This window comes from Polynucleobacter sp. 78F-HAINBA, from assembly GCF_018882325.1.
GTDB lineage: Bacteria > Pseudomonadota > Gammaproteobacteria > Burkholderiales > Burkholderiaceae > Polynucleobacter.
In genome coordinates, this window is sequence record NZ_JACVOQ010000007.1 from 1 (window position 1) to 57,671 (window position 57,671).

Sequence of the window (57,671 nt, forward strand, 5' to 3'; positions counted from 1 at the left end):
AGCGCTCCCACATTAAATCCTTCTGGGTGGCTGTGTAATAGATTCGAGGTCGTTGTTTCATGAGCAACACTCCTTGCGCTTACGCAGTTAGTAGTGTGTTGCATCGACGGGTTGAAATCAAGACCCAAAGTAGACATTGGCGGAGCTAACTCATATGTGCACAGCAAATATCGAGCCAGCCATTTAATCTAGCTTTTTCGTAGGGGTAATGGAATTTTTCTTTAAATTCAGAGCGTTTATGGCATTGCTTGGCGATTTCTGCGCACCGCTCCAGCGTCCAAATTACCGGCACAGCGGGCTTTCGCTTAAACCCGACAATATGAGTTGTTCATTTAGTTAACCAGCCCCTATTAATTGCTTTTTGATAGCTAACTGGGCTCCCTCTCTCCCACTCATCTCTTGTCTGGTATTTCTCTGCTTCTTCTTTACATAGGGCTAGAGTCCAATAACTATCATCAGATAACATTTGGTTGGCACACCAGGTTCTGACTGGGAAATTACTTCTAAAGGATTTAATAAAACTGCTTTGGATATTTTCAGAACGCATGAATTTTTCCTAACAATCAAACCTTTTTAAGTAATGACGTGGGCCACCAAGTAAGCTCACGTCATTTCATGAAAGGACATTACTTAATAAAACGAATTTTCTCGTTAATCTTGCTCAGAATTGGGCCCTTCTTGGCATTGAAGACTTTCTTATTTTCTTCAATCAGGTTTTTGCCCTTAGTATCAATAGAGATAATTAGCGGTCCAAATTCTTTTACTCGGTTAACCCACAGTGTTTCTGGCATACCCAAGTCTTTCCATTGAGCATCTTCAATTTTCTCAACCTTAGTAGCCGCCAACACAGCACAGCCGCCTGGGAAAATAGCATGGACTGCCTTGTTCTCAACACAACCTTCTTGCGTTTCAATACCCATACCGCCTTTACCTACTATCAATTTCACGCCAGTCTGCTTGATAAATTCTTTTTCAAACTTTTCCATGCGCATGGATGTTGTTGGTCCAATGGAAACCATTTCATATTCGCCATCTTCTTTTTGGCGAACAATCGGGCCAGCATGAAAAATTGCTCCGCCCCTAAGGTCAACCGGCAACTCACGTCCCAACTCGATTAGACGACGGTGAGCAACGTCACGACAAGTCACCAAGGTTCCAGTGAGATAAACCACATCACCGATGTTTAATGCTTCTAAATCTTCGTCTTTGATTGGTGTTTGTAGAATTTTCTTCACAGCTTGAATCCTTCGTGGGAAATAATTTCATAAGACATATCAGCGTTGATCTTGATCTTGCCGCGGCGATGCGCCCAGCATCCAGTTGATACAGCCACACCGATTGTGGAAGGGTGACGCGCGGATGACTCAATGTTTACACCCATCACACTATTGGCACCAGTAAGTCCTTGTGGACCCAATCCCAATTCATTAAGTCCTTCAGTGAGCAACTCTTCCATCATTGCCGCATTTTCATTTGGATGACTTGAGGTCACTGGGCGCAAAATTGCCTTCTTAGATAAGCGGGCAGCAGTCTCTGCTGAAGTAGAAACACCAACGCCAACCAATAACGGTGGGCAGGCATTTACACCACGCGATGTGATGACATCAAATACAAACTCAGCAACACCTTCATAGCCTTGTCCTGGCATTAGCACCTTTGCGGCACCAGGCAATGTACAGCCACCACCAGCCATATAAACGTCGACGATACAGTGATCAGCTCCAGGGATGATTTCCCAATCAAGCCATGGAATCTTTGAACCAGTATTGGTGCCAGTATTTTTTTCTTCGAAAGTTTCAACTGCGTTATGACGTAATGGACCTTCTTTGGTAGCACCTTTAGTAGCGTTAAGCAAGATATCTTCCAACTCGCCCAATAAAGGAAAGTTTGAACCCGCTGACAAGAAGTACTGAATGACTCCGGTATCTTGGCAACTTGGACGATCTAACTTATCTGCCAACTCTTGATTCTCGCGCATTGATTCAAAAACTTCTTTTGCCAAAAAGTTCACTTCCTTGCTTCGTAACTCACCTAATTTGGTAGTTACATCTGTTGGCAAACGCTTGCCGATGTATGAAGTAAATTTAGAAAGGACATTAGTTAAGTCCGCTACCGCTACTTCTTTATCCACTACGGATGATTGCTTATCCACGAGTAATTTCCTTTTTAAGTCGTCGGGTGATTACTGAATTGAAACGTTTGCTGCCTTAGCAACCTCAGAGAACTTGGCAGTCTCATCTGCGATTTGCTTTGCCATTTGTGCCTGAGTATTACCAACAGGCTCAGCACCAATATCAAACATTTGCTTTTGAAACTCTGCTGACTTAATAATCTTTACAACCTCAGCATTTAACTTAGCTGTGATGTCCTTAGGTGTGGCTGCGGGAGCCAACAATCCAAACCAAGTGCCTATGTTTATTCCTGGAACGCCCGCCTCCGCCAATGTTGGTACGCCTGGCAAAGTTGATGAACGCTTGGCCGTTGTTACCGCCAATGGGCGAAGCTTGTTTTCGCGGATGAATGGGAGAACTGGTGTGATCGTGTCAAATGACATGGTCACTTGACCACCCAACAAGTCAGTCGTCAGAGGAGCACTACCCTTGTAGGGAACATGCAATAGCTTTGTACCGGTGATCATTTGAAACTGGGTACCAATCATGTGTTGTGCTGTACCGTTGCCATTTGAGCCATAAGAAAGTTCATCTGGTTTAGCCTTTGCCGCAGCAATAACTTCCTTAACACTCTTGTATGGAGAGCTGGCACTCACAACCATAATGTTCGGCACTAAAGCCACTGTAGTAATCGGTGCGAAGTCTTTTTCAAAGCTGTAAGGCAATGTTTTATATACGCTGGGCGCAATCGTATGGTGTACCGCACCCATAAACAAGGTGTAACCATCAGGATTGGATTTTGCTACTAGGCCAGCACCTAATGTGGCTCCAGCACCAGGCTTGTTGTCCACAATGACTGATTGACCTAATACTGGACCTAACTTTTGAGCAACTGCCCTTGCCAACACATCAGTGGTCCCGCCCGGTGGAAATGGCACAACAATGGTGATTGTTTTAGTTGGGTAACTTTGCGCGGATGCCGCGCCAACCATTCCGCACAACAAAATACTCGCCAGGCTATTTTTTGTTACTTTCTTTAACATTTTGTCCCCTCCAATAATTGACTCCATCAGCCCATTAGAGGCTTGGAATATTGGCACTATAAATTTGAAGGGTATTAAAAAATCATGTATAAAGTTAAACCATAGTTAACTTTTACTTAACAATCGAAAATGGCTAAAAGTATTAATCCCGCTGATTTAGGATTCTTTTCAACGCTCATCAGCTCTGGGAGTCTTGGGGCCGCCGCCCGTGAGCTTGGGGTGACAACTGCCGCAGTAAGTAAACATTTAGCGCAAATGGAATCTCGCCTAGGATTAGTGCTCGTAAATAGAACCACGCGAAGAATGAGCCTTACCCATGAGGGCGAAATCTATCTAGACCATGCCAGAAGAATTTTGGGTGAAATTGATGATCTTGAGCATATGCTGTGGGGCTCAACAAAAGCTCCACAAGGCTTACTTAGAGTCAATGCGACACTCGGATTTGGACGCAGTCATATCGCGCCTTTAATAGCTGAATATGTAAAACAATTTCCACAAGTAGATATTCAATTACAGCTATCCGTAAACCCTCCCCCGATTACCGATGATGCCTATGATGTTTGTTTTCGATTTGGTCATCCACCTGACTCTAGATCAATTGCTAGGCTGATAGCCCCCAACAAAAGAATACTTGTAGCCTCTCCCGCCTACATTAAGGAATATGGCGAACCAAAGTCACCCAGTGAATTAATTAAACACAACTGTATTGGCATACGCCAAGGTGATGAGGGTTATGGACTGTGGCGCTTCTCGAGCGGTAAAGGTAAGTCAAAAAATGAATTTACCGATAGCGCAAAAGTTCGCGGTAACTTAACAACAAATGATGGTGGCATTGCCGTGAACTGGGCGCTAGATGGCCGAGGCATTGTTTTGAGGGCTGAATGGGATGTCACACAACACCTTAAGTCCGGCAGATTAATACAGGTAATGAAAAACTTTGAAACACCAGATGCTGATATCTATGCTGTCTATGCTGAGCGCCATAAAACATCTGTGAGGGTGAAAACATTAATTGACTTCGCTATTGCGTCATTTGGAGCCAGGTAGCTTTTATTGATAGTCCGTTATTGGCCGAAAGCAGCCAATTAGATTGGCGGGTAATTTAGCTTAATAAGTCCAGCATTGCAGCCTCATCAATCACTGGAATGCCTAGCTCCTCAGCTTTAGTGAGCTTGCTTCCGGCATCAGTACCAGCAACTACATAGTCAGTTTTCTTGGAAACTGATCCAGCAACTTTAGCGCCTGCTTTTTCGAGCAGATCTTTTGCTTCATCTCTTGTCATGGTTGGGAATGTACCTGTGAGCACAAAGGTTTTTCCCGCCACGGCTGCGCTGATGACTTTTTCCTCAACGGATAGCTGCATTCCAGAGGCTAAGAGTTGCTCGATCACTTCGCGGTTATGAGCTTCTTCCATAAAGCTAGTGATGGAGTCGGCCACTACGGGTCCAACATCTTTAACCGTTAGTAAGTCTTCGAGGTTGGCATCCATCAGAGCATGCATGGTTTGGTAGTGATTAGCTAAATCTTTGGCAGTGGTCTCACCCACATGACGAATACCCAATGCAAATATAAATCGGGCTAAGGTGGTGTTTCTGGATTGATTGATTGCAGCGATGAGGTTATCGGCAGACTTCTCGCCCATGCGCTCCAGATTTGCGATAGCGGTAAAGCCAAGACGATAGAGATCAGCGGGTGTTCGAACTAAATTGTGATCAACCAATTGATCCACGATCTTCTCACCCAGACCCTCAATGTCTAAAGCTCTTCTATGGGCAAAATGAATTAATGCTTGCTTGCGCTGTGCGCCGCAAAATAAGCCGCCACTACAACGAGCTACAGCCTCGTCTGCCAATCGCTCAATATGTGAATTACATACAGGGCAGCTTGTTGGCATGACAAACTCTTGCGCATTATTTGGTCGACGCTCTTTGACTACCGAAACCACTTCCGGAATCACATCCCCTGCTCTTCGCACTGAAACGGTATCACCAATACGCACGTCTTTACGCTTCACCTCATCTTCATTGTGGAGGGTGGCGTTGGTAACAGTTACCCCGCCCACTTCTACAGGAGCGAGTCTTGCAACAGGAGTAATGGCACCAGTGCGGCCTACCTGGACATCAATTCCTAGAACGGTAGTTAAAGCCTCTTGCGCTGGAAACTTATGGGCTAAAGCAAAGCGTGGAGCTCTGGATACAAAGCCTAACTTGGCTTGCTCAGCAAAGGAGTTGACCTTATAGACCACACCATCAATGTCATATGGCAAAGAATCTCGCTTTGCACCAACCTCGTTATAGAACGCCAAAATCTCTTCTACGGATTTGAGAACGCGGCGCTCTGAACAAACTGGCAAGCCTAGCTTGACATAGGCATTAAGTAACTCTTCGTGGGTTTTTGGAAGCCAAGACTGTGGCTCCAATGCGCCCAAGCCATAGGCAAAGAATGAAAGCGGTCTTTTGGCGGTGATCTTGGAATCTAATTGGCGCAAACTTCCTGCTGCAGCATTACGGGGATTGGCAAATTCTTTCTCACCCTGGGCGGCAGCTTGTACATTCATGTTCTGGAAGTCTTTGAGGTACATAAAAACTTCACCTCGCACCTCCAATACAGCTGGGATGTTCTCACCTGTCAGTTTTAGTGGAATAGCGCGAATGGTTTTAATGTTGGCGGTAACATCTTCACCGCTAGCACCATCTCCGCGTGTAGCTGCTCTTACTAAGGAGCCATGCTCATAGCGTAGTGAGATCGCTAGACCATCAAATTTCAGCTCACCCGCATAATCCACCTGGTCGACATGGAGACCCTCACGGCAGCGGCGGTCAAAAGCAATCAGCTCAGCATCCTCAAAAGCATTATTCAAAGAAAGCATCGGCACTGCATGAGTTACTGAATCAAACTCTTTTAGTGCGGCACCACCGACTCTTTGCGACAGCGAATCAGCAGTCACCCACTCAGGATGCGCAGCCTCAATATCAAGTAACTCGCGATAGAGGCGGTCATATTCACTATCAGGAACAATAGGGTTATCTAGAACATAGTAAGCATGCTCTAAGCGAGCTAGCTCGGCTTGTAAGAATGCGTAGCGATCCGCTAAATTTGTCGGACTGGAGGACGACAAAGCGATTCCTTAACTAAACAGTCTGCTGGCAGTAGAAGATCCAGCTGGAACGCCGCTCTTCTCAAGATTGGCATATAAGACATCAAGATGCTGACGAATGCTAATCACAGCGGCTTCAGTCAGATTGATACCGTTGTCATCAACCAAGCGACCGTGGGCTGCTTGAGCGATCTCGATACCCTCACCCAACATGCGCTCGAAAGCGCGCTCTTCATGAGAGACCAAAGGCACTTCAAGCAATAAAGTTACTTGCTTAACAGGTGCATTGGGATCGATTTCTGCGCTGGTAAAGATGAGTGTGCCGTTGCTATAAAACTCATAGGCGCGGCCATTACGAGAAAGTCTAAAACCACGTTTGCGCATCAAGGCATCAAAGTTAGCGCCAGGAGTTACCTCATCGAAAAGCACATTAATACTTAACTGAATATCACTCTCTGCGGCCATAGAATCGAGCTCTTTAGCGCTATCAAGCATTGCACTCACGCTTGGCATATCAATTTGAGAACCCAGCGTTTCTGCAAGTGCTTGAGCACGAGAACAAAAATCAGATAACTCCAAAACGCCAATTGGGCCACGGCGGCTAGCTAACTGAATTGCCAACTGCAACTCAGAATAAGACGCTTCTGGGCGTAAAGCCTCCCAATCTTCAGCGGCATCAACATCCGCATTTAAACCTTCGCACATCCAGCGCGCTGTTGAAGTTGCAGGCACTTCATTCCAAGTATTAATTTCTTCTAAGATTTCAGCGCCACTAATGCCCTCATCAAAACGCAGGGTGATAACGCAATCGATCCGAGGATCTATTGAAAAACTCTCTGGAGCGGAAACTGCCGGGAGATTTATCTCGCCAAAAGATGGTTCAGTCCGCCCTTCTGGCTCAGCAAAGCCTTGCCCAAAAGAAGGCTCTCTTGGGAGTTGATCCGCCGCAGAATATTCACTGGCAGCTTTTGCCTTACGGCGAGCACGAGCGTATTTGAGATTCAGAATGGCGACTGAAATGAGAATCAGTAGACCAATCACAGCCAAAGCGAACTGCAAGTCAGACAAACCTAACATTGTCATGAATTGCTCTAGATCCACTTAAGCTGCCTCCACCATCGATACTGCAGAAGAAATATCCACCGCCACAATACGAGATACACCCTGCTCTTGCATGGTCACACCAATCAACTGATGAGCGATTTCCATAGTGATCTTGTTATGTGAGATGAACACAAATTGAGTCTTATTAGACATTTTGGCAACCATCTGCGCATAACGCAAGGTATTCGCATCATCCAAAGGCGCATCAACCTCATCAAGCAAGCAGAACGGTGCAGGATTGAGGAGGAATAAGGAGAAGACCAAGGCAATCGCGGTCAAGGCCTTTTCACCACCAGAGAGTAAGTAGATAGAGCTGTTCTTCTTGCCTGGAGGCTGAGCCATCACTTGTACACCGGCATCCAAAATTTCTTCACCAGTCATTACCAACTCAGCATGACCACCACCAAATAACTCAGGGAATAGTTTTCCAAAATGGGTATTAACCTGATCAAAGGTGCCCTGCAAGAGATCACGGGTTTCCGCATCAATCTTGGCAATCGCATCTGTCAAAGTCTGCATTGCTTCATTCAAGTCAGCAGACTGTGCATCCAAGAACTGCTTGCGCTCACGTGAACTAGAGAGCTCATCCAATGCAGCCATGTTCACTGGACCTAAGGACTGAATTTCATTGCCAAGGCGGGTTACTTCGCTTTGTAAAGCACCCACCTTCAGGTCAGTACTAAAGCTAGCTTCCAATGCAGTTAAGTCCGCCTCGGCATCTGAAAGCAAGGTTGCAAACTGTTCAAAGTTCAAACGGGCAGCCTGTTCACGCAACTGCAAATCAACCACTTTGTCACGCATTGGCTGAAGGCTACGTTCAATTTGCAAGCGAACTTCATCGGCTTCACGCAATTGATGTAATAGCGCATCTTGTTCTGTTCGGGCATTTGCTAACGCTGCTTCACGAGCACTGCGAGCAAGCAATAGGCCTTGTAACTTATCTTGAGCCTCTTCATCACTCAGAGTTTCAAGCTCTTGTTCAGAGGTGGCCTGCTTGTCCTGGATCTCCATGATCTGCACGCGCGCAGTACTTTGATCGCGTTGCAAGTCAGCAATACGTTGCTGTAAAGAGCGGGTTGCAAAGGCCGCCTCTTGAGCGGACATCTCGGATGAGCGCAAGGCTTCACGCAGACGATCGCGCTCTTGGGTTGCTAACTCGAGTTTTTCTTGGGCGATAGCGAGATTTTCTTGCAAGCCTTGCTTAGATTCTTCTGACTGAGCAAGTTCTTCAGCGGATTGCTCTTGAGTTTGAATTAATTGCTCCATTTGCTGGCGCAACTCACTTAACTCACCCTGAATTTGTTCAGCGCGTTGGCTGTACTTTTCTTCAGCTTGAGTTAATTGCATTCTTTCCACTTCAAAGCCGTGTACTTCTTGTACGGCTTGCTCAGCAGCGATGCGAGTTTGTTCTGCAGTTTGGTGGGCAGCCTGATAGTTGGCAGCACATTGATCCAACTCACCTTGCAACTCACTTTGAATGAGTTTCTGCGCACGCAATTGCTTCTCAAGACCTTCCATCTCTTGAGCACGCGCCAACATACCAGCTTGCTCAGAGTCGGCTGCATATAGCTGCACACCCACACGACTGACTAAGTGACCTTGTTGAGTAACAAAAGCACCGCCAGCAGGTAATTTCTCGCGGCGATGCAATGCATCTTCCAAGCTATTGGCGATATAGATATTGTCTAGCCACTCTTGCAATACAGCAGCAACGCGAGGTGCACCTGCGCTTTGAACACGAGTCAACAGTGGAATGAAATCCGCTGGCACAGTAGTGTGCGCAGGAGAAATATCTTCTGTTAACAAAATCGCTAAACGACTTGGAGGAGCGTCATTCGCTAAAGCTAAAGTTTCTTGAACGCTCTTAGCAGTAACGGCAGCTAAGCGCTCGCGCAATACGGACTCCAAAGCAGCTTCCCAGCCACTCTCGACTTTGAGCTCTTGCCACAAACGCTTACTCTCTTTTAAGCCTTTGCTCTCAAGCCATGGGCCGATCTTGCCTTGAGCTTGAACGCTGGCTTGCAAGGCTGTTAGTGCGGTGAGTTTTGCTTCGGTTTGAGCCAGCTCTTGATTAGCCGACTGAATCTGTTGTTGTGCGGTATTACGAGCTTCATCGGCAGCCGGGACACGTTGTTGCGCCTCACCTGCTTTTTGTCTTGCTTCATCAACCTTACGTTGTGCCATCGCATGACGATCAATTGCCATTTGCAATGCTTCTGCATCAGGCCTACGCATACCAGCAAGCTCTGCCTCAAGACGGGTATCGCGCCCCTTGAGTTCTTCAACTTGTGTAGAAATAGCTTTAACGCGCTCACCCAAACTTGCTAAGCGCTGATCAATCGTTGCTAAGTTCTCACGGGCATCGTTGAGTTCGCGTGCGTGAACTTGATAAGCCTCTTCGCGTGCTGGCATTTGCTCTTGCAAGCCAGATAAATCAGCAATTAATGTTTGCTCTTTTTCTGCAGCCAAGCTGAGTTCTTGCTCAGCAGTGCGCTGAGCTTGAGCAGCATCAGTTTCTTGGACAGTCCAACGTTGAAGTTGGGCTTGTAAATCTTGAGATTGCTGCTGCAGGCGCTGACGAGCTTCCTGTACATAACGAATCTGTGACTCTACTTGGCTAACATCAGCATTAGTTTGATACAAATCGCCTTGAGCTTGAGAAACTTTATCCTGCAAAGCGTACTGCTCAGTGCGCATTGTCTCGAGCTCAGTCTCCACGTGACGCATTTTAGCCGTCTGCTCTTCTAAACTTACTTGTAACTCGCGAGCGCCGTTGGCATGACGTTCTTGTTCTTTACCAGCCTCAGTCTGACGTACGAACCAGAGTAACTGTTGCTGAGACTTCATCTCTGTAGACAGTTCAGCATGACGCTCAGCGACGGTAGCCTGCTTCTCTAAGCGAGTTACCTGCTGATCGAGCTCGCGCAGAATGTCTTCTACGCGTACTAAGTTCTCTTTTGTATCTTCAAGGCGGGAAGCGGTTTCTTTACGACGCTCTTTGTATTTGGAAACACCTGCAGCCTCTTCCAAGAAAACACGCAGCTCTTCTGGTTTTGCTTCCAAGATGCGATTGATCGTGCCTTGCCCGATGATCGCGTAGCCTCTTGGACCCATACCGGTGCCCAAGAAAATATCTTGAATGTCTTTACGACGCACAACTTGATTGTTGACGTAGTAACTAGAATTGCCATCGCGTGTCAGAACACGTTTGATACCCAATTCTGTAAAAGCACTCCACTGACCTTGAGCACGCCCTTCTGAATTATCAAAAATGAGTTCCACACTGGCGCGACCAGATGGTTTACGCAAACCAGAGCCATTAAAAATAACGTCCTGCATGGATTCGCCACGCAATTCACTAGCGCGAGACTCACCCAAAACCCAGCGTACAGCGTCAATAATGTTCGACTTTCCGCAACCGTTAGGACCCACAACACCGATCAACTGACCTGGCATTTCAAAATGGGTTGGATCGACGAAGGACTTAAAGCCGGAAAGTTTGATGGATTTCAGTTGCACGGCGTACTTTGCAGGGAAAAAAGGGGTTCAAATAAGGGGGTAAAAATTATTACTAAAGTGGGAAGATGATAGCAAGCTTAGGGCTCCTCACACGGGTTTTTGCCCCACCGATATAATGATTAATCTACTTCCAGGGGCAAAACCCCTTAACAATCTGATAGTTAACTGAAAAGCATGAGCCAATCACCACAAAGCATCATCGAACAAGCCTGGGAAAACCGCGCAAACCTGTCTCCTGAGGCCGTTTCCGGGGAAATCCGCAACGCTGTCAACGCCGTACTCGAAGGTCTGAATACCGGCAGTATTCGTGTGGCTGAGCGCCGTAGCGTCGGTAAATGGGAAGTAAACCAGTGGGTTAAGAAGGCTGTTTTGCTCTCTTTCCGCCTGGAAGACAACAAACCCATGGGTGCTGGCGGCTATACCCAGTTCTACGACAAGGTGCCAAGCAAGTTTGAGCACTACACCGCTGAAGACTTCGCTAATGGCGGCTTCCGTGTAGTTCCGCCTGCAATGGCTCGCCGTGGCTCATTTATTGGCAAAAATGCCGTTTTAATGCCTTCTTACGTCAATATTGGCGCCTATGTAGGTGAAGGCACGATGGTTGATACCTGGGCAACTGTAGGCTCATGCGCTCAAATCGGTAAAAACGTTCACCTATCTGGTGGCGTTGGTATTGGCGGTGTTTTAGAGCCAATTCAAGCTGGCCCTGTGATTATTGAAGATAACTGCTTTATTGGTGCCCGCTCCGAGGTCGTTGAAGGCGTGGTTATTGAAGAAAATGCTGTTCTCTCAATGGGCGTATACATTGGTCAAAGCACCAAGATCTATGACCGTGAAACTGGTGAGATCCATTACGGGCGCGTTCCAGCGGGTTCTGTTGTGGTTCCAGGCTCACTCCCTTCTGCTTGTGGCAAGTACAGCCTGTATGCCGCGATCATCGTCAAAAAGGTCGATGCTCAAACTAGAGCAAAAACTGCCATTAACGAACTCTTACGCGATTAAGTTGAATTTATGAGCGCTACCCTTGAGCTTACTGAAGCCCTTATCTCCTGCCGCTCGGTAACCCCAGCGGACGGAGGCTGTCAGGAGCTCATTGCTAAACGCCTTCAAGCAATCGGCTTTCACACTGAGAGCGTTATTAGTGGTCCTGAGAGTTTTCGGGTAACCAATCTTTGGGCGATCAAAAAGGGTGTCAGTGGTGATCAAGGCGAAGTCTTGATGTTTGCTGGCCACACTGACGTAGTGCCTACTGGCCCACTAGAAAAATGGACCAATGATCCATTTACACCGACTATTCGTGATGGCATGCTCTACGGTCGCGGTGCTGCGGATATGAAAACTTCTCTTGCAGCATTTGTGGTTGCTACAGAAGAATTTGTAATTACCCATCCAAATCACAAAGGCTCCATTGCCTTTTTGATTACGAGCGATGAAGAAGGCCCGGCCAATGATGGCACTGTCATCATGTGCGAGCGCTTGCAAAAACAGGGGCAGCGTTTAGATTACTGCGTCATTGGCGAGCCAACCTCAGTCGACCAATTGGGCGACATGATTAAGAATGGTCGTCGCGGCTCCCTCTCAGGCAAGCTTAGGGTCAAAGGTATTCAGGCGCATATCGCCTACCCTCACCTAGGCAAAAATCCGATTCATATTTCAGCACCAGCAATTCAAGCGCTAGTGGAAACTGAATGGGATAAAGGTAATCAGTATTTCCAGCCTACTAGTTTTCAGATTTCCAATATTCATGCAGGCACTGGCGCGAACAATGTCATTCCTGGTGAATTGGCAATTGATTTCAACTTCCGCTTCTCTACCGAGAGCAAGCCAGAAGAGTTGCGTAGTCGTCTAGAAGGCATTCTCACTGCAGCAGGTCTCGACTTTGAGATTGATTGGGTCTTAGGCGGCAGCCCATTTATTACCGGCGATGGCGCCCTTGCTGGCGCCTTGCGCAAGGCTATCAAAGCTGAAACCAAAATTGATACAGAGCTCTCCACTACTGGCGGTACAAGCGATGGTCGCTTCATTGCTAAGATCTGCAAAGAGGTGGTTGAGTTTGGTCCGCTCAATGCGACCAGCCACAAGATTGATGAGTGCGTGATTGTGGATGATGTCGTGCCACTCAAAAATATCTTCCGCAAGACTCTCGAGCAACTTGTTGCTTAAGAATATTTAGCCAAATACTTTTCATAAAAATTCATGGACCCTGCGCCCCAGCAATCTCTGACGCTTGATCAATGTATTGATCAAATTGCACAACGACTAGAAACAGCAGATTTACATTACGGTCATGGCGCCATTGATGCCCAGAGCGAAGCTCTGTGGATTGTCAGCAAACAACTAGATCTAAGCCCTGCAGATGCACTCGACCACCTAGAGCAAGTCATAACTGCCGAGCAAATTGCCGGGGCTTTTAAAGTTACAGAAACTCGCATCTCGACACGCAAGCCCTTGGCTTACATCTTGGGTGAAGCTTGGTTAATGGGTGTACCTTTTTACTCCAGCGAGCAAAGCATTGTTCCCCGCTCATGGATCGCCGAACTCATTGTTGATGGTTCACTGGAGCCCTGGTTGCCCGCCGATGGCAAAGCTCTAGACCTATGTACCGGTAACGGCTCATTAGCGATCTTACTAGCCTTGGCTTGTCCTGATATTCATGTCAGCGCTTGTGACATTAGCCTGCCTGCATTAGCGGTTGCCTCTCGAAATCTTGATCGTCATAGCCTCACTTCTCAAGTAGAACTTTTTGAAGGCGATCTATGGGATGCGCTTCCAGAACCCCATGAAGACAATCTCTTTGATCTCATCATCTGCAACCCGCCTTACGTCAACGCCAATTCCATGAACGCTCTTCCCGCTGAATACCACGCAGAACCTGCCTTGGCATTAGCAGGTGGCGATGACGGCATGGATCTGATCCGTAAAATTATTGCTGGTGCCCCTGACTACCTATCTGAACGTGGTGCCATTCTGATTGAGATTGGCAATGAGTATGAGCACTTTAAAAGAGCGTTTCCGCAGATCCCCGTCATTTGGATGGAAGTATCCGCAGGCGACGAGCAAGTCCTGCTCATTCAGGCAGAAGACTTACGCTAAGTTCATTGTTGGTTTAGCTTAACTCTGCAGCCGCAGAGATAGCTTGATCAATCCGCTCTACGGGTATCACCCTTAATCCCGGAATTTTTGCCTTAGGCATATTGGCCTTCGGAATAATTGCCACTGTGAAGCCGAGTTTAGCCGCCTCTTTAAGGCGCTCCTGACCACGTGGGCAGGGACGAATCTCTCCAGCCAAACCAACCTCACCAAAGACAATTAACTCTTTCGGTAGCGCTTTATTACGAATCGATGATTGAATTGCTAACAACACTGCTAAGTCAGCCGCTGGCTCAGAGATCTTCACACCACCCACTGCGTTTAAGAAGACGTCTTGATCAAAACAGGCAACACCCGCATGGCGATGTAATACCGCCAAGAGCATGGCTAAACGAGCCTGCTCCAAACCAACAGCCAAGCGGCGAGGGTTGGGAATGTGCGCAGTATCTACGAGCGCCTGAATCTCTACCAAGAGCGGGCGACTGCCCTCTTGCGTAACCAATACGCAAGCGCCAGGCACCATCTCCGCATGTTGCGATAAGAAAATCGCTGAAGGATTAGCAACTCCGCGCAAACCTTTTTCGGTCATGGCAAATACGCCGAGCTCATTGACTGCGCCAAAACGGTTTTTAATCGAGCGCACCAATCTAAATGAGGAATGGGTATCGCCCTCAAAGTACAAAACAGTATCCACAATGTGCTCAAGCACGCGAGGACCAGCTAAGTGACCATCTTTAGTCACGTGACCCACCATCAAGACACAGATACCGCTGGATTTAGCAGCTCTAGTTAATTGGGCAGCACACTCTCGTACTTGTGCAACGGAACCTGGAGCCGAACTCAGCACTTCTGAATACAAGGTTTGAATAGAGTCAACCACCAAGACCTGTGGCTTCACCGTATCCATGATGGACAACAGTTTTTCCAATTGAATCTCAGCCAACACCTCTAATTGAGGAGCCTCCAATGCAATCCGCTTTGCTCGCAGTGCAATTTGCGCAGCAGATTCTTCGCCACTGCTGTACAGGACATTCATTCCTGCAGCGCTCATCTCGGCTAGCGCTTGTAACAATAGAGTAGATTTACCAATGCCCGGGTCACCACCCAAGAGCACTACACCTCCAGGAACTAATCCACCACCCAGTACGCGATCAAACTCTTCTACGCCAGTACTAAAACGCGGAAGGTCTTCAGCTGAAATGGCGGAAAGTTTTTGACGAGGCAATGACTGAGCCAAACCCTGAAAGCGAGTATTAGAGCTCACCTCAGGTAAGCCCTCTTCTAGCGTATTCCACGCCTGGCATGAAGGGCACTGCCCTTGCCACTTAGCAGAGGTCCCGCCGCATGATTGACAGATGTAGATTGTTTTAATCTTGGCCAAAGTATTACCTAGTAATTAGTGAGTGCAGCAGTAAAAAAGTTAATCGAGCTGTGTGCCCGCTTTGTTCTCTTGAGCGCGTTTAGGCGCATCTTTGCGGCGTTGCTCAACATCTGCTGCACGCGCAGCTGCTGCCTTTTGTTTCTCTTCGAATTCTTTTTGATTGGCTGAGCGCTCAGCTGCTTTTTCAGCAGAGGCACGTTCGGCGATCTTAGCGGCATCACGTTGATCTTTAATGCTAGCGCGCAACTTACGCTGCACTTCATGCAACTCCACTTCCTGCACGCGAATTGGATCTATCTCTTTTCGGTACTCAGCACGAGAGTCTTTGAGGCAGCTGTTGACCCAATACTTTTGATAGCACTCAGAGTTGGTTTTTTCCCAGCGGTATTTAGCCCAATCACGTTGCAACTCTAACTCACGCTCAATCTTGTCGAGTTGCTCTAACTGAGCCTCTTCGGCAGGCGTAGCTAGCACTAGACTGCTGAAGGAGCAAACCAGTAGGAATGCCCCCAATGAAAGCAGTGAGCGAAAGGTTATCGGCCTTCTCAAATCTCTACCTTTGCGCCGAGCTCAACCAAACGATTAGCTGGAATCTTAAAGAAGTCAGATTGGCGACCTGCGTTCTGATACATCCAACAGAACAGGCGTTCACGCCAAATAGCCATGCCCGGTATTGCAGAGGGCACGATGGTATCGCGCGATAAGAAAAATGAGGTATTCATCAAATCAAACTTCATGCCAAAGGTCTTCTCAATCAAGTCAATGATGGAGCCCATATCTGGAGTTTCTTTAAAGCCATACACCGCGCGAACTACATGGATATTTCCGCCCAAATCTTTCATGGTGATGCGCTCAGAATCATTTACATAGGGCACGTCCCAGATACTCACCTTCAGGAAAAATACCCTCTCATGAAGTACATGATTGTGTTTGAGGTTATGCAAGAAAGAAACTGGCAAGTAATCGACATGAGCAGTTAAGAAAACTGCAGTGCCCTCAACGCGATGCGGTGGATGCTTCAAAAGAGAATCAATAAAACTACTCAGTTGAATACCCTCCTCCATCGCACGTTGACGCAAAATTTGACGGCCACGAAACCAAGTAATCAAACAAGTAAAGCAGAGTAATCCAAGAGCCAATGGATACCAGCCACCGTCTTTGATCTTAATTAAATTGGCAGTCCAAAAAGCGAAGTCAATAAACAAGAATGAAAGAGTAATGAAAGCGACTAGTAACACATTCATTTTCCATTCACGCATCATCACTACAGCCAATAAAATAGTAGTGATCAGCATAGTGGATGTCACCGATATTCCATATGCAGCAGCTAAGTTCATTGAACCCTTGAATGCCACCACAGTCGCGACCACCATAAATAGGAGCGCCCAGTTCACAAGTGGGATATAAATTTGCCCCTGCTCAGAATCTGAGGTGTGGAGAATATTCATGCGCGGCATAAAACCGAGCAAAATTGCTTGGCTAACCAAAGAATATGCACCAGAGATTACCGCTTGAGAGGCAATCACCGTTGCGGCCGTGGCCAGACCTACTATTGGCCATAGCGCCCAATCTGGCACCATCAAATAAAAGGGGTTCTTGATAGCCTCTGGGTTTGAAAGTAGTAAAGCGCCCTGACCCAAATAATTAATCAGCAAACTTGGAAGCACAATAAAAAGCCATGCATAGCGAATGGGTGACTTACCAAAGTGCCCCATATCTAAGTAGAGAGCCTCCACACCGGTAACTACCAAGACCACAGCGCCCATCACAATGTAAGCCGTTGTTGGATGCGCAACAATAAAGTTCACCGCATACATCGGATTAAACGCGGCAATAATTTGCGGGGCATCACCAATATTGATAGCGCCAAGGACGGCAAGCGTTAAAAACCATACCAGCGTAATTGGGCCAAATAACTTACCAACCGTAGCTGTGCCGTATTTTTGAATTAGAAATAAGGCAACCAGAATAATTAGTGAAATTGGAATAATGAATTTATGTAGAGCGGGGGCAGCAATTTCGATGCCTTCAACTGCTGACAATACTGAAATGGCAGGCGTAATCACGGACTCGCCCAACAGCATGCAAGCGCCCAACATGCCGATGATCATAAAAAAGAAATAACTCTTAGATTTATTGTCGAATGAGCGAAGGGCTAAGGCCATTAATGAAAGAACGCCACCCTCGCCCTTATTGTCTGCGCGCATCACAAATAGGACGTATTTAACCGTCACCACCAAAATTAACGCCCAGATCATCATAGAGATCACACCAAAGAGCGCCTCTGGAGAGTAGGGAATGCCATGCTCAAAATCAAAGCACTCCTTCAGGGCATACAAAGGACTTGTTCCAATGTCGCCAAAGACCACCCCAATTGCCGCAAGCATCATTACGCCGAGGCTTTTTTTATGCTCGCCCTCAGGCCCATGAACCTCTACGGGATTTAAAAGCGTGGAACTTGAAAATTCTGGATTGCTAATCGACATCTCAAAACCTTAAGGTGATGTTGCACGGCAATATGTTACTCCTTATGCAGGCTGACTCAGGAGTGATATTTACCCCTCAAAACCGCTTATTTCAACTCCATTTGAAGGTATACCTCGACAGAGACCCCTAAAAAATGGTAGAATTTCAGCTTCAGACGCGGGGTGGAGCAGTCTGGCAGCTCGTCGGGCTCATAACCCGAAGGTCGTAGGTTCAAATCCTGCCCCCGCAACCAGTATTCATAAGGCTTCTAGGTCAATCGGCTTAGAAGCCTTTTTTGATTTTTTGCATCATGTAACCGCCATGTAAGCAAATAATGGGCCACGTTAATCAAAGACCACAACTAATGAAGATTTATGGGGTTGCAAAAACCAGTCTTTTCCCTCAAAGTAGTTGGGATTCTTGCAAATAAGGCACTTCAGTGGCAACACAAAAATCACATGGCTACGCAGCGGAAATTTTTAATAAATTCCCATTGACAAAGTTAACTCATAGGTTAACAATTTGAGACTGAAGGCTTTATTTACCGAGAGATACAGTGTTGTTGCCGTACTAGATGGTGACATCTGTCCCGCCGAGGACTTTCTTACCAGCGGAGAAGAAGCAACACGAGCATCACGAGAGGGCTTTCTGATGTTCCTGCAATTTATAGCTGAGAATGGTTTTGATAAAGCGCCTGTGAGCTGGTCCCATGAAGCCAATAAAAAAAATGGGATTTATGAGTTTAGAAAAGGAAAATTACGATTATTTTTCTTTAAAGGTTTAAATGGTCAAATTGCCGTTTGCACAACCGGTGTTAGAAAAACAACAGCGAAAGCTGATAAATCAGCGGTCAAATTAGCAATTGAGTATAAAAACAATTACTTTGTAGCTGCAAAAAAAGAGGAATTAGTCCTAATACAAGAAGATGAAAACAAGTAAAAAAATCCAATCATTCCTAGATGACTCGAACAAACGCGAATCATATTGGGCTGAAAATGCAAAGATTGAATTTGCAGTTGCGCTAGAAAAGCAGCGCAAGGATGCAGATATGGCCTATGTAGATATTGCGAATAAGATTGGCAAAAGTCCGGCCTATGTGTCCAAAGTATTTCGCGGGGATAGCAATCTAACAATTGAATCCATGGTTATGCTTGCTAGGGCTGTCAAAGGCCATCTCAACATTGAAATTTCTGATGGCGCAACAAATGCATTTTTGTGGGCTGAATTTATGCAACTTAAATCCGCACCTCAACCATCAAATAATTCTCAATTTGCTACCGAGTGGACCATGGAGGCATCAATTACCAATCTAGAAAATTATTCAGAGGCGGCTTAGCAATGATTGCTCACCACCCCATCTCTCTTGAGCACACCTACTTTACAAAAGTCTTTGTTGAGGCAATCCCCACATTCCAACAGGCAGCTGAAGGTGCACCAGCCTCTCACATTCCTGAAAATAATTTAGAAATAAGGGTATTAACAGAGTCGCCAAAAAGATTTATGGCAATCATGACCACTAAATTTAATCTAAATAAGGAGTCGACCTCTCCTTATTCCATAGAAATGCAATGCGTAGGTGTTTTTTCCGCGGACGACACAATTGAAATGCCTGAAGCTATGCGAGGGGTTAACATAACAGCTCATTCGGTTCTATATGGGGCAATAAGAGAATGTATTTCTTGGATTACGGGACGACAACCACATGGCCACCTACAAATTGGGCTATCAATCTTGCAGGCCAAACCTAAACCCAAAGAGCCAAAGGAATAAAATTGCCTTACCAGCCCGCTTCAGCGGGTCTTTTATTGCCTATACAGCAATCTTCCAATATCTAGCTTTACGAAATTCACACCTAAAGCACTCCAATTCTTTATCACCGTCTTTTGCCCGATAGTCTTCGAACACTCCGGCAGTCTTAATCCCACCTTTACCAGTTATTGCACCCATAAAAAATTGTGGGCAAGAAATGGGGGGCTCTTTAATTTTTGAATTAAAGGATGGAAGTAGATCATTCCCGCCCCTGTTGCAATAGGACTTGGAATGCTTGATTGCCTTTAAAAGTAATTTTTCCAAGCTATTTCATACTGAAGGCCAGTACATTAAAGGGCTGGAACTTCGCATGCTGAAAAGTTCAAGTCGACCTTATTAAATCATTTGCCCTAACTGCTAATTTATAACCAATATCCGTTTGTAAAGCACTAAAAAATTGGCTCCCCATCCGAATCTTGAATCTCTCTTCATCACGCAACTTCCCGGGATCTAAGGTGCCCTTAGTTTCAGAAACAAAGTAGAGTTTACTGTCATGCTCCAAGACTACAGCCCAGTCCGGCGTGTAGTTTCCTATTGGGGTGGGGATCTTAAAGCCCTTAGGAATTTTAAAAAAGAATTTAACTGCCTCGTTAACCTCGCAATCGCGAGCAAAATTATCCTCAATAGCGCTATCTGTTCGATAGTAATTAAATGCCGTCTTATCCGCAAAATCTGGCCTGACTTCCAATACCTGATCTTGAAGTACCTCGCCTAATTCATCGGTGAAGAGCTTTTGGGTATAGCTAGCGTCCCATGCAGGACCTTTTTCGTATTTAACACCGCCCTCATACAAGATTTCATTTTTAGCGCGCTCAAAAACCGCAACAACATACTCCAAAAAACGTTGTGGATTAATCATGAGTTCATCAATACGCCCACACTCTTTAAACAACCCCGCTATTGAAGAGCGAGAGAGCTTAATGCGACTTTGAATAAAACCAAAAACATCAGGAATTGCATTTGCCCTACCTTGAGTTTCTCTTAGGGCATTACTAGTGCTCTGGGCCAATAAACCCTCACCGCTCATCTGGATTTTGGCAGTATTCGATTGCAGCGTTAAGCGAGTAACGGTCGGGTAATGATTCTTGTCTTTAAGGAATTGAATGGCTTTATTAACCAAGGTCGCCTCCTCATACGAAACTGCATAACGAGTATGAAAGCTAACCCTATCCCACAAGTCAAATAACAAGGGATAGTTTTCTCGAGTCAACGCGGCCTTTGTATACCGCACCTGAACCTTTGCTCGATTAGCGTCAGCAATCTTCCCGGTGAACGGGATGCCCGTATCTTCCTCTATCTCCGTTTGAAGGGCACGAGTAAAGGCTTCATAACTCTCATTTGCAATTACGGTTAATAAATTGATGTCCTTATCGACAATCCTCTGCCCGTCACTATTGACCGGCAGACGCAGACCGCGACCTACTTCTTGGCGCTTTTTAACTTCACTAACGCTCTCGTTAAGAGTGCAAATTTGAAACACATTAGGATTATCCCAGCCCTCGCGCAGCGCGCTATGAGAGAAGATAAATTGGACCGGGTTTTCCAGGTTGAGCAACTCTTCTTTGTTTTTCATAATGAGGCTATAGGTATCCTCATCATCCTTGGTCACTCCCTTGGTATCCTTTAAGACTCCTTTTTTATCTTGCGAAAAATATCCACGGTGAACCTCATCAGCGCGATATGGAATTAGTCCCTTATATTCAGATTTTTTACTGTACTTGGTAAATGCCCCTTCAAAGTACTCTTCAAACTTAGCCTTGCCTTCAGGGCTACGATAGTTGGCAACTTTATCAATAAAAAAGAGTGAGAGAACTTTGATGCCCAAGGGATGCAATTTTTTGGCGCGCTCGAAATGCCAGCGTACGGTGCGCTCGATCTGGAATTGCTGCAATTCGTCTGTAAATCCACCCTGAGAATCACCCACCCGAAGGATGAGGCCGCCTGAAAATTCAATCAGCCCCTTGTCAGCCTCAATACTTTCCAAGATAAAGCCATCTCGATAAATCTCACGGCGATTAGATTTAACAAATAAATCATCCCCCAAACTCAAAGCTACATCCTTTTGATTGACGCTACCAGCCTCGCCATTTACGAAAATAGTAACTTTTGCCTTGAGACTCGCTTTACCACGCTGTATTTCTTTGAGCGCAACAAAAGCAGCATTGTAGTTTTGCTCTGCCGTAATACCATCAACCTGAATCTGCTTTACCAAACCTGCGTTGTAGGCATCAACCGGGGTTAATCTCGAAATGAGGTTATAAGGATTCTTGTGGGTAGCGCTATACCTAAGGGTGCAGAGAGGATTAAGGTTATCAATCGCCCTCCTACGAATTGGCGTCTCCATGTTTTGTGGTTCATCAACTATCACAATAGGATTGGTGGCTTGCAAAAACTCGATTGGCTTAACGCCTTGCTCTGTAACGGTATTGATAATGTTGCTATCGCTAGCGAAACTATCAATATTGATAATTAAGATTTGAAGTGAATTAGACGCAGAAAAATTACGCAATGCATTACGATTTGCGCTATCCCAAACGGTGTAGTTTGCAGGAACGCCATATAAGGCTCTCATCTCCTTGGCGGTAATTTCTAAATTCTTTAAAGTACCCTCACGAATGGCCACCGAAGGAACAACAATGACGAATTTACAAAAACCATAGGTTTTATAAAGCTCGTAAATGGTTCTTATATAGCTATACGTTTTCCCAGTACCCGTCTCCATCTCAACCGAAATATTTAAATCAACTCCCTTGGCACTGAGCTCCTCGCTTATATCAACCCTGGGGACTAAATTAACTGATTCGGCCAGTCCATTGGATTTCTGAATTTCGGAAATATTTTTTAATAGGGCTTCTGGGCTTAGTACCAAGCGATTTCCAATACCTCGCTCACCAAACTCTACAGAGCCAATATCAGATTGCGAGTTATCAAAAAACCCGCCAGCATTAGGCTGCCCCTTAAACACATCAGTGACAGCACGAATAGCGCTTAATTGATGGGGGGCAAAGTGGTCAAATATGAATTCCATTTATTGATCGTCTATAAAATTTCAAGAGCTATGTTGGCACTTTGCATTTGAAAATCAAAATTAGTAAGGGCCTGACTATCTGCAAATGATTTACTGAGACAGATGACCTTAGCGGGAGCCTCCCTTAGGATATATTCGGTAATTTCTTCGGAAATATAATCAAAAAATATTGCAATTGACTTTGCATTTTCAGGTGTAGCTAGGTAAATATGATTAGACGTGGCGCCACTCTTGATTTCATAGCATCTGACGGGTGTGGTAATTGGGAGTGCCATTTTTAACAACAATTCATAAACCATACATTTCACCTCGCTATCAGGCTTAGTGCTGTCAATATGATATTCAAGCTGAGCAAGCAAGTCTTCCTCGCTATTTATATCTGTGCGCCACTCCTTAAAATTAGATGGCGTAAGCTTGAGAGCATTAAAACCTAGAGCCTGTTTAGGCCTATCTTCAGCACCCGGCAGGCTTGCCTGCCTAGAATCCGCTAAACGTTTCCCTTCAATTTTCTCAATTACCTTTTTAATGCGAGTGCGGCCAATGTCAGCGATAGTTCTAAAGCCAGCCTTATAAGCCTCGCTATTTTCCTCCAATAATTCAGGCATTTGGACACAAATAAATTGACGATTATTACCATCTTCCTCATTTAGATCCAGAACTGCTTGAGCTGTTGTGCCGCTGCCAGAAAAAAAATCAAGAATGAGTCCATCTGCCTTAACCGTCTGTCTTATAAACTCTCTTACAAGTGAAAGTGGCTTTGAGTACTCAAAGTAATTAGCGCCAAATATATCTTGAATAGTCTTTGTGGCCTCTGTGTTCAGGCCAACTTTATCTATTAGCAACGTCGACAAGGGATTTACATCAGATTTAAGCTCACTCCTAAACCTTTTCATCATCGGACGAGCTGATGGGTCTTGAGGAAAGATAATTTTTCCAGCTTCAATTAACTTATTCATCGACTCGGGAATGTATGCCCAAACTCTATTTGGGTTGAAGGGGTAAACTTTATTTGTCTTGGGATCTACCAAGTCATAAGCTTGGTTAGGCCGTGCCCCAGCACCCATACCAACAGTTAAATCACCCAAAACCCAGTCACCCCTTGGATCATTATCGGGATTTTTATACCCCTTAAAATCTTTTGCAATTCCAGCAAAAGTATCTAAAAGTCCCCTCTGATAACAAATCACGTACTCATGATCGCTAGAAATATTATTGTCGGCCATTGCGGAACTTGCTCTACGACGCCAAATGAACTGGCCAACAAAGTTTTCCTCGCCAAAAATTTCATCCATCAATAACTTCAAATTTGCGGCTTCATTGTCATCAATACTGACAAAAATAACACCATCTTCACTTAATAAATTTCGAGAAAGAAATAGTCGCGGGTACATCATTGAAAGCCAAACACTATGAAACTGCCCGCTTTCCTTTGAATTTTTTTTCCAAAGATTTTGTTTATTTAAAAATCCAGATTCATCAGTCTCACCCGTACGAGCTTGATACTCTTTCAGGGTTTCACTGTAATCATCCGGGTAGACAAAGCTATCATTTCCAGTGTTGTAAGGGGGATCTATATAGATCATCTTCACTTTGCCAAAGTAAGCCTTTTGCAATATGCGAAGCACTTCCAGATTCTCGCCTTCGATATAGAGATTTTGCGTGGCGTCCCAATTGACACTATTTGCGGTATCAGGTCGCAATGTAGCCGTTGTTCTTTTTTGAACCTCTCTTCGCGCATCACCCTTTCCAGCCCAAGATAACTCATAACACTCATTAGTGCGGGCCATCCCATCTCCAAGCGCGGCCTTTAATCGTTCAAAATTGACTTTCCCGTCACTAAAGACATCGGGAAATATCGCTTTCAATTGATTGGTGCGCTCTTGCACTACATCCAGGCTTTCTGCAACGTCAGCCTCGTTTTCCCCGAGTCCGTCTTTATCGACTAACTGCTTTAATTGACTAGATAGACCCATTGAGCTTCCTTTTTTGATGATTGCAGGGGCATCGCCGCGCTATATGCGTTAGATTTATTAACCCTCTAGTTCCTACAAAAACACAAAATATATGAATTAGTGTTTATGTGAATTAGAGTATATCCGTGAATATTTGGGCATGACCCAAGCGCTTGTTCACCACCTAGGAAGTACTATTCGCGATTTGCGAAAAGAGGCTGGCATGAGTCAAATTGTGTTTGGTGAAAAATGTGGGTTTTATCAAACCTACTTAAGCCGCATAGAAAATGGAAGCGCCAATCCAACCATCAACGCCATAGAAGTGATAGCCAAGGGGCTCGGCTTATCCTTCTTTGAGCTACTGGATCTCGTCAAACTTAGAATTGAGCAAGCATCTCTGCGTTGATGTTTTCATGGGCTCTTAGCGAAAATCTGGTTTAGAACCCATCAATTGGGCTTTTGATGCCCTAGGAGCCCATTCTATATATTTACAGTTATATTTACATTATTAGTGTTAATATAACTGTATGGAAACCCAAAAACTCACCTTTGATGAACTTTGCGCCTTATCGGGCTTAAGTTCGCGCACTCTGCGCTACTACACCCAGATCGACTTAATTGATAAGCCTATAGGGCAAACAAGGGCAGCCCACTACACCAGCCTTCACCTTGAAAAAGCCCTGCGCATCAAGCAATTATCTGATTCAGGTATATCGCTAGAGCGGATACGTGAGGTTTTATCTGGCGAAGCTTTACCTCTACCCGTTCGCATCAAAAAACCGGGGCATATTGAAGTAAAAACCCATCTTTGGATTGCGGATGGTGTTGAGCTCCAGATCTCCCCAGAATCGGCAAATTTAAGCCCCGAGCAATTGCGTGAATTTTTACAAAATGTGATGCAGGCCTACGAAAAGATAGCAAAGGATAGCAAGTGATGACCTTTCAAAATACAACCTCACTGCTTTTTGAGCGCAATCAATTAATGGCGCTGCAATCAGTTAAAGCCACAGGAATAGTCCAAGGTCTCATGCTGGAGATGACTATTCGCCAGGAGTATCAGAATTGCACGCAAGATAACCTTGAGGCCTCCTATACCTTTCCAATGGGCTGGGGCGCTAGTTTTATGGATCTCCATGTAGAAATTGCAGGCAAGAGACTTCGCGGCTTAGTCATCGAAAAACAGGTGGCAATTACGGGCTATGAAAAAGCGATTGCTGATGGTGACACCCCCATCATGCTCGAGAAAAACTCCGAAGGCATCTATACCGCCAGTCTGGGTAATCTAAAACCCGGTGAAGTGGCAACTATTGAGTATCGCTATGCGCAATTACTGCAAGTTGAAGAAGGGTGTGCCAGAATTTGCCTACCCACTACCATTGCGCCACGGTACGGAAAAGAGCACTTTGGCGGGATTCAAGAGTATCAAAGCACCCAAGCTGATATGTTGGTGCAATACCCCCTTACTCTTTCATTGCTGCTTAGTGGCGGTACAGAAAAATGCACGATTGAGTCGCCCAGCCATCACATTGACGTAACGCAAAACACCTCCGGAACAATTGTAGAGCTTACTCGTGATGGATTTTTAGATCGCGACTTTATTCTGAATTTGAGCGGACTCAAAAACCAATCTTTTTACATGGTTGCACCCGATAAACATATGGGCTCGGAAGCTTGCACTGTATTAACTAGCTTTAATCCCAATATCGATAACGATAAGTTTGCACAACCAGTTGCCCTCAAGATATTGGTCGATTGCTCAGGGTCGATGAATGGCGATAGCATTGAATCAGCCAAGGAAGCATTGCATCAGGTTTTAATAAGCCTTAATCCCGATGACCAGCTTAGCTACTCCAAGTTTGGGGATATGGTAGAGCATGCCTTTGAGGGACTTCAACCAGCCACCCCATTTAATGTTGCCGCAGCATCAATTTTTGTTAGTAATACGCAGACTAATATGGGCGGCACACAGATTGAACATGCCCTGCTTTCCACCTTTAGACTCAAAGAGAACGATGCTCAGGCAGATGTTCTTCTTATTACCGACGGTGAAGTTTGGGATACCGCCAACATCATTAAAGCTGCTAAGCAATCTGGGCAACGTATCTTCGCCATTGGCGTTGGCAATGCCCCTGCCGAAACACTCCTGCAAGAACTAGCTGAAGCTACTGGAGGCGCTTGTGAACTAGTACCGCCAAATGGTGATATTCAAATGGCAATTACCCGCATGTTTCATCGATTGCGTCAACCCAGAGCGCGTGATATTCAAATCGATTGGGGTCATGAAGAAAAGCCTGAGTGGGTCAGCGGCATCAGTACCGCTATTTTTAATCTCAACACTAGTCATATATTTGCAGGTTTTAAAACTCCACCCCAGCACCCCGCTACCCTATCCTTTCAGCTTGGAAGTAATCCTAAAAGATATTCGGTGCAGGCAAGCACTCTAATCCAGTCAGACTCAAACATCATTTCACGATTAGGGGCAGCGCAAAGGCTCAGAAACATGTCCGAAGAGAATCAAACAGCCTTAGCCCTCAGTTACCAACTCGTCACCCGAAATACAAATTACCTGCTTACGCACATTCGCCCAGAAGATGAAAAAGTAAGCGAATTACCAGAACTACAAAGAGTCACTCAGATGCTAGCTGCAGGCTGGGGTGGCACTGGAGCTAGCAAGGGAATTGATAGACCTGCAGTGTTATTTTCTAGAAGTAGGCAATCAACAACCAATGCATTACAGAGTTCACCCAGAGTCTTCAGAAGCGTAACTAGCTCAAAGATTAGTCTCAAAGATGCTGGAGAGGCATGCGACCTATTGAATGACTTTGCGCCGCCAATAAAAGTGGGCCATCAAAAGACTCAAAGAACACTCACGCTTGATGAAATCATCAGCATTGCTAATAAGTGGATTCAAAATCCCGCGGATATTGAGAAATTCATAAGGTTAATCGATACGCAATTGATAGACGCAAATCTAACATCCTTATTAAATCAACTTTCACCACTGTTATCTGATAAAGATGCTTGGACCGTCATTCTGTCTTGGCTGCTGATTGACTCGCGCACCAAAGGAAAATGGAAGCCAAAAACGAGGCTGACAATTGAAGCCATGGCAAATGAATTACCTATGGGCCAGCTTAAGACTTCACTCACTATTGTTAATCTTTGCCTAGGCACTTTATTTGAGACTACTTTACCGATAAAAGCTAAAAGTGCATGGAGCCCCATCAACTGGTTACGCAAATTGGCAGAATAAGGAACCATCATGAAATTCAATGAATGGCTATTTTTCCTGATATTGGGACTTATCTCGACTCCAGCTTTTTATCAGTTATCAGAAATCCAAAGGGTTCAACAATGAAAATAATCATAAGCATTGTTTTAGCATTTACAGCACTCTTATCTATGCCAGTTATTGCTCAAAACAATCAGGCTGCATTTTTTAAAGAAGTTGAAATAATTGCAGACAAAGTAGAGGCAGGGGAAAAGAGTCAATCTGAGGGTGCGAAGGAAATTTTTTCTTTGTCAAAATCATACTTTCCAAACGATAAGCTAATCCAATCGTTTTACCAGTCGTTATTACTCCACAGTGAACGGTTAGAGAAAAAACTCATCACACAAAAAGAATTTGATTCTCTTGGTCAAGCTAGCCTTGCCGATTACAAATCCGCCATATCTGCCAGAACAATTGAGTCCGCGAAAGCGCAGTTTCAGGCGGCGCTAGAGAATGACCGCCCACAAAGAGGTCAATACACTGGCGAAATGCTTATGCAGCAGGAATACACTAATCCAGCAAATACTGCCGCCATAGCGACCATGCTCAATGGTATTGGTAGGGCTTTTACTAACTCATTTGGCCAATCGATCACCCCACCACCCCGCATCTGCAATTACTACGGTGGCACGAGTTATTGCTTTTAGAAGATTACTACTGTGAATCCAGAAACAAAAAACTCAGTATGGCTTTCCTTTTGGAGAAGCCTTAAAGGAGGAGTTTGCACCTCTTACCGATCTGACGCCGCCATCATTGATGATGAACCCTGGCCTGAAATCACAAGCGCACTCTCAATTGAGGGGCTACTGTTCAAGCCTACAGTGCGCGACCAGTATCTACTTAGGCGTCGACCCATCATCAATGAATTATTTGCAAACCATATCACCAATCTTCGTATTTATGGATCATCAAATCCGATACTTGAATTAGAGGATGAAGACTCTAAAATATTTCGCTTTGATCATGCCGGGAAGCAATTTGAAACCGGAATTATTTGGTCAATAGATGACCCATTGACCCTAAGCAGGATTCTGAACGACGTTCGTAGTGCAAACTTCGTCACCGCCTCTATTGAGCTTCTATGCAGTGATAGTTTCTTTGATTTATCTGATCCAAAGTTTGCAGAGACGGATGAATATGAGGAACTGGAGGTTCATCAACATGAAATTAATATCAAGCGGATTGATTTGGTTTTTAAATAACCACTAGATACCTGTAACGCCTACTTTTGGACGGCTGGGCTTATGCAGAACTTAAAATAATAAATAAATCACTCCCTGCAACCAAATAAATAAAAGGCCTCTAGGTCACAAATTTGAAAATCTTTTTACTTAGAAAAAATCAAAAATCGCAACTATGTCGTAATTCGGAGGGGATTAGGGTGGGTTTAACCGCAAATCAGGGTCGGACTTTATGACCGAACTCACCGTTGATAGAGTAACTACTGTGTTTGCCCGGTTAAATTGATCGGCAAGCTTAATTTGCTCCTTAATCGCTTTGACTCTCTCTATATTTTGAGTATCTGCCGAGTGACCGGCAATCATTAACCCAAACTCCTCTATTAGATTTGTCTCAAGGTTAGATAGAATATCCAGCCAGCCCAAACCAAACTCTGGCAATGCATCTATTTCTACCGACCTATCTGGCAATGCCAACTTTGACAACTCCTTGATGCGACTGTAGACCAAATCATTTTCTTTAACCCCCAGAGAGATGATCTTTAATTTAAGGTAGGAATAAGTCACAATATTTCTATATGCCTGATAATATTGCCATGAAATGATGCTTACAAAAGGGCGGGCAGTCCACGCTGGATCTTCCTTTACGTAGCTATCCTCAATGCCAGCCAAAAGTGATTTAGACAAAACTTGAATTTTTTCATCGCCAGCTCTTTTAGACATTTCGGGCATATTAAGCGTCGATGTAGTCTGAACCAAAGATTGCATTTTGTACGCTTTATAAAAAGCCTCGGTTAACTGATCAATCGCCTCTAATTGGCGTTTGTGGTTTATGGCATTGCGTTGTGGAATTCCAGACAAGGAAACATCAAGTAAAGTTTTAGTTTCATTAGATTTTTCTTGGAGTTGCGACTTCATTGCCTCTAACTTTGCATCATATTCATGCTTTATGGATGCATTAAGCTTGTTAAATACCCATGTACGAAAATATGCCAATAAAATAAGCGGCAAATTTGATAAGAAAATTATGAAAATAATTTCCCAATTACCCATTAAGTCTTTAGCACTCATCAAGTTTTCTCTTTTTATTTTTTTGAATCAAACTCAGCAGCTCGCGCAAACTCGGCTAGGCAATAATTTATCATCTAGATACTTATCTCTTAGCGCATTAAAAACATTAGTTTCCAACATACAAGAGGTGTGGCTCATTTAACTATTAATCTAGCAGGTTTACAGGTAAGAAATTTCAGAGTGCCAGATACTTAAAATTGGTTTTGTCTTTGGCTTCTTTGGCTCAGACACCAACTCTAAGAATCTAATTAATCGGCTCGTAAAAATATATGGGCTTTAAGCGTAATCTATTCTTATCTTCATCCTCAAGCTTCGAGTAGAACTCCTGCCACAGCTCAATCAATCTATCTAAGTCAATGAGCTCCACGTGAATGTGCGAAGCTCTAGCGGTCATTTTCGTGTCATAAGTAAATCCACCCGAAGATACGAAGATCCCAACATCACCATCTCTTTGCAATAAGCCCATCAACTGGCGCACCTCATCAACGCTAGCAGAGGATTCTCTATGCTTAATTTGAACCTTGATCCTTGGAGCTACTACACCCAAAGGATCCTGGTAGGCGATGATGTCTACCCCACCATCCTTGCCTTTAGGCGCAATAAATGGGGTGTGATAACCCATAGCTCGTAAGAGCGCGCCAACGAGATCTTGGAACTCGTAAGGGTTAAGGCTATTAATTTGATTTCTTAAACCTTCATTAGCAAGCTCTTCCATTTCTTGGAGGGTTGCTTCTTGAGCTTGTTCTGTGACACTCTTTCTATCAGAGTCCTCATCAATCACATCGGACTTGATGTCTTCTTTTTCTTTTTTAGGATTTGCCTCTCTCCAACTTCTATATGCCTGACTAGCAGTAGCGAGTAACTCAACCTCACCTAGTGCAAGTGCAGCATCACCCTCAGGAGTCAAATACCAAACTCCTTTTTTCTTAACCAAAAAACCGGCTTTAATTAAATCAATACTATAAAAGTGAAGAATTGATTCCCACCGAATCTTTCCAGTTTTTTCATAAGTTGACTTAGCCCAATCATCGAGCTCAACAGTTTTACCAACCTCATCAACAACATCTTTCCCGGGGGCCTCACCACCCTTTGCCTTAAGTATTTTTAAAGCCGCATATGAGACTTTGGCTGCTAGCTGCTTTGAGGGTGCTAATGGTTTTGACATATGCAATTCACTGTAATTAATAGAATTAATTACAGTTTAACCACATATCGTTGCAACTCTTTCTACATATGTCTGTGTCGGCATAATCCCTCCCCGGGGGAGGATTATTGCTTTCCATGACAGATCCAGTCTATTGCCATCGCGTTAAGTGGTCACATACTGCTTTGCATCCTCACTCTATTGAAAGCAATGTCTCTAGCGCTTTAATTACAGCAGCCTTATGCTCCAGATCAACGCCCATGGTGATGTCAATATCGGCAGTAATATGATTTCTCTTCAATATTGTCTTATAGTCAATTCCATGCGCCTGGCATACTTCCTTTAGCGCCTCAAGATGGGCGGTAATCAACTGCTTTCCGCGCGCCAATGCCTCTAAATGCTGATTTGGATTAATCATCTCATCCTTGATATGGGCGTACGCCATCTTCAAAATAGCAGCTGCATAAAAGGATTCAAGTCGCCAATAGTCAACAGCCCAGGCATAGATTGCGTAATGGATACGCTCTAATTTTTCTACAAACTGGGTATCTAACATGGTGTAGGTTTTGCGGGGAACCACGGATTGGATTCGAAGCGACTCTAGCTCATCGCCAAGATGGGCATACGCTGCAGCAGCCAGCTGATGGTTAGTCATGTGCTCATAAGCAGCACTTAATGGTTTTTGGTTCATTTTGTGTGTTTCCTGATTTTGTTTGCCTGATCAATAATTTCTACCCGACGCTGTAACTCACAAGTCTCATGGGCTTTGCGCACCATGTCTAAGACATAGGCCAAACGCGTGCCATCTTGCGTATCAATGCGCCCCATCCTCATATCCCTGTATAGCCTTGCCATCTCCATCCGGATCGTTTCGGCATCATTGAGCCTGATCTTGTGCATGCTATTTAAGGGGGTAGGGTTCAGAACTTCGCCTTGATCGTGCTGGGTTTGAGAGCCATCTTCTGACCCAGCTCCTACACTAGGGTGAGGCTCCATATTGCCAGCCCCCAAAGGTGTTAACTCGTCTTGTCTCATGACTGGGTTGCAGGCAATGTAAGTTGGCTGCCTGAAGCATCTAACGCATCGCCCTCTTCTCCCAGGCTCGAGTCATCATCACATCCAGCAATGGAGCAAACCGTTTGCGCCTTTTCATAGAGTGTCTTGGCACTGGTTAAATGACATACGTCCACATGCTTATCATTAGAAAGATCTCCCCAATGCTCACTTATGGCATCCAAAAGTTCATCTAATTTGGTACGCACCACTAGACGGATCTGGGCTGTGTAGTTAACTTCAATGAGCTTCATTTGCTCTGCCAATAACTTGACATGAAGTTTGTTGAGTTTGATTGTCTGTGCTTGCTCACTAACGCCACATGATTGCTCAAGATGCACCTCATTTAGGCCTCGTTCAATACAGTAGGCTAAGTCATAAATCTTCGTTAATTGTTGAGTCATTTTTTATCCTGGTTAAATTTATTTGGAGCAAAAGTTCCATAAGTTACTAAGAACGATTTTTCCAATTCCTTTTGGTCATAAAGTTTTATGTTTAATAACTTAGGTTGCACAATCTTCATTGGCTTTCCTTGCTGTATATATGGCATATCTAAGTAGCTCCCAATATTTGGGAACGAGAGGATCATTGTTTCTGCGTTAACTAGACCCCCACTCGTTCCCATAGGTTTCTTAAACTTAAGCTTTTTCGGCCTGCATTCCCAATTCTTGGGATGCCCCCTCCCAATTTTTGACCCCTCATTTTTTTCCACAGAAGACTTCCAGTTCTGATAGGCATAGCTCACAAACTGATTTAAAAATTGCCCCTCCGCCTTATTGATACGCTTCCAGGTGATGGCGTATAAGTTACATACCCCACTCAGATTTCCTCCGCGACGAGTTTGATAAATCATCCCATGCGCGATGAGCTCCTTGACCGCTCTGGTCATGGTGTTTTTTGAGAAGCCTCTTTTAGCAACCGTTTCGGATGAGATCCATATTGAGCCGTTATTGTTGCCCCTATAAAAATGAAGGATTTCAATAAGTGCAGCTCTAGCTGCATAGCTCAAGTCTATGTACGCCGAACTATTGAGGACCTCTGAGGGTATTTGTATGAATGGTTCAACCTGCTTCTTGGGTGCTGATTGAATTGCACCTCTACGCAATCTATCCTCAGCCATGGGATACCTCCATATACCGACTGGCTTGATATTCCGAAACCTCTTCACTAATGTAGTTGCGTGATTCCACCCCCAAGGATTCGCCATTCAAAAGTTTGACAATCTCGGAGATCGGCCACAACAGGCGCCCACCTACTTTTACAGGTTTGATGCCATAGCAATGCCCGGTTAGGCAGTAATTTTTTCTAATGGTTTTTGTTGAGCATTTAGCCGACTGCGCAAATGCTTCAGTTGTAGTCAACTCAGGTAATTGCATGATTATTGATTCCTATGTATCCCGATAAATTTCGGTACATAGTTAATTTATGCAATACGAGGCATTACGAATAGATGGTCTCTGCAGAGACGCTGTGATTTTAAAACAACATTATTTAGCTGTTTTTCTCTCCGGCCTACCTTCTGGGTAAAGAAGCCATCCGTAAATGGTCTCTTCAATATTGTCGCCTTTAAATTCGAATCTAATATCTTCCCTGCTTGCAAAATCTATCAATGCCCCTTTTAAAGCGTACTTGGCTTTGTTTTTGCTCTTAAAAATAGTGGGGTCGTACAGCCTATTGGCTTCGTTACGCATTTTTCTTGTCGGATCCTGGCGCACTTCTCTTGCATGTCTCAAATTTGCATCCATTGCCTCTGCAAAATCCTCCTGAAGATGCTTATCAAAAATGCAGTAACTAGCCACACCAAGCAATCGAAATGAGTCAAGCAGATGGGATATATCAACCTGATTCATATCGCCATCCAGAATCTTAGCTTTCTCGACCCTACAATGCAGAGAATGCAGAGCCTCTCGCGCAGATACATAAGCCCCAAGTAACTGTCGTTTTTCAGGAGATTCGTAGGCTTTTTTCAAAGCAGCCAAATTATCTGAATCTCTTAGGCTTGACTTGCAGCCCTCTACATCAATGCTTACTCCAAGCCTTTCAGCAGAACTTTCATATAGCTTTATTGCCTCAGTCAGCGCGTCATCTAGCTTGCCCCGAATCAGTGATGCGTTTAATGCAACACTATTTTTATTGCTAGGCTGAGATGGCTTACGCATGAAGCTCAGTCACACTCAACCTTAACCCAACAGAATGCAAGATTCTATTCATGGTATCTAGCGTTGGATTACTACTCTCATCCAGAGAATCAATTTCTATAATCCCGTTTGCCTGGGCTACATGGCGCAACGAAACCAATAGAACCTCTTTATCATTCAACTCCATGACAGCATCCAAATAGGCCGCCGCCTCTGTTGGATTAGCCAATGAAGAAAGGAAAGAATATCCATGGCTTTTATCGCGCCCACCCATGGCTAAGCCTCTTTGCCGTTCACGACTAAACGCTTAATCTTGGGTATGCGGGCTTTCTTGGCTTGCCATAAGTCCCATTGCAACTGCATACCAAGCCACAAGTCTGGCGAAGTACCAAGCCATGCAGATAGCCTTAGCGCCATGTCCGCAGAGATTCCCGCTTTTCCATTCAATATTTTGGAAAATGTAGGGCGCGAGACTTTCAATTGCTCGGCGGCATCCGTAACCGTTAAATTTTCGGGCATCCATTCCCGTAACACTTCGCTAGGATGCGCCGGATTGTGCATATCCCCCATATTCATTCCTCTTAGTGGTAATCCTGATAATTGACCAAAACGGCATCATCGCCCTCAAATCTGAATGTCATTCGCCAATTGCCATTCACTGATACCGACCAATGCTTATCCAAGTTACCGGATAGTAGATGAAGATTCCAAGCAGGAGTCCTCATATCGTTTTCATCCTTAGCATTGTTTAAAGCCGTTAACAGTATTTGCAACTTCTTTGCATGGTGGGCTTGAATCCCTTCCTTACTTCCCGTGAGAAAGAAGATTTCTAAGCCCTTGTGCTTGAATGATTTAATCATTGGTTATAGTGTAGCGTGTAAGTTAACAGTTAACAAGTAATTTATCGAATATTTATGCCTGGGCAGAAGTACCGCCAACCACTTTAAGCAATTGCGCGCCATCCTGAGGCTTAAATTCAATACCTGCCTGCTCCAAAATCCAAGCCTCATATTTGGTATGCCAAATAGCCAACAATTCAATAGGGCGCGATATATAGTGCTTTTCAGCCGTTGCGCTTGGCTTATGCCCCTTAATTTCAGCAACAATCCCCACGGGCATTTCCACCCATTCAGCCAATGAAGCAAAAGTTCGGCGCAATCCATGAATGGTTACGGGCGGCAACTGAGCAAGGTCTAAAGCGCGATGATGAGAAACGCTTGGGTCGGTATATCTTCCATCCTTAGATAAGGGACTACTAAACACCCATTCATTGCGCCTTGGTAAATTCTCAATCAAGCCTTTTAAATAAGGGGTGAGCGGTATTTTCCTGCCCTGCTCTTCCACCTTGTCTTTGAGCCACACGGCATTCCATTGAAAATCAACATCAACCCATTTCAGATTTGCCATTTCTTCCCTCCGCGCGCCCGTTAGGATTACCGCTTGTAGGTAGACTTTAGCAACTTTGCTATTTAGGGAATTAACCGCCTTAAACCACGGCTTTAGCTGAGCGCGTTGCAATACATCAAAACGCTTACTCTTACGACTGGGCACTTCATCGCGCAATTCCTTGCTCTCTACTGCGTTCACATCAATAATTTTTAAATACTCAGGCCTGATTGAGCACCAACGCCAAAACGCTCTAAACATTTCAAACCCTTGACGGGCATTATTGGCTCTTGTTGAAGCTTCGACCTTTTGCCAGTCGGCCAATACATCGGCTGAAATGTCGACCATCCGCATAGACATGAGAGGATATAAAACACCCGCCTTGGTTTTCTCTTTACTGCGTTTTCTTTCCTCGCCGCCTGCCTGAGATAAGTTCTCATGGTCTTTTAAGTGCCTCGCGCCCCATTTCTTGCCTCTCTCAATATGAGGTCTAGTCATTTTGTCTTTTTGGTAATCAAGATACTCATTCCACACTTGACCCACCAAAAGCTCTTTGCTTTTTTCATCGGCGGCTTTAGCGTCGGTTTCTTCTTTTTGGGCTTTAGCCAACTCTCTAGGGTCAATACCTTGGTCGGTTAATGCTTTAAGTCGGTTTGCTTCTGCTTGGGCCTTGCTAATGGTGTAGGTGCGAACATCACCAATAGTGAGTCTAAGGGTCTTGCTATGTAGCTTAGTTTGGAAAATATAGGACTTAGCGCCTGCGGCAGTAGCCCTTAGACCCAATCCGGCAGACTTGCCATCCCAAAGGATGGATTGCTCTTTTCCAGCTTCGCACTTGTAAGCCTCAACCCTGCCAGCAGTAAAGTTTTGGTTCTTTGCCATCCCGTTTATACCCCGAAAAAGGTTCATGTAACCGCTATGTAACCCAATAATAGCAATATAAGGGAATATTTGGCAATACTTAGAGTATTGCTAAAGTCGTTAAAAACTATATATATTAAGATGTTAAGCCATTTTGGTAATACTTAGGAATACTCAGAAATACCAATATATACGGGCTCATAACCCGAAGGTCGTAGGTTCAAATCCTGCCCCCGCAACCAAATAAGTAGAAGGCTTCTAGGTCAATTGACTCAGAAGCCTTTTTGCTTTTCTGCAGCCTTGAAGCATAAAAGCCCTGCCCCAAATGAGGGAAAAGAGCACTCTTCACATCCTCAGTCGTCTACTATTCTTAATACAGGGCATAAATTAACAATTCCCATGAATTGCCTTTTTTGGAGATTAAGTAATGACATTAGTAAGCAAATTGATTGCGATAGCCTGCGGCTCATTGATTAGCTTTGGCGCAATAGCCCAAAACTATCCCAGCAAACCCATCAAGATCATTGTTCCGTTTGCCCCTGGCGGTAGCACTGACATCATTGCACGCAGCATGGCCGACCCTTTAAGCAAACAACTAGGTCAATCTGTCATCGTAGAAAACAAAGCAGGTGGTGGTGGCTCTGTTGGCGCCCTAGAAGTGGTGCGTGCCCCAAAGGATGGCTACACACTAGGAATTGCAACAATCTCGACTACAGCATCTAATCCAGCGATTAATGGCAAGATTGGATATGACCCACTGAAGGATTTCACGGCAATTACGAATATTGCTGCGACACCAAATGTCATCGTGGTGAACCCATCATTCCCAGCACGAGATTACAAAACGTTTATTGAAGTTATCAAAAAGAATCCCGGTAAATATTCTTATGCAAGTTCAGGTACCGGCGGTATCGGTCACATGCAAACAGAATTGTTTAAGAGTTTGACTGGAACATTTATCGTTCACATCCCTTACCGTGGCGCAGGCCCTGGCCTTATCGATGTGGTAGCCGGTCAAGTACCCATCATGTTCGACAACTTACCTTCTGCCCTCCCCTTCATCAAAGATGGCAGGCTAATTCCAATTGTGATTGCCGCACCAAAACGTCTAGCGATCCTGCCGAACGTTCCAACATTTGCTGAAGTAGGTTTAGCACCAGCAAACAGAATGGCCTACTACGGCCTATTGGGTCCAGCAGGTCTACCTAAGGATGTTGTAGATAAGATTTATGCAGCCGCTCAAAAGGCTGTACAAGATCCCGCAGTTAAAAAGCGCATTGAAGACACTGGATCCATCATTAACGTTAATGGTCCAGAGGCATTCTCCAAAGAAATAGCTGCTGAATATGCAACATATAAAGATGTGGTTACCAAGCAGAAATTAGAGTTAGAGTAATTTCTGAGTCGTCTAATGAAAAACCGCCCGAGGGCGGTTTTTCTGCACTCGTCACTTCCTACTTAGTGAGAATGGCCTTGTGAATTCATTGGCATTTTATTGGGATTACTGTTTGGCATATTGCCGCCACTCATCATCTGCTGATGCATTGCCTTCATTCCTTCGTGCATCTCTGGATGACAGAACTCATGGTCAGCATCACTGCTAGCGGCACCCATTTGGTGAGCACTGTTACCTTTGTAACCCAGGAGAGATGGATCTAGCATGCCAGCAATCATGGCGATGTGCCCAAACACCAAAAATAATGCAACACAAATTGCATGAATTTTGAGTTTGCCCATTTGATCTAAGGCTTTATTTACAAAACCAAATTCCTGCAAAGCAATCCAGATTAAAGGTAAACCGCCAATCAAATAACTGCCTACTGCTATCACATCAATGGCAGTACGCCATTCATTATTTTTTGTGATGGGCAGTACCGCAGTAGTCATTAAATAAGCGATGACACCAATAAAATATAAGCCTACTGTTGTTCCTGAAAAACGATTCAGGTGATAAACAAAGCCATCGAACTTTCGCGTAAACAGAATGTAAAGCTCGGTGATTGCTAAAGTCTCGGCCAGCACAACTGGTATGGCCATAAAGATCAACAGATTCCAAGGCTGGTTATCAGCCAATAACTGCATATAGTGAGTCATATTCATTGCTATTCTCCAAAACGGAAATTATCTAAAGGCATCTAGATGCCACAATCAAAAGTGATTACAGATAAGTTCTGGGAGGCTTGTAAATGGACTCGGTAATATTAGATGCAAGTAATTCGGTATTGATATGCGTATACGTCTCAGGCTGCTTGGGTGCAAAAAAATCAGGCGGAGTAATCAGAATTGCCACTACTGCACAGCAATAATGGGAAGCGCCGGCATTAGCACTCGACTTGCCCTCTTCAATATGGCCAATTGATGCAGTCTCTTGGCAATGGTCATAGCTGGAGATGGCTACCTCACCACTTGCTACATTCAAATCAACAGGCATCATCGCAGCATTAATTTGACTGACGAAGAGGCTGATAAAGAGAAGCGTGATGAATTTTTTCACACCTTTAGTTTACGCTGAATATCAAGATGAGGAAGGCGCAAGGTTAAATTTAGCATCTCAGGCGGTTAATGCTAGATACGCAATAAACGCGGACCTGTTTTCTCCGGCCTTTTTTGCTTTTGCATCTAATCTTGCCAATACCCTCTTTGGAAGGGTGATATTGATTCGCTCTATTTCATCTGAGAGCAACGCTGGATCAATCTCAACGATTGCCCAAGTCCAACCTTTAAATTCTTTCCGCTTTTGCAGCTCCCTTAAAGAGCTTGGCTTTGGTATTTCTTGATTGCGATCTAAAGCAACTTCAATCCATAGCTCTATCGCTTCTTTAGCATTTTCAATCGCTTCATCAATACCGTTATCCCCTGCTGAATAACATCCGGCCAAATCTGGCACCACAACACCCCAGGCCTCCTTTGCGGATCCCGGCTCAATTGCAATTGGATATTTCATGTGAGACTCCTCTTTAAATCAGCCTGTTTCAATATTTTTTCCACTAAACCAATGCCTAAATCTTTTTTGGGATGTGGAATGCATATATGTCCACTCTTTGTGCTGTGAACAAAGATGTGATGCGACCCCTTTATCCTGCTGAGCTCCCATCCATCCGCCCTCAGTAGCTCCATTAGTTTTTTACTATGCATCTATCTCCTTTTTATATTATACACACCATACACACATTAATAACCCTACCTTGCCTCCCTATGCCACAAGCGGTTGCTATCCTGCCGCCAAAAATGAGGTTCCGTTTTCTTTGAGTCTGATCTGACTGGAAATTCCCAAACTTGTGCACCAGTATTTGGCGTTTGATAAAACGGAATAACCATACTTTGGTATCGGGCGGTGACCGTTGGATGTGGATGCCCATATCGATTGCGATACCCATTTTGTGCAAATGCTTCGTCGGGACTCAATGCTGTTAAAAGCTCTTGAGATGAGGATGTTTTGCTGCCGTGATGTGGCGCCATAAATATCAACGTTCTATCTTTTAAATCATTAAGGGCATCTTGAGTTAGTCGCTCAACGATCTCAGCTTCACCCTGCTTTTCTACATCACCCGTTAACCAAAACGAAGTTGTTTTATTACGAACTTCCAGCACACAACTCACCTCATTGGGCTTTCTGGGATGCTGATCCTCAAAAACCGTGAACTCATTGGGATGCCAAATATGAAACTCCACCTCATCCCACACCCATTTCTGACTGAAGCGACAAGGGATAGCGGGGATCTTTCTATCCTCTAAATTTGCAAGCAAAGGATTGGTGCTCGGCAAGGACCCCATCATCAACTCAAAGCTAATTTCTTTGAGTAAGCTTGCAGCGCCTCCAATGTGATCGCTATCACTGTGACTAATTACCATGCGATCAATATGATTGATTCCCCGTCCCCTCAGATAGGGCAGGATAATTCTTTGGCCAGCATTATCTTTCCCCTGAATAGGTCCCGTGTCATACAGCAATCTTTTTGATTTAGTTTCTATCAGGACTGCTGTGCCTTGGCCGATATCGAGTACCGTTGCCCTAAACTCGCCGTTTGCCAAATTGATATTACTTAGTGGTTGAATAAATAAAGTTGCGCACAATACGAGCCCAATGGCTCTGGATGGCCAGCCCTCTCGAATGGATCCAGGACGAATCGCTATGACAATACCGATTGTGGATAGCCCTACTGCCCACCAAGTAGGCTGACTTGACCAGGCAATGGCCCACCTCCAGCTCGCCATCCAAGCTAGCATGATGGCTAAGTAGTCCATCGTGGCGTGCGCTGGTATCAGCAACCATTTCCCAATGAAGTCAGGTAATAAAGCGCCAGCTATGGCCAGGGGCGTCACGATATAGCTGACCACGGGAATGGCAACAGCATTTGCCAATGGGGAAACTATTGAGACTTGATAAAACCAATACAGGGTCAATGGAAGAAGCGCAATAGTAACCACAGCCTGCACTCGGCAAGCTTCACGCAGTGCTTGAGTGACTCTATATCTCCAATCAAGCTCTAGCTCCCTGCCAGTAGGCAACCCCAATAAGCCATCAGAATCCTGCATCGCATACAAAATAGCTGCCACCGCCCCAAATGAAAGCCAGAACCCTGGCGTATAAGGCGCCATTGGATCGATCAGTAGCACAAAGGTTAGGGCCCACCACCAAATATCAAATGATCTTGGATTTCTGCCAGACCAAAGCGCAAAGGCAACCACACCCACCATATACATAGTTCGCTGAGCCGGAATCTGAAACCCGGCCAGCCAGGCATATACAAATGCCGTCAGAAATCCCGCAGCCGCAGCAACTTTGCTAACAGGTATCAATAGCGGCAGAGTATTACGACGCCATAAAAATGTAGCGAGCATGGCGCCAAATCCTGCCAACATCGTTACATGGAGTCCTGAGATAGATATGAGATGCCCAATGCCAGTGGCATTAAATACGCGCCAATCATCTTGATCAATTGCGTTTTGATCGCCCATCACAAGTGCCGTAATCACACCACCATAACGCGCATCTTTTGGCAGTAAGCGTTGAATCTTTTGCCGTAATTTCCTGCGCTGATACTCCATGGCTAAAGCGAATTCGGAAAAATGAATATCTTTGTCGGCAATCAATTTCCCAGATCGCACGGAACCACTGGCACCAAAGTCTTGATGAAATGACCAGCGCTCAAAATCAAAGGTATAGGGATTAAGAGATCCATAAGGCCTTTTGATCTTGACCTTGAATTCCCAACGCTGACCTGGAATGACCTCGGGTACATCTTGAGGATTACGCCATGCTGGCTGCCAACTCAAATACACCTGGGGTGGAAATGATTCAATCAACTCCTTACCCAAAAAGGCCTGATCCACCTCAAATGAAAACTTTGCTCCACTAGGAGAGCTCTGTGGCAAAGCATTAACCCTCCCCTCGAGAATGAGATCTTTGCTTTCATACTCTATCGAAAGGACATTGGCCAATCGACCTTGTGCGTAATGTGCATTCCAAGCAAATCCTAAGGCGAAACAACAAACTGCTAGAAATGCACTGCTCCCATAGCGATTTTGGATTGAGGCGTAATTGATGTAAACGCCAAATAGGGAAATGACAATGGTCGCTGTACAGATCCAAGCCCAATTCTCTGGCACGGCAGACAAAAATAGAAGAAGCGATCCCCCGGCGATGAACGCCGCAATATTGATGCGCAAGTTCTTAAGAAGCGGATTGTGGGTTTAAGTTGTTAGTCATTAGAGATGACCAACGGGGCAATGCCTGCATGGCATTTTGCCAAACTGCCTTTGCAAATACTTCTTCACTAATGCCTCGAATGCCAGCCAATTGCTGAGCAATTCTGGGGAGCAAGGCAGGCTCATTAAATTGACCGCCCCCCTCCTTAAGCCATGCCGGCGGAATATCAGGTGCATCAGTTTCGGTAACAATATTCTCCAGCGGAAGTTCTTGTAATAAGCGACGAATCTGCAATGCCCGATCATAGGTTGCAGCACCCCCAAAGCCAAGCTTGAAGCCTAGTTCAATAAATTGCTCGGCTTGTTGATGACTGCCATTAAAAGCATGCGCTATGCCACTGGGAACCGTTCTTTTGCGCAGAGCTTTAAGAATGGCATCTTGTGAACGGCGCACATGCAAAATCACCGGCAACTGAAATTGCTGGGCCAAATCGAGCTGTTTATGAAAGAAATATTCTTGGCGCTGAGGGTCCAGGCCCTCAACAAAATAATCTAAGCCAATCTCACCAATACCTACGAAACGCGGATCATCCAATGATTGCTCAATTTGATTTTTAAGAACCTCGATATCGCTCTCTTGAGCTTGATTGATATACAGAGGATGTATACCAAGCGTATAGACCAAACCTGGAATTGGATTGCCGTATTGGTTTGCTAAATTTTTAGCCTGCTCCCAATCAGAGGCTTGAACCGTCGGCAGCAAAATGGCTTTAACACCCTTATTCACTGCACTTGAAACAATTTCCGGAAGTGTGCCATCAAACTCTGGCGCATCTAGATGGCAGTGGGTATCAACCCAAGCGAGCTCTGTGCTGGCATCGCTCATTGTGCGAACGTCTTTAATACTCCGCGCTCTAAATGCAAAATACGGTCACAACGCTTGGCGCGAATAGGATCATGGGTCACGATCACAAAAGCAGTGCCCTGCTCACGAGCAATATCCAACATCAAGTCAAATACGCCATCAGCAGTTTCAGTATCGAGATTGCCTGTTGGCTCATCCGCCAAGACGCAAGAGGGGCTACCCACTAGTGCGCGGGCGACTGCAACACGTTGACGCTCGCCACCAGACAGCTCACCTGGGGTGTGCTGAACTCGCTTTGCAAGGCCAACTGCGTGCAACATCGTATTTGCTCGCTCCATAGACTCTTCGTTACTTAAGCCGCGAATACGTAAAGGCAAAGCCACATTCTCAACGGCGCTAAATTCATCTAAGAGGTGATGGAACTGATAAATAAATCCCAGACTCTGGTTACGCAGTTGATCCAATTTTCTAACAGGTAACTTATGGAGATTCTCTCCAGCCAATATCACCGTGCCCGCGCTCGGCGTATCCAAACCACCCAAGAGATGCAGCAAGGTGCTCTTACCTGAACCAGAGGATCCAACGATAGCCACCTTCTCAGAAGCGCTTACCTGCAAATCAATTTCCTTAAGGACATCAACTGCAGTTGATCCTTTGCCATAGGTCTTTGCTAGGCCCGAAGCGCTCAAAATGATTGAATTGGAATTACTCATAACGCAATGCCTCCGCAGGCTGAACTTGGGCCGCGCGGCGACTTGGATACAAAGTGGCTAACACTGAAAGGCCGAAAGCCATCAAGCCAACCGTAACAACATCAGATAAACGAACATCTGAAGGCAACTCACTAATAAAGTACACATCGCGTGGCAAGAAGCGCACACGGAAGATCGCTTCAATGGCCGGAACGATCACATCGATATTTAATGCAATTAGAAGACCCAAGCCAACGCCCGCTAGAGAACCCAGTAAGCCAATCGCTAAGCCTTGTACCAAGAAGATCCGCTGAATGAGCCCTGGGCTTGCACCCATGGTTCTTAAAATCGCAATGTCGGCCTGCTTCTCATTGACAGTCATCACCAAGGTAGATACCAGATTGAAAGCAGCTACAGCAATGATCAATGTGAGGATGATGAACATCATCTTTCTTTCGGTTTGAACAGCAGCAAACCAATTTCGGTTAGAGCGTGACCAATCGCTTACCCATAAAGCCTGTGGAACAACCTGAGCTAATTCAGCGGCAATTTCTGGGGCACGCTGCATATCATCCACCTTCACACGTAACCCTGATGGGTCTTGTAAGCGCAACAAGGCGGCCGCATCTTTCCAATGCATGATCGCCAAAGAACTGTCGTATTCATAATGACCGCTATCTACAATACCAACTACCTGGAGTGTTCGCATTCTGGGCATGGCACCTGCAGGCGTCAGATCACTTTCTGGCACTATTAAATTAATACGATCACCCACACGCGCACCAACAATATTGGCAAGCTGAGCACCCAAGGCAACCCCGAAAGCGCCCGGCTTGAGATCCTCGATACTGCCAGCAACGAACTGCTTGGGTAAATCAGAAACCTTACCCTCTTCACTTGGTAATACTCCACGAATAGCCACGCCACGCATAACATTCTCGCGGCTCAATAAACCTTGTGAACTCACCATTGGGGCAACACCAACTACGTGGGGCTGAGCAGCCACCTTCAGCGCAATCGGCTGCCAGTTGGCCAAACCATCTGGGGCGGTAATTTCAATATGGGAGAGTACGGACAGCATACGGTCGCGCACTTCCTTCTGAAAGCCATTCATGACTGAGAGAACCACAATCAAAGCTGCAACGCCTAAAGCGATGCCTGCAGTAGAGATTCCGGAAATAAAAGAGAGAAAGCCATCACGCTTACCCACTGTCTTACGACGCTTGGATCGGGTATAGCGCAGGCCAATTTCTAGCTCAATAGGAAGTCTCAACATAGCTACAGTTTAGTGAATTAAACGAGTAAACCGATGGATTCTGTAAATGCCACCTAAAATCAGGGGAATGACTGCCAATTTGACCACCCAAGCCAGCAATATGCGGCGCTTTACCCTGATGGCGTCAGGGGAAGATGCTGTTGACGCTGGACTTGAGCGGAATGCTCCGCCCAGCGGATTACCGCAAGAGCGCTTTCTATTGGGCGATCGGCTGCCAATAGCCCCAGTCTTACTATTGAGTCAGAGTGATTTGGCTGTTAACCCAAATGAAACTATTGCCTGTCTCCAGCCAGTCCATTTCCACGCTACCCGAGATCATTTGATCCTGATGGCCCAAAGTCAGATTGATCTGACCGCAAATGAATCCTCTAAATTGCTACAGACTGCCCTTCCTTTTATTGAAGAGGATTTTGGCAGCAAGATTTTATTTCAGGGGCAAGGTGATTGGTTTATTCCAGCAGGGCCATTTGCTAGCCTGGCAACTCACTCTATTGATCAAGCTCATGGTCGCAACATTGATTGGTGGATGCCACGCGATACCAGCGAGGTTGGCATCGCTAAGCTTTGGCGCAAACTTCAAAATGAAGTTCAAATGCTTTGGCACATTGATACCGTGAATGAAGAACGCGAGCAGCACAGACTGCCAAGCATTAACTCCCTTTGGATTAGCGGTATCGGTAAGCTGGCGGATATTCGGATTCCCCAACCACTTCAAAATGCAAGCCAGGTATATGGAGGGCATCCTCTTTTAGCCGGGCTGGCTAAATATCTTGGAATTCCTCAGCAAAGTGATATTGATTTCTCAAGACTGCAAAATGCCTTTGCGTGGATTGATCGACCCGAAAGTATTTGGGATGACTTAAGAAGAACTCTTTTGAGTAATGAGTTAGATGAAATTGAAATCATTGACTTTCCTAATGGTCAAGCTCGTCACAGAATCTTCACAGCTAAAGACTTGAATAAAAAGTCCTGGGCATTCTGGAAAAAATCAGAACCTTTAGCTTGGTCGGAAATCATTTCAGCATGAGCGTATTTTCCAGGCGCCCCTTCTCTGAGCGGACAGCTAGCTGGTTGCAGCAAAGTGGCCTGCATCCATTGCTAGCTAGGTTGTATGCGGCCCGTGGCATTGATAAACCAGATGAACTCTCTTTAGATCTAAAGCAATTACTCTCACCAGTTGAGCTGAAGAACTGCATCAGCACTGCTACCCTGCTAGCCGATATTCTGGAGCGTAAAGAACCTATGCTGGTAGTGGCCGACTATGACTGCGATGGCGCTACCGCTTGCGCCGTTGCACTCCGTGGTCTGAAGATGTTAGGTGGAGTAGATACCCCTATTCAGTTCTTAGTACCAAACCGTTTTACGATGGGCTATGGATTAACTCCAGAGGTGGTGGATCTAGCAGCTCAACAAAACCCCAAACCGAAATATCTCATCACAGTGGATAACGGCATTGCTAGTGAAGCTGGTGTAGACCGGGCTCGCGAATTGGGAATGGAAGTGATTGTGACTGACCATCACCTGCCAGGTGATCGACTTCCCAAAGCAACTGCAATCGTGAACCCCAATCAGCCTGGATGCACCTTTCCAAGCAAAGCACTTGCAGGTGTAGGAGTGATGTTCTATTTATTAGTTGCTCTGCGTGCCGAGCTTCGTAAGCGTGGCAAATTTACCGCCGAGACTCAACCCAAAATTGAGAACCTGTTAGACCTTGTAGCCTTAGGGACCGTAGCAGACGTTGCACAGCTTGATCGCAATAACCGCGTCTTGGTTTCCAATGGCTTGAAGCGCATTCGCGCGGGGGTTTCACAAGCAGGCATTCAAGCACTATTTCAAGCGGCTGTTCGAGATCCTCGTAAAGCCAATACCTTTGATTTAGGTTTTGCTATTGGTCCTCGTCTGAATGCTGCTGGGCGCCTAGCGGATATGACGCTAGGCATTCGTCTCTTGTTGAGCGATAAGACAGAGGAAGCTACCGAGCTCGCCTACGAGCTTGATCGCATTAATCGCGAGCGACGGGTGATTGAGGGTGGAATGCAGGAAGCTGCTCTCGCCCACCTCGCAGAAGATCAATTAGCGGGCACCATGGCCGATCGCTCGAGCATTTGTCTTTGGAATCCAGAATGGCATCAAGGCGTAGTTGGCATTGTGGCCTCGCGTCTGAAAGAGCGCTTTAATCGCCCTGCGATTGTGTTTGCGCCTGCGGATGGCGCAAGCGGAGAAGAGTTGCGAGGCTCCGGCAGATCATTGACGGGCTTTCATCTACGTGACGCCTTAGACATTGTTTCCAAACGCGAGCCAGGCCTGATTCTCAAATTTGGTGGTCATGCCATGGCAGCAGGCCTGAGCATCAGAAAAGCCGATTTTGAAAAGTTTGATGTGGTGTTTCAGCAGGTAGCCAATGAATTACTGAACGATGAATTATTAGAGCGTCGCCACATTCATGATGGCTCTCTCGATCTTTCTGAATTCACACCAGAGACGGGCGATCTCCTTGCTGAAGAAATCTGGGGCCAAGGCTTCCCTCAGCCGATTTTTTATGGGGAATTCGAAGTTGGACAGCAAAGCCTCATGAAAGAAAAACATCTACGTTTGCAGCTTCGCCCTATTGGCGATGGTCAACTGGCTAGCAAACCATTTACAGGGGTTTGGTTCAATCGGACCCAGCCATTGCCAGCCAAGGCCAAACTGGCCTATCGCCTAGTGACAGACCGCTTCCAAGGGCAGGCACGCGTGCAACTCATGATTGAGGCCCACGACGAGGGCTGAGTCGCAACAACCCCCTTATAATTAGGGGATGGAAGCCGAACAACTCAATATTATTTCAAATACCCTGTCAGATCTGCTCACTCGTGAGCAAGCACTTCGGGGGTATCTTTGACTTCGAAGTAAAGTCACGACGCCTTACTGAAGTTAACTCAATCCTTGAAGATCCCACCATCTGGGATGATCAAAAGAAAGCACAAGCCCTCGGCAAAGAAAAGAAATTGCTCGATGGTGTTGTTGCCACCCTCACTGATTTAAATAGCAACATCACTGGCGCCCTCGAATTATTCGACATGGCTAAAGAAGAAAGTGATTTTGAAACGATTGGCGCTATCGAACAAGACGTTGAAAGCTATAGCAAAATCATTCACGATCTTGAGTTCCGCCGCATGTTCCATAACGAGATGGATTCATGCAGTTGCTTTATAGATGTTCAAGCAGGCGCTGGCGGAACAGAGGCTTGTGACTGGGCCAGTATTCTCCTGCGCCAATACCTCAAGTATTGCGAACGCAAAGGCTACAAAACAGAAATCTTAGAAGAATCTGATGGCGACGTTGCTGGTATTAAGAGTGCCACCATCAAGGTAGATGGTGAGTACGCTTATGGACATCTCCGCTCAGAGACTGGCGTACACCGCTTAGTACGCAAGTCACCATTTGACTCATCTAATGGTCGACACACCTCTTTTGCCAGCATCTATGTATATCCAGAGATTGATGACTCGATTGAGATTGACGTTAATCCAGCCGATATCCGTACGGATACCTATCGCGCCTCTGGTGCAGGTGGTCAGCACATTAACAAGACCGACTCTGCAGTTCGCTTGACCCACCTTCCAACCGGCATCGTGGTTCAGTGTCAGAACGACCGAAGCCAACACCGCAACAGAGCAGAAGCGATGACGATGTTGAAGTCACGTCTATATGAGCACGAGATGCAAAAGCGTCGCGCTGAGCAGGACAAGCTTGAAGCCAGCAAAACCGATGTGGGCTGGGGTCATCAGATCCGATCCTACGTACTGGATCAAAGCCGCATTAAAGACTTGCGTACTAACGTTGAGATCTCCAATACACAAAAAGTATTAGATGGTGATCTTGACGCCTTTATTGAAGCCAGCCTCAAACAAGGCGTTTGATTTACCTCCCCTATTCCAGTTATTAATATTCCATATGAACGATCAAGTGAATTCCAAGCAAACCCCTGTCACTGAAGCTGTTGATGAAAATCACATCATTGCTGAGCGTCGCGAAAAATTAGCCAAGTTACGCGAAGGCGGAGTAGCGTTTCCAAATGACTTCGTGCCAACCCACTTAGCAGCGGATCTCCACACTCACTACGACAGCCTCACCAAAGAAGAGTTGGCCGCTAAAAAAGTGCATGTCAAAGTTGCCGGCCGCATGGTACTCAAGCGTGTGATGGGTAAGGCCAGCTTTGCGACCATTCAAGATCGCAGCGGTCAGATTCAGTTCTATATCAACGATGAAATCAGCGGTGCAGATACCCATGGTGCATTTAAGCACTGGGATATGGGCGACTTTATCTCTGCTGAAGGCAATCTATTCAAAACCAACAAGGGTGAGCTCTCAGTTGAATGTAGCAATCTACGTCTCCTAAGCAAATCTCTGCGCCCTCTTCCAGATAAATTCCATGGTCTCTCAGATTTAGAGACCAAGTACCGTCAACGCTACGTTGATTTGATTGTGAATCCAGAGAGTCGCAATACTTTCAGAGCACGTAGCAATACGATCGCTTCCTTGCGTCGCCATATGTTGGATGCAGACTTCATGGAAGTCGAAACACCAATGCTCCACCCGATTCCTGGTGGCGCTACAGCAAAGCCATTTATTACACACCACAACGCTTTAGATATGCAGATGTTCTTGCGTATTGCACCAGAGTTATATCTGAAGCGCTTGGTAGTTGGTGGCTTTGAACGCGTCTTTGAAATTAACCGTAACTTCCGTAACGAAGGCGTTAGCCCGCGTCACAACCCAGAATTCACGATGATGGAGTTCTATGCGGCCTACACCGACTATCGTTGGTTGATGGATTTCACCGAGAGCTTGATTCGTGCTGCAGCGATTGATGCCCAAGGCACTGCTGTTCTGACGCACCAAGGTCGCGAACTGGATTTGAGCAAACCATTCCAGCGCCTCACTATCACCGAAGCAATTCTGAAGTATTGCGGCCAGTCCAATAAGAGCTATGAGCCAGCCCAATTAGAAGATGCGGCATTTATTCGCGCTGAGCTGAAAAAAGGTGGTGAGAATCCAGATTCCCCTACCCTAAAGAACGCTGGCATTGGCGCCCTTCAATTAGCCTTATTTGAATTGGTTGCCGAGTCACACCTCTGGGAGCCAACTTACATCATCGATTACCCAATCGAAGTAAGCCCTCTTGCCCGCGAATCTGACACACGCCCTGGTATTACGGAGCGTTTTGAATTATTCATTACCGGTCGCGAGATCGCCAACGGCTTCTCAGAGTTAAATGATGCAGAAGATCAAGCCAACCGCTTCCGTAAGCAAGTAGAACAAAAAGAGGCTGGTGACGAAGAAGCAATGTACTTTGACCACGACTTCATTCGTGCGCTTGAGTACGGCATGCCTCCAACTGGTGGTTGCGGTATCGGTATTGACCGCTTAGTCATGCTATTGACCGATGCGCCCAATATTCGTGATGTGATTTTGTTCCCGCATCTGCGTCGCGAAGAAGAGTAATCGATCCAATCGCTACTTTTTAGAAATACAAAAGCCGCAGAATTTAAGCTCTGCGGCTTTTTTCTTGCTTGCCTGGCTTTTTTGTTTACTCGCCTGCAGCAATTTTCTTTAAGAACATGCGAACAAAAAATATCGCCATGCCAATAATGAACAGTATTACCGCCAAGCTGAGTTGGCCAGCAAAAGTGCCAAATAATTCTTTAAACAACACCATCTCTATCTCCTTTTGAATTTCCCAATACCACTTTAGGCTTTTCAAAAGGAGGCTGTTTTGACCCAAATCAAAGGAAAGACTTATATCGCTGGATATAACTGCTGATTATTCGAGTCGATCACCGTGACATTTACTGGAATTCCAGCGCTAACACTAGAAGACACGGTACAGAAATCCTGAAATTGAGCTAAAACACGTTCCAAGTTTTCAAGACTCCCGCCTGGTACACCAATTCGAATCTCCACCTGAATAGCCAAGATCCGCAAACGGTTTTCTGCGTTTCTACCAATTTCGCAACTGGCTTTAGTTTCGATTGGCTCTGGATTCTGCTTAAACTTTCTTAAAGCGAATAGCAATGAATCAGACAAGCAGTTAGCAACACCTGCTAGTAAAAACTGAGATGGGGTTGCACCTTGAGATCTTCCCAATGGCGGTGGTTCATCGCCGTAAATTGGATCACGCTCTTCACTATAGTAAATAGCAAATTGATAGTCAGACTGCTGCACTAGCCGAACTGATGGGGATTCACTCATAGGAACTCCTAAATTAAATAGTCTTAATATCGCCAGGGATTATTCAAACTCTACAGCCTCGGGCTTAGCCACTGGATTACCTGCTTCGACCCAAGCATCAAATCCACCGCTAATTGACTGAACATGTTGATACCCCATCTCTTGCAATGCCTTTGACGCCAGAGCTGCCCTACCGCTTGTCTTGCAATACAACACAATCTTTAAGTCACGAGCAGTCAATTCCGGATTGCTACTTAATTTAAATTCAAGCATTCCTCTAGACATATGAATAGCGCCAGGGATATGGCCACTTGCATACTCATCGGCCTCACGAACGTCCAATAAGATATCCGCATTCTGAATCGCCTGCGCAGCGTCTGCCAGACGGACTTCCTTAATACAGGACTTGGCAAGGGTAACTAAATCATGGGCTGTTTTCATCTTTTTACTTTCTTTTATATTTAAATACATTATATATAAATATATACTAATAGCAGCCTGGAATCAACTTTTTAACCCTACCCTGATAGCTTCGGTAGTCTGGGAAGCGCTCAACCAGCCAAACTTCTTCACGCCTAGCCTTGATGTCAAATAACAAAAATAAGCAGATCGAGTATGCCAATATATAAACCCCGGGGAAGATGAGAAGCCAGGCCAGAGCTGCCAGCAGCACCCCGAAATAAATCGGGTGGCGAACATATCGGTATAAGCCAGTCTGAATAAGTACGGCATCGTCTTTGGGGCAAGGCAAGGGAGTGAGATTTTTTCCTAGATTAATTACTGCAATCGCCATAATTAAACAGGCTAGCAAACCAATGGCAATGCCACAGGATTGAAGAGTGGTAGCCAGTGGCTCTGAGCTAACTAGATGAGATCCTTGAGGTCCAAATAAGATGAGGCCAATCAAGACACCTTGAACCACCACATACCACGCACCTTTTTCGAAGATGGATTTATGGGGTGATGAATTCATGTTGTGACCTTATGGAGATAAGGTCACAGTCTATCTTGCTTTAATAGTTCACGGCCCGACTAAAGTGATCATCAATGCTCGCCTGGTCTTGCGTGAGCACATGCTGTGCAATAAGAAAGACCCCTGAAATGAAGCTAAGACAAACCAGCAGTCCAAAGGCGTGATACTGATTTAAACCATTCTGATTCAGTACCTCTAGGTAAAGAGTGCTTTCCAAGGCCAGATGAGTCGATAAACTTAACAGGGCCAAACCCAAAAATATCTGGATGATTGTCAGAAATAAGGGTTTTTGGACTGTAGGCTTTGTGGACATCAGATTCTTTCAATTGGCTATGGAAGAATCATAGGGAGCTTGTAGATATAAGTAAAAGACTCCCTTTTTATAAGCTAAATACTTTTTTATCTATAGAACCACCCCAAGAATGGGGATAATTGAGGTTTACACCTCATTATTAAGCGTTTATGGCAGCCTACAACACCGAAACCGTCCTTACAGTTCATCACTGGAATGACACCCTATTTAGTTTCACCACCACCAGAAATAAGGGCCTGCGTTTCCGTAGTGGCCACTTTTTGATGATTGGCCTAGAAGTCGAAGGTAAGCCATTGGTTCGCGCCTACAGTGTGGCGAGCCCGAATTATGAAGAGCACTTAGAGTTCTTGAGCATCAAGGTTCAAGATGGCCCCCTCACCTCACGCCTTCAGAAGATTCAGGTTGGCGACCCAATACTAGTAAGCGAGAAATCCGTTGGCACCTTGGTCATTGATGACTTAAATCCAGGCAAGCATCTTTACCTTTTCAGTACCGGCACAGGATTAGCGCCGTTCATGAGCATCATTCGCGATCCAGATACCTATGAGAAGTTTGAAAAAGTAGTTTTGATTCATGGCGTGCGCCTGGTAAGCGAATTGGCCTACGCCGATTACATTAAGAATGAGCTCACTCAAGATGAATACATTGGTGAAATCATTCGCGAGAAATTAATTTATTACCCAACCGTGACACGTGAGGCCTTCAAGCACACTGGTCGTTTAACTACTGCGATTGAATCCGGTCAACTCTTTAAAGATATTGGCCTACCCCCATTAGATCCAACAGTCGATCGCGCGATGATCTGCGGTAGCCCGTCTATGCTCAAAGAAACTGCCGAGATGCTGGATGCCAAAGGCTTCAAGGTATCCCCCAGCTTGGGTCAGCTAGGTGACTATGTATTCGAACGCGCATTCGTAGAAAAGTAATTTATCTTATATACCTAAAAGTAATTTAGATATCGCTATATATTCCTTGTGGATATATAGACCCCTTGGTAAATTCTTCTTAACAAGATATTTACCAAGGAATTCAGATGTCCCCCGTACGCGAGCACTACAACCCGATCATTACCAAGCTATTACGCGAACATGATCGCTTGCCACATGAGAATGTGGCAGAACGCAAAAGCTTCCAGCGTCAAATTCTGTTTCTCATGAATGCCATCAAGCTCGACGAGTTTGAGCAGACCTTTGCTTAATTGACTGGGTGCACTGATGATTCACTTCTTAACTGATTCTTCACATTTCATTATTTCCGGCGCACTAGTTGGACTACTGGTTGGCATGACAGGCGTCGGTGGCGGATCACTGATGACACCATTGCTAACGCTGATATTTGAGATTGCTCCCACAGCCGCCGTTGGTACGGACCTAGCATTCGCAGCAATTACCAAAGGGTTTGGCACTGCCGCACATCGCCTTCACGGAAACGTACGCTGGGATATTGTTCGCCTTCTCTGCATAGGCAGTATTAGCACTGCAATACTTTCCATCCTCGTTTCAAAGTACGTCGGCCCAGTCTCAAAAGACTGGAATCATGTCATTAGCATTTCCATTGGAATATCTGTTTTATTAACGGCAGCATCTCTACTCTTTAGATCCAAGATCTTAAAGTGGGTGCAAGAGAATCCACGCTACCTTCCTACTGGCAACGCCCTTAAGACTGCAACCATAAGCGTTGGCGCTGTAATCGGAATTCTGGTGACGGTCTCTTCAATTGGCGCCGGCGCAATTGGAGCAACGCTCATCTTGTTACTCTATCCGCATTTAAAAGCATCTGAAGTTGCAGGCACCGATATTGCCTATGCTGTGCCATTGACTGCACTGGCTGGACTAGGGCATTGGTGGCTGGGCAACGTGCACTTTGATTTGCTGTTTGGATTACTCATTGGGTCTGTGCCCGCCATTTGGTTAGGTGCAAAACTTTCCAGCGTACTGTCTGAGCGAGCCACCAGAACAACGCTTGCGGGAACATTATTTTTGGTTGGAATTAAGCTGGTGTCTTCATGATTGCTCCAGAATTTTGGTCTATTCCCACAGATGCACCCTCCGAGTCTGAATTAGCCAGAAAGACGGCCACCCTCAAACAACGCCTACTGGATATCGATTCACGCTTTTCTGATGTTCGCTTTGCTACGAGCTTGGCTGCGGAGGACATGGTGATCACGGATGCGATTGTCCAATCCAAAGCCAATATCAAGCTATTTACTTTAGCGACCGGTCGCCTGCATCAAGAAACCGTGGATATGACTAAAACCACAGAAAAGCACTATGGGATTTCCATTGCCCAAGTCTATCCAGAAGAAAGTGATGTTCAAGCATTCATTGATCAATACGGCATGAATGGTTTTTATGATGGTGAAGTGGCTAAGAAAGCGTGTTGTGGTGCTCGCAAAATTAAGCCTTTGAATGCCGCCTTACTTGGTGCTGATGCCTGGTTGACAGGTCAACGACGCGAACAATCCACTACCCGTGTTGAGTTGAACTTGGAAGAACTTGATGATGCCCGTGGCATTGCTAAATTCAATCCATTATTTGATTGGACTGAGGCCGATATTTGGGCCTACATCAAACAAGAGGGTGTGCCTGTTCATCCACTGCACTTAAAAGGCTACCCCAGCATTGGTTGCGAGCCTTGCACGCGCCAAGTGAAACAAGGCGAAGACATTCGCGCAGGTCGCTGGTGGTGGTTACAAAGTGATAGCAAAGAATGTGGTCTTCACGTAAATAAATAATCATTGAATTACTTTAGTAGCAAAACTTAGCAAAGAACGAATCACAGAATGCAAGAACAAAAATTACTAGATGACCATTTAGATTGGCTAGAAGCTGAGTCGATCTACATCATTCGCGAAGTGGTAGCGCAGTGCGCAAACCCTGCCATGCTGTTCTCTGGTGGTAAAGATTCGATTGTGATGTTTCACTTAGCTCGTAAAGCCTTTCAGTTTGGCGATCGTCCAGTAAAACTTCCCTTCCCCATTCTGCATATTGATACCGGGCATAACTACCCAGAAGTCATCGCCTATCGAGATTCTGTAGTCGAAAAAACCGGTGTCAAACTGATTGTGGGTCACGTTGAGGACTCCATCAAAAAAGGTACGGTTCGTTTACGCAAAGAGACCGATTCTCGTAATGCTGCTCAGGCGGTAACTTTGCTTGAAGCGATTGCTGAGCACGAGTTTGACGCCCTCATGGGTGGGGCACGTCGTGATGAAGAGAAAGCTCGCGCTAAAGAACGCATCTTTTCCTTCCGCGATGAATTTGGCCAATGGGATCCTAAAGCGCAGCGCCCAGAACTTTGGAACCTATACAACGCACGCATATCTCAAGGAGAAAATATGCGTGTGTTCCCAATCTCCAATTGGACAGAGCTCGATATTTGGCAATACATCGCTCGCGAGAATTTAGAGTTACCAAGTATTTACTACACCCATGAGCGCGAAGTGGTTCGTAAGAATAGTCTCTTAGTCCCCGTTACCAATATCACGCCTAAGGCACCAGGAGATATCAGTGAGATTCTGAATGTGCGTTTTCGTACTGTAGGTGACATCAGCTGTACTTGCCCAGTCCTCAGTGCGGCCGCCAATCCCATCGACATCATCGCTGAAACCGCGATTACAGAAATTACCGAACGTGGCGCTACACGGATGGACGATCAAACTAATGAGGCCTCTATGGAGCGCCGTAAGAAAGAAGGCTACTTCTAATGACTACTAATCAACATCAAAACCAAAATGTGGTCCGCTTCATCACTGCTGGCAGCGTAGATGATGGCAAGAGCACACTAATTGGTCGATTGCTATATGACACTAAGTCCATCTTGGTTGATCAGCTTGAGTCTTTATCCAAAACAAAACATGCACGCGTTACATCCTCTGATGCAGGCGTTGACTTGGCGCTACTGACTGATGGACTAGAGGCGGAACGTGAACAAGGCATCACTATCGATGTGGCTTATCGCTATTTTTCTACGCCTAAGCGGAAGTTTATTGTGGCTGATGCTCCAGGTCATGAGCAATACACGCGCAATCTAGTTACGGGCGCATCTCAATCCGATGTTGCGGTGATTTTGGTGGATGCTACTCGAGTAGATCTCAATACCACTCCTGCTACTTTATTGGCTCAAACTAAACGACATGCCGCAATTGTGCATTTACTAGGTCTGCGCCATGTTGTTTTTGCTGTGAACAAAATGGACTTGCTCAATTTTGATGAGGCTGTTTTCAATACCATCAAAATAGCAATTCAAGACTTGTGCAGCAAAATTGGCTTATCTGAACCCACTTTGATTCCAATGTCTGCTCTACTCGGCGCCAACGTTGTCACGCACAGCAAAGATACGCCTTGGTATAAGGGTCCCACATTACTTCAGTGGCTTGAGAGTTTAGATACCAGCCCTCAATCAGAAAAAACGGGCTTACGCTTTCCAGTTCAGTATGTTGCTCGTCAGGATGGCAGCGCTTCGGATGACTTCCGCGGCTACCTAGGTCAAATTGAGTCTGGCAGTATTCGAGTGGGTCAAAAAATTAAAGTGCTGCCAGAGAATCGCGAAGCAACTGTTGCGAAGATCTACTTAGGCAATCGCTCAAATCATGAACACACTAGTAATGAGGTGGAGTCCGCTCAAACAGGTGAATCCGCAGCGATTAGCTTGACTGAAGATATCGATGTTTCTAGAGGCTGCTTATTTATCAGCGCTGAAGATAGCAATCCACCAAAACTCAGCAAGCAGGTCTCTGCTGATCTTTGCTGGCTTGATACCGAACCACTCTCCCTAAGTCGGAAGTATGCTTTGCGTCACACTACCAATATGATTGGCGCCAAGGTAAAAGTAATTGAGCAAGTGCTAGATGTACAAACACTTTCTCATGCACTAGAAACCCATCCACTTAAAGCAAATGAAATCGGTCGCGTATCCTTTGTTTTGCAAAAACCCATTGTTACTGACTTGTTTAATCAATCTCAACGCACTGGTGCATTTATCCTCAT

59 protein-coding genes and 1 tRNA gene (1 of these 60 running past the window's edge) are annotated in these 57,671 nt (G+C 45.4%); 24 read left to right on the forward strand and 36 right to left on the reverse strand.

The genetic code is table 11. The annotated features are described in order from the left end of the window. Window positions 1-328: 328 nt before the first annotated feature. The 4 genes from ICN11_RS08280 to ICN11_RS08295 form a co-directional block, all read right to left on the reverse strand. Complete coding sequence (locus ICN11_RS08280) at window positions 329-547, reverse strand: hypothetical protein (protein WP_216229968.1); 219 nt, start codon at window positions 545-547, stop codon at window positions 329-331. A gap of 79 nt (window positions 548-626) precedes the next feature. Next, the gene (gene ttdB, locus ICN11_RS08285; protein ID WP_216229969.1) at window positions 627-1,235 is read right to left on the reverse strand and encodes a L(+)-tartrate dehydratase subunit beta; all 609 of its coding nucleotides are present in this window, start codon (window positions 1,233-1,235) and stop codon (window positions 627-629) included. Beyond that, window positions 1,232-2,131, reverse strand: a complete 900-nt coding sequence (gene ttdA, locus ICN11_RS08290; RefSeq protein WP_216230035.1) for a L(+)-tartrate dehydratase subunit alpha — start codon at window positions 2,129-2,131, stop codon at window positions 1,232-1,234. The genes ttdB and ttdA overlap by 4 nt, the downstream gene beginning before the upstream one ends. A gap of 51 nt (window positions 2,132-2,182) precedes the next feature. Beyond that, entirely contained in the window at window positions 2,183-3,154 is a 972-nt protein-coding gene (locus tag ICN11_RS08295) for a tripartite tricarboxylate transporter substrate binding protein (protein WP_216229970.1), read from the reverse strand. A gap of 129 nt (window positions 3,155-3,283) precedes the next feature. Here ICN11_RS08295 and ICN11_RS08300 point away from each other — a divergent pair, with 129 nt between their 5' ends. Beyond that, window positions 3,284-4,201 (forward strand): LysR family transcriptional regulator, encoded by a 918-nt coding sequence (locus tag ICN11_RS08300; RefSeq protein WP_216229971.1) that lies wholly within the window; start codon window positions 3,284-3,286, stop codon window positions 4,199-4,201. A 55-nt stretch (window positions 4,202-4,256) separates the two neighbouring features. Here the strand turns inward: ICN11_RS08300 and ligA are convergent, their stop codons facing one another. From ligA to smc, 3 genes are read right to left on the reverse strand one after another with little or no spacing between them, the layout of a single operon-like run. Beyond that, window positions 4,257-6,272, reverse strand: a complete 2,016-nt coding sequence (gene ligA, locus ICN11_RS08305) for an NAD-dependent DNA ligase LigA (RefSeq protein ID WP_216229972.1) — start codon at window positions 6,270-6,272, stop codon at window positions 4,257-4,259. Window positions 6,273-6,281: 9 nt separating this feature from the next. Further along, the gene (locus tag ICN11_RS08310; RefSeq protein ID WP_216229973.1) at window positions 6,282-7,334 is read right to left on the reverse strand and encodes a cell division protein ZipA C-terminal FtsZ-binding domain-containing protein; all 1,053 of its coding nucleotides are present in this window, start codon (window positions 7,332-7,334) and stop codon (window positions 6,282-6,284) included. A gap of 18 nt (window positions 7,335-7,352) precedes the next feature. Further along, entirely contained in the window at window positions 7,353-10,874 is a 3,522-nt protein-coding gene (smc, locus tag ICN11_RS08315; RefSeq protein ID WP_216229974.1) for a chromosome segregation protein SMC, read from the reverse strand. A 174-nt stretch (window positions 10,875-11,048) separates the two neighbouring features. Between smc and dapD the strand changes: the two genes are divergently transcribed. The 3 genes from dapD to prmB are packed head-to-tail and all read left to right on the forward strand — an operon-like array spanning window position 11,049 to window position 13,967. Continuing rightward, window positions 11,049-11,876, forward strand: a complete 828-nt coding sequence (gene dapD / locus ICN11_RS08320; protein ID WP_215333495.1) for a 2,3,4,5-tetrahydropyridine-2,6-dicarboxylate N-succinyltransferase — start codon at window positions 11,049-11,051, stop codon at window positions 11,874-11,876. Between the two features lie 9 nt (window positions 11,877-11,885). Beyond that, window positions 11,886-13,037: a succinyl-diaminopimelate desuccinylase gene (gene dapE / locus ICN11_RS08325; RefSeq protein ID WP_216229975.1), complete on the forward strand. Its 1,152-nt coding sequence runs from the start codon at window positions 11,886-11,888 to the stop codon at window positions 13,035-13,037. 33 nt (window positions 13,038-13,070) lie between these two features. Next, window positions 13,071-13,967 carry a 50S ribosomal protein L3 N(5)-glutamine methyltransferase gene (prmB, locus tag ICN11_RS08330; protein ID WP_216229976.1) on the forward strand — a complete coding sequence of 299 codons (897 nt, stop codon included), beginning with the start codon at window positions 13,071-13,073 and terminating at the stop codon, window positions 13,965-13,967. Window positions 13,968-13,980: 13 nt separating this feature from the next. On the opposite strand, the gene radA is transcribed toward prmB, so the two are convergent. From radA to ICN11_RS08345, 3 genes are all read right to left on the reverse strand, one after another. Continuing rightward, window positions 13,981-15,345, reverse strand: coding sequence for a DNA repair protein RadA (gene radA / locus ICN11_RS08335; RefSeq protein ID WP_216229977.1), 1,365 nt, complete (start codon window positions 15,343-15,345; stop codon window positions 13,981-13,983). Between the two features lie 39 nt (window positions 15,346-15,384). Further along, window positions 15,385-15,819: a hypothetical protein gene (locus ICN11_RS08340; RefSeq protein WP_370623618.1), complete on the reverse strand. Its 435-nt coding sequence runs from the start codon at window positions 15,817-15,819 to the stop codon at window positions 15,385-15,387. 71 nt (window positions 15,820-15,890) lie between these two features. Next, on the reverse strand, window positions 15,891-17,735 hold the full coding sequence (locus ICN11_RS08345) for a potassium transporter Kup (protein WP_255539928.1): 1,845 nt from the start codon (window positions 17,733-17,735) through the stop codon (window positions 15,891-15,893). 252 nt (window positions 17,736-17,987) lie between these two features. On the opposite strand from ICN11_RS08345, the gene ICN11_RS08350 reads away from it, so the two are divergent. The 4 genes from ICN11_RS08350 (at window position 17,988) to ICN11_RS08365 (ending at window position 19,581) form a co-directional block, all read left to right on the forward strand. Further along, a tRNA-Met gene (locus tag ICN11_RS08350) sits at window positions 17,988-18,064 on the forward strand. Window positions 18,065-18,333: 269 nt separating this feature from the next. After that, window positions 18,334-18,750 carry a hypothetical protein gene (locus tag ICN11_RS08355; RefSeq protein ID WP_216229980.1) on the forward strand — a complete coding sequence of 139 codons (417 nt, stop codon included), beginning with the start codon at window positions 18,334-18,336 and terminating at the stop codon, window positions 18,748-18,750. After that, complete coding sequence (locus ICN11_RS08360) at window positions 18,737-19,147, forward strand: helix-turn-helix transcriptional regulator (protein ID WP_216229981.1); 411 nt, start codon at window positions 18,737-18,739, stop codon at window positions 19,145-19,147. The genes ICN11_RS08355 and ICN11_RS08360 overlap by 14 nt, the downstream gene beginning before the upstream one ends. Before the next feature lie 2 nt (window positions 19,148-19,149). Further along, a complete protein-coding gene (locus tag ICN11_RS08365; protein WP_216229982.1) occupies window positions 19,150-19,581 on the forward strand; it encodes a hypothetical protein in 432 nt (143 codons plus the stop codon). A 361-nt stretch (window positions 19,582-19,942) separates the two neighbouring features. Here ICN11_RS08365 and ICN11_RS08370 read toward each other — a convergent pair whose 3' ends face one another. Both ICN11_RS08370 and ICN11_RS08375 read right to left on the reverse strand, forming a co-directional pair. Further along, on the reverse strand, window positions 19,943-22,648 hold the full coding sequence (locus ICN11_RS08370; protein WP_216229983.1) for a DEAD/DEAH box helicase family protein: 2,706 nt from the start codon (window positions 22,646-22,648) through the stop codon (window positions 19,943-19,945). An 11-nt stretch (window positions 22,649-22,659) separates the two neighbouring features. After that, window positions 22,660-24,621, reverse strand: coding sequence for a site-specific DNA-methyltransferase (locus ICN11_RS08375; RefSeq protein ID WP_216229984.1), 1,962 nt, complete (start codon window positions 24,619-24,621; stop codon window positions 22,660-22,662). Between the two features lie 139 nt (window positions 24,622-24,760). On the opposite strand from ICN11_RS08375, the gene ICN11_RS08380 reads away from it, so the two are divergent. The 5 genes from ICN11_RS08380 to ICN11_RS08400 all read left to right on the forward strand — a co-directional run bounded on the left by ICN11_RS08380 (window position 24,761) and on the right by ICN11_RS08400 (window position 29,073). Beyond that, entirely contained in the window at window positions 24,761-25,006 is a 246-nt protein-coding gene (locus ICN11_RS08380; RefSeq protein WP_216229985.1) for a helix-turn-helix domain-containing protein, read from the forward strand. A gap of 121 nt (window positions 25,007-25,127) precedes the next feature. Then, window positions 25,128-25,535, forward strand: coding sequence for a helix-turn-helix domain-containing protein (locus ICN11_RS08385; RefSeq protein ID WP_216229986.1), 408 nt, complete (start codon window positions 25,128-25,130; stop codon window positions 25,533-25,535). After that, window positions 25,535-27,853 (forward strand): VIT and VWA domain-containing protein, encoded by a 2,319-nt coding sequence (locus tag ICN11_RS08390; protein WP_216229987.1) that lies wholly within the window; start codon window positions 25,535-25,537, stop codon window positions 27,851-27,853. The genes ICN11_RS08385 and ICN11_RS08390 overlap by 1 nt, the downstream gene beginning before the upstream one ends. A gap of 23 nt (window positions 27,854-27,876) precedes the next feature. Beyond that, a complete protein-coding gene (locus ICN11_RS08395) occupies window positions 27,877-28,518 on the forward strand; it encodes a hypothetical protein (protein WP_216229988.1) in 642 nt (213 codons plus the stop codon). 12 nt (window positions 28,519-28,530) lie between these two features. Further along, entirely contained in the window at window positions 28,531-29,073 is a 543-nt protein-coding gene (locus ICN11_RS08400; RefSeq protein WP_216229989.1) for a hypothetical protein, read from the forward strand. Window positions 29,074-29,247: 174 nt separating this feature from the next. On the opposite strand, the gene ICN11_RS08405 is transcribed toward ICN11_RS08400, so the two are convergent. The 12 genes from ICN11_RS08405 to ICN11_RS08460 all read right to left on the reverse strand — a co-directional run bounded on the left by ICN11_RS08405 (window position 29,248) and on the right by ICN11_RS08460 (window position 36,723). Next, a complete protein-coding gene (locus ICN11_RS08405; RefSeq protein WP_216229990.1) occupies window positions 29,248-30,120 on the reverse strand; it encodes a hypothetical protein in 873 nt (290 codons plus the stop codon). Between the two features lie 244 nt (window positions 30,121-30,364). Further along, the gene (locus ICN11_RS08410) at window positions 30,365-31,285 is read right to left on the reverse strand and encodes a restriction endonuclease (protein ID WP_216229991.1); all 921 of its coding nucleotides are present in this window, start codon (window positions 31,283-31,285) and stop codon (window positions 30,365-30,367) included. 172 nt (window positions 31,286-31,457) lie between these two features. Beyond that, window positions 31,458-31,955, reverse strand: a complete 498-nt coding sequence (locus tag ICN11_RS08415; RefSeq protein WP_216229992.1) for a hypothetical protein — start codon at window positions 31,953-31,955, stop codon at window positions 31,458-31,460. Then, window positions 31,952-32,299, reverse strand: a complete 348-nt coding sequence (locus ICN11_RS08420) for a hypothetical protein (protein ID WP_216229993.1) — start codon at window positions 32,297-32,299, stop codon at window positions 31,952-31,954. The genes ICN11_RS08415 and ICN11_RS08420 overlap by 4 nt, the downstream gene beginning before the upstream one ends. Further along, window positions 32,296-32,721 (reverse strand): hypothetical protein, encoded by a 426-nt coding sequence (locus tag ICN11_RS08425; RefSeq protein ID WP_216229994.1) that lies wholly within the window; start codon window positions 32,719-32,721, stop codon window positions 32,296-32,298. Before ICN11_RS08425 ends, ICN11_RS08420 begins: the two co-directional genes overlap by 4 nt. Continuing rightward, complete coding sequence (locus ICN11_RS08430; protein ID WP_216229995.1) at window positions 32,718-33,437, reverse strand: hypothetical protein; 720 nt, start codon at window positions 33,435-33,437, stop codon at window positions 32,718-32,720. The genes ICN11_RS08425 and ICN11_RS08430 overlap by 4 nt, the downstream gene beginning before the upstream one ends. Next, the gene (locus ICN11_RS08435) at window positions 33,430-33,693 is read right to left on the reverse strand and encodes a hypothetical protein (RefSeq protein WP_216229996.1); all 264 of its coding nucleotides are present in this window, start codon (window positions 33,691-33,693) and stop codon (window positions 33,430-33,432) included. The genes ICN11_RS08430 and ICN11_RS08435 overlap by 8 nt, the downstream gene beginning before the upstream one ends. Window positions 33,694-33,804: 111 nt before the next feature. Next, complete coding sequence (locus tag ICN11_RS08440; protein WP_216229997.1) at window positions 33,805-34,296, reverse strand: hypothetical protein; 492 nt, start codon at window positions 34,294-34,296, stop codon at window positions 33,805-33,807. A 172-nt stretch (window positions 34,297-34,468) separates the two neighbouring features. Then, a complete protein-coding gene (locus tag ICN11_RS08445; protein WP_255539924.1) occupies window positions 34,469-34,729 on the reverse strand; it encodes a DNA-binding protein in 261 nt (86 codons plus the stop codon). Window positions 34,730-34,731: 2 nt separating this feature from the next. Continuing rightward, window positions 34,732-35,025 carry a HigA family addiction module antitoxin gene (locus tag ICN11_RS08450; protein ID WP_216229998.1) on the reverse strand — a complete coding sequence of 98 codons (294 nt, stop codon included), beginning with the start codon at window positions 35,023-35,025 and terminating at the stop codon, window positions 34,732-34,734. Window positions 35,026-35,036: 11 nt separating this feature from the next. Continuing rightward, on the reverse strand, window positions 35,037-35,315 hold the full coding sequence (locus ICN11_RS08455; protein ID WP_216229999.1) for a type II toxin-antitoxin system RelE/ParE family toxin: 279 nt from the start codon (window positions 35,313-35,315) through the stop codon (window positions 35,037-35,039). 52 nt (window positions 35,316-35,367) lie between these two features. Continuing rightward, window positions 35,368-36,723: an integrase family protein gene (locus tag ICN11_RS08460; protein ID WP_216230000.1), complete on the reverse strand. Its 1,356-nt coding sequence runs from the start codon at window positions 36,721-36,723 to the stop codon at window positions 35,368-35,370. Between the two features lie 406 nt (window positions 36,724-37,129). Here ICN11_RS08460 and ICN11_RS08465 point away from each other — a divergent pair, with 406 nt between their 5' ends. Continuing rightward, window positions 37,130-38,098 carry a tripartite tricarboxylate transporter substrate binding protein BugE gene (locus ICN11_RS08465; protein WP_216230001.1) on the forward strand — a complete coding sequence of 323 codons (969 nt, stop codon included), beginning with the start codon at window positions 37,130-37,132 and terminating at the stop codon, window positions 38,096-38,098. 62 nt (window positions 38,099-38,160) lie between these two features. On the opposite strand, the gene ICN11_RS08470 is transcribed toward ICN11_RS08465, so the two are convergent. The 8 genes from ICN11_RS08470 to ICN11_RS08505 are packed head-to-tail and all read right to left on the reverse strand — an operon-like array spanning window position 38,161 to window position 45,181. Beyond that, a complete protein-coding gene (locus tag ICN11_RS08470; protein WP_216230002.1) occupies window positions 38,161-38,802 on the reverse strand; it encodes a DUF6803 family protein in 642 nt (213 codons plus the stop codon). Between the two features lie 58 nt (window positions 38,803-38,860). Continuing rightward, window positions 38,861-39,196, reverse strand: coding sequence for a hypothetical protein (locus tag ICN11_RS08475; protein ID WP_216230003.1), 336 nt, complete (start codon window positions 39,194-39,196; stop codon window positions 38,861-38,863). A 57-nt stretch (window positions 39,197-39,253) separates the two neighbouring features. Next, entirely contained in the window at window positions 39,254-39,646 is a 393-nt protein-coding gene (locus tag ICN11_RS08480) for a type II toxin-antitoxin system HicB family antitoxin (protein ID WP_216230004.1), read from the reverse strand. Then, on the reverse strand, window positions 39,643-39,837 hold the full coding sequence (locus ICN11_RS08485) for a type II toxin-antitoxin system HicA family toxin (protein WP_216230005.1): 195 nt from the start codon (window positions 39,835-39,837) through the stop codon (window positions 39,643-39,645). Before ICN11_RS08485 ends, ICN11_RS08480 begins: the two co-directional genes overlap by 4 nt. A 45-nt stretch (window positions 39,838-39,882) precedes the next feature. Further along, entirely contained in the window at window positions 39,883-42,372 is a 2,490-nt protein-coding gene (locus ICN11_RS08490; protein ID WP_255539925.1) for a DNA internalization-related competence protein ComEC/Rec2, read from the reverse strand. 4 nt (window positions 42,373-42,376) lie between these two features. After that, window positions 42,377-43,237: a TatD family hydrolase gene (locus ICN11_RS08495; RefSeq protein ID WP_216230006.1), complete on the reverse strand. Its 861-nt coding sequence runs from the start codon at window positions 43,235-43,237 to the stop codon at window positions 42,377-42,379. Next, window positions 43,234-43,929 carry a lipoprotein-releasing ABC transporter ATP-binding protein LolD gene (lolD, locus tag ICN11_RS08500; RefSeq protein WP_216230007.1) on the reverse strand — a complete coding sequence of 232 codons (696 nt, stop codon included), beginning with the start codon at window positions 43,927-43,929 and terminating at the stop codon, window positions 43,234-43,236. Before lolD ends, ICN11_RS08495 begins: the two co-directional genes overlap by 4 nt. Then, window positions 43,922-45,181 carry a lipoprotein-releasing ABC transporter permease subunit gene (locus ICN11_RS08505; protein ID WP_216224943.1) on the reverse strand — a complete coding sequence of 420 codons (1,260 nt, stop codon included), beginning with the start codon at window positions 45,179-45,181 and terminating at the stop codon, window positions 43,922-43,924. Before ICN11_RS08505 ends, lolD begins: the two co-directional genes overlap by 8 nt. Before the next feature lie 70 nt (window positions 45,182-45,251). Between ICN11_RS08505 and ICN11_RS08510 the strand changes: the two genes are divergently transcribed. The 4 genes from ICN11_RS08510 (at window position 45,252) to lysS (ending at window position 50,671) form a co-directional block, all read left to right on the forward strand. Further along, window positions 45,252-46,211: a hypothetical protein gene (locus ICN11_RS08510; RefSeq protein ID WP_255539926.1), complete on the forward strand. Its 960-nt coding sequence runs from the start codon at window positions 45,252-45,254 to the stop codon at window positions 46,209-46,211. Beyond that, window positions 46,208-47,953 (forward strand): single-stranded-DNA-specific exonuclease RecJ, encoded by a 1,746-nt coding sequence (gene recJ, locus ICN11_RS08515; protein ID WP_216230009.1) that lies wholly within the window; start codon window positions 46,208-46,210, stop codon window positions 47,951-47,953. The genes ICN11_RS08510 and recJ overlap by 4 nt, the downstream gene beginning before the upstream one ends. A gap of 28 nt (window positions 47,954-47,981) precedes the next feature. Then, window positions 47,982-49,086 (forward strand): peptide chain release factor 2 gene (prfB, locus tag ICN11_RS08520; RefSeq protein ID WP_216180522.1). Its coding sequence is split into 2 segments (ribosomal slippage): window positions 47,982-48,062 and window positions 48,064-49,086, totalling 1,104 coding nucleotides; the frame shifts between segments, so codons are not numbered across the junction. Window positions 49,087-49,120: 34 nt separating this feature from the next. Further along, the gene (lysS, locus tag ICN11_RS08525) at window positions 49,121-50,671 is read left to right on the forward strand and encodes a lysine--tRNA ligase (RefSeq protein WP_216230010.1); all 1,551 of its coding nucleotides are present in this window, start codon (window positions 49,121-49,123) and stop codon (window positions 50,669-50,671) included. Window positions 50,672-50,756: 85 nt separating this feature from the next. Here the strand turns inward: lysS and ICN11_RS08530 are convergent, their stop codons facing one another. The 4 genes from ICN11_RS08530 to ICN11_RS08545 all read right to left on the reverse strand — a co-directional run bounded on the left by ICN11_RS08530 (window position 50,757) and on the right by ICN11_RS08545 (window position 52,370). After that, window positions 50,757-50,885 (reverse strand): DUF3149 domain-containing protein, encoded by a 129-nt coding sequence (locus tag ICN11_RS08530; protein WP_216230011.1) that lies wholly within the window; start codon window positions 50,883-50,885, stop codon window positions 50,757-50,759. Between the two features lie 80 nt (window positions 50,886-50,965). Further along, window positions 50,966-51,418, reverse strand: coding sequence for an OsmC family protein (locus ICN11_RS08535; protein WP_216230012.1), 453 nt, complete (start codon window positions 51,416-51,418; stop codon window positions 50,966-50,968). A gap of 39 nt (window positions 51,419-51,457) precedes the next feature. Then, the gene (locus ICN11_RS08540) at window positions 51,458-51,838 is read right to left on the reverse strand and encodes a rhodanese-like domain-containing protein (RefSeq protein WP_216230013.1); all 381 of its coding nucleotides are present in this window, start codon (window positions 51,836-51,838) and stop codon (window positions 51,458-51,460) included. A 46-nt stretch (window positions 51,839-51,884) separates the two neighbouring features. Further along, window positions 51,885-52,370, reverse strand: coding sequence for an isoprenylcysteine carboxylmethyltransferase family protein (locus ICN11_RS08545; protein ID WP_216230014.1), 486 nt, complete (start codon window positions 52,368-52,370; stop codon window positions 51,885-51,887). Between the two features lie 462 nt (window positions 52,371-52,832). Here ICN11_RS08545 and ICN11_RS08550 point away from each other — a divergent pair, with 462 nt between their 5' ends. From ICN11_RS08550 to ICN11_RS08575, 6 genes are all read left to right on the forward strand, one after another. Then, the gene (locus tag ICN11_RS08550; protein WP_216230015.1) at window positions 52,833-53,609 is read left to right on the forward strand and encodes a ferredoxin--NADP reductase; all 777 of its coding nucleotides are present in this window, start codon (window positions 52,833-52,835) and stop codon (window positions 53,607-53,609) included. 107 nt (window positions 53,610-53,716) lie between these two features. Then, window positions 53,717-53,881, forward strand: a complete 165-nt coding sequence (locus tag ICN11_RS08555; protein ID WP_215330946.1) for a hypothetical protein — start codon at window positions 53,717-53,719, stop codon at window positions 53,879-53,881. A gap of 16 nt (window positions 53,882-53,897) precedes the next feature. Next, the gene (locus ICN11_RS08560) at window positions 53,898-54,692 is read left to right on the forward strand and encodes a sulfite exporter TauE/SafE family protein (RefSeq protein WP_216230016.1); all 795 of its coding nucleotides are present in this window, start codon (window positions 53,898-53,900) and stop codon (window positions 54,690-54,692) included. Further along, window positions 54,689-55,417, forward strand: coding sequence for a phosphoadenylyl-sulfate reductase (locus ICN11_RS08565; protein WP_216230017.1), 729 nt, complete (start codon window positions 54,689-54,691; stop codon window positions 55,415-55,417). Before ICN11_RS08560 ends, ICN11_RS08565 begins: the two co-directional genes overlap by 4 nt. Window positions 55,418-55,465: 48 nt before the next feature. Further along, a complete protein-coding gene (gene cysD / locus ICN11_RS08570) occupies window positions 55,466-56,389 on the forward strand; it encodes a sulfate adenylyltransferase subunit CysD (RefSeq protein WP_216230018.1) in 924 nt (307 codons plus the stop codon). Continuing rightward, window positions 56,389-57,671, forward strand: the 5' portion of a protein-coding gene (locus tag ICN11_RS08575) for a sulfate adenylyltransferase subunit 1 (RefSeq protein ID WP_216230019.1). Its footprint extends 58 nt past the window's final position; the window shows 1,283 of its 1,341 coding nt (coding positions 1-1,283); it begins with the start codon at window positions 56,389-56,391; its stop codon lies off the right edge, out of view. Before cysD ends, ICN11_RS08575 begins: the two co-directional genes overlap by 1 nt.

Excerpts from the sequence above, each read along its gene's own strand:
- ICN11_RS08370 (WP_216229983.1), bottom strand. The coding sequence starts at position 22,648 with ATGGAATTCATATTTGACCACTTTGCCCCCCATCAATTAAGCGCTATT.
- ICN11_RS08550 (WP_216230015.1), top strand. The coding sequence starts at position 52,833 with ATGGCAGCCTACAACACCGAAACCGTCCTTACAGTTCATCACTGGAAT.
- ICN11_RS08540 (WP_216230013.1), bottom strand. The coding sequence starts at position 51,838 with ATGAAAACAGCCCATGATTTAGTTACCCTTGCCAAGTCCTGTATTAAG.
- ICN11_RS08565 (WP_216230017.1), top strand. The coding sequence starts at position 54,689 with ATGATTGCTCCAGAATTTTGGTCTATTCCCACAGATGCACCCTCCGAG.
- ICN11_RS08410 (WP_216229991.1), bottom strand. The coding sequence starts at position 31,285 with ATGTCAAAACCATTAGCACCCTCAAAGCAGCTAGCAGCCAAAGTCTCA.
- ICN11_RS08530 (WP_216230011.1), bottom strand. The coding sequence starts at position 50,885 with ATGGTGTTGTTTAAAGAATTATTTGGCACTTTTGCTGGCCAACTCAGC.
- ICN11_RS08310 (WP_216229973.1), bottom strand. The coding sequence starts at position 7,334 with ATGACAATGTTAGGTTTGTCTGACTTGCAGTTCGCTTTGGCTGTGATT.
- ICN11_RS08450 (WP_216229998.1), bottom strand. The coding sequence starts at position 35,025 with ATGGGGGATATGCACAATCCGGCGCATCCTAGCGAAGTGTTACGGGAA.
- ICN11_RS08430 (WP_216229995.1), bottom strand. The coding sequence starts at position 33,437 with ATGGCTGAGGATAGATTGCGTAGAGGTGCAATTCAATCAGCACCCAAG.
- ICN11_RS08375 (WP_216229984.1), bottom strand. The coding sequence starts at position 24,621 with ATGGGTCTATCTAGTCAATTAAAGCAGTTAGTCGATAAAGACGGACTC.
- cysD (WP_216230018.1), top strand. The coding sequence starts at position 55,466 with ATGCAAGAACAAAAATTACTAGATGACCATTTAGATTGGCTAGAAGCT.
- recJ (WP_216230009.1), top strand. The coding sequence starts at position 46,208 with ATGAGCGTATTTTCCAGGCGCCCCTTCTCTGAGCGGACAGCTAGCTGG.
- lolD (WP_216230007.1), bottom strand. The coding sequence starts at position 43,929 with ATGAGTAATTCCAATTCAATCATTTTGAGCGCTTCGGGCCTAGCAAAG.
- ICN11_RS08445 (WP_255539924.1), bottom strand. The coding sequence starts at position 34,729 with ATGGGTGGGCGCGATAAAAGCCATGGATATTCTTTCCTTTCTTCATTG.
- ICN11_RS08300 (WP_216229971.1), top strand. The coding sequence starts at position 3,284 with ATGGCTAAAAGTATTAATCCCGCTGATTTAGGATTCTTTTCAACGCTC.
- ICN11_RS08295 (WP_216229970.1), bottom strand. The coding sequence starts at position 3,154 with ATGTTAAAGAAAGTAACAAAAAATAGCCTGGCGAGTATTTTGTTGTGC.
- ICN11_RS08555 (WP_215330946.1), top strand. The coding sequence starts at position 53,717 with ATGTCCCCCGTACGCGAGCACTACAACCCGATCATTACCAAGCTATTA.
- ICN11_RS08510 (WP_255539926.1), top strand. The coding sequence starts at position 45,252 with ATGACTGCCAATTTGACCACCCAAGCCAGCAATATGCGGCGCTTTACC.
- ICN11_RS08495 (WP_216230006.1), bottom strand. The coding sequence starts at position 43,237 with ATGAGCGATGCCAGCACAGAGCTCGCTTGGGTTGATACCCACTGCCAT.
- ICN11_RS08405 (WP_216229990.1), bottom strand. The coding sequence starts at position 30,120 with ATGAGTGCTAAAGACTTAATGGGTAATTGGGAAATTATTTTCATAATT.
- ICN11_RS08420 (WP_216229993.1), bottom strand. The coding sequence starts at position 32,299 with ATGAGACAAGACGAGTTAACACCTTTGGGGGCTGGCAATATGGAGCCT.
- ICN11_RS08460 (WP_216230000.1), bottom strand. The coding sequence starts at position 36,723 with ATGGCAAAGAACCAAAACTTTACTGCTGGCAGGGTTGAGGCTTACAAG.
- ICN11_RS08545 (WP_216230014.1), bottom strand. The coding sequence starts at position 52,370 with ATGAATTCATCACCCCATAAATCCATCTTCGAAAAAGGTGCGTGGTAT.
- ICN11_RS08470 (WP_216230002.1), bottom strand. The coding sequence starts at position 38,802 with ATGAATATGACTCACTATATGCAGTTATTGGCTGATAACCAGCCTTGG.
- ICN11_RS08465 (WP_216230001.1), top strand. The coding sequence starts at position 37,130 with ATGACATTAGTAAGCAAATTGATTGCGATAGCCTGCGGCTCATTGATT.
- ICN11_RS08485 (WP_216230005.1), bottom strand. The coding sequence starts at position 39,837 with ATGCATAGTAAAAAACTAATGGAGCTACTGAGGGCGGATGGATGGGAG.
- ICN11_RS08385 (WP_216229986.1), top strand. The coding sequence starts at position 25,128 with ATGGAAACCCAAAAACTCACCTTTGATGAACTTTGCGCCTTATCGGGC.
- ICN11_RS08280 (WP_216229968.1), bottom strand. The coding sequence starts at position 547 with ATGCGTTCTGAAAATATCCAAAGCAGTTTTATTAAATCCTTTAGAAGT.
- ICN11_RS08455 (WP_216229999.1), bottom strand. The coding sequence starts at position 35,315 with ATGATTAAATCATTCAAGCACAAGGGCTTAGAAATCTTCTTTCTCACG.
- ICN11_RS08425 (WP_216229994.1), bottom strand. The coding sequence starts at position 32,721 with ATGACTCAACAATTAACGAAGATTTATGACTTAGCCTACTGTATTGAA.
- ICN11_RS08360 (WP_216229981.1), top strand. The coding sequence starts at position 18,737 with ATGAAAACAAGTAAAAAAATCCAATCATTCCTAGATGACTCGAACAAA.
- ICN11_RS08395 (WP_216229988.1), top strand. The coding sequence starts at position 27,877 with ATGGCTATTTTTCCTGATATTGGGACTTATCTCGACTCCAGCTTTTTA.
- ICN11_RS08345 (WP_255539928.1), bottom strand. The coding sequence starts at position 17,735 with ATGATGCTTGCGGCAATTGGGGTGGTCTTTGGCGACATTGGAACAAGT.
- ICN11_RS08365 (WP_216229982.1), top strand. The coding sequence starts at position 19,150 with ATGATTGCTCACCACCCCATCTCTCTTGAGCACACCTACTTTACAAAA.
- ICN11_RS08480 (WP_216230004.1), bottom strand. The coding sequence starts at position 39,646 with ATGAAATATCCAATTGCAATTGAGCCGGGATCCGCAAAGGAGGCCTGG.
- ICN11_RS08535 (WP_216230012.1), bottom strand. The coding sequence starts at position 51,418 with ATGAGTGAATCCCCATCAGTTCGGCTAGTGCAGCAGTCTGACTATCAA.
- dapE (WP_216229975.1), top strand. The coding sequence starts at position 11,886 with ATGAGCGCTACCCTTGAGCTTACTGAAGCCCTTATCTCCTGCCGCTCG.
- ICN11_RS08435 (WP_216229996.1), bottom strand. The coding sequence starts at position 33,693 with ATGCAATTACCTGAGTTGACTACAACTGAAGCATTTGCGCAGTCGGCT.
- ICN11_RS08390 (WP_216229987.1), top strand. The coding sequence starts at position 25,535 with ATGACCTTTCAAAATACAACCTCACTGCTTTTTGAGCGCAATCAATTA.
- lysS (WP_216230010.1), top strand. The coding sequence starts at position 49,121 with ATGAACGATCAAGTGAATTCCAAGCAAACCCCTGTCACTGAAGCTGTT.
- dapD (WP_215333495.1), top strand. The coding sequence starts at position 11,049 with ATGAGCCAATCACCACAAAGCATCATCGAACAAGCCTGGGAAAACCGC.
- ICN11_RS08380 (WP_216229985.1), top strand. The coding sequence starts at position 24,761 with ATGACCCAAGCGCTTGTTCACCACCTAGGAAGTACTATTCGCGATTTG.
- ICN11_RS08415 (WP_216229992.1), bottom strand. The coding sequence starts at position 31,955 with ATGAACCAAAAACCATTAAGTGCTGCTTATGAGCACATGACTAACCAT.
- prmB (WP_216229976.1), top strand. The coding sequence starts at position 13,071 with ATGGACCCTGCGCCCCAGCAATCTCTGACGCTTGATCAATGTATTGAT.
- ICN11_RS08560 (WP_216230016.1), top strand. The coding sequence starts at position 53,898 with ATGATTCACTTCTTAACTGATTCTTCACATTTCATTATTTCCGGCGCA.